Annotated in this window: 54 protein-coding genes and 1 riboswitch (2 of these 55 running past the window's edge); of the genes, 31 read left to right on the top strand and 23 right to left on the bottom strand. The window is 58.7% G+C overall.

The window, feature by feature from the left end:
* The 5 genes from ACR0I8_RS16950 to xdhA all read right to left on the bottom strand — a co-directional run.
* On the bottom strand, positions 1-424 hold the start of the coding sequence (locus ACR0I8_RS16950) for an ABC transporter permease (protein ID WP_170460377.1). The gene continues 659 nt to the left of window position 1, outside the view; the window shows 424 of its 1,083 coding nt (coding positions 1-424); it begins with the start codon at positions 422-424; its stop codon lies beyond the left edge, outside the window.
* Between the two features lie 62 nt (positions 425-486).
* Positions 487-2,004 (bottom strand): ABC transporter ATP-binding protein, encoded by a 1,518-nt coding sequence (locus tag ACR0I8_RS16945; RefSeq protein WP_170555905.1) that lies wholly within the window; start codon positions 2,002-2,004, stop codon positions 487-489.
* The gene (xdhC, locus tag ACR0I8_RS16940; protein ID WP_170689209.1) at positions 2,001-2,936 is read right to left on the bottom strand and encodes a xanthine dehydrogenase accessory protein XdhC; all 936 of its coding nucleotides are present in this window, start codon (positions 2,934-2,936) and stop codon (positions 2,001-2,003) included. The genes ACR0I8_RS16945 and xdhC overlap by 4 nt, the downstream gene beginning before the upstream one ends.
* The gene (gene xdhB, locus ACR0I8_RS16935) at positions 2,936-5,338 is read right to left on the bottom strand and encodes a xanthine dehydrogenase molybdopterin binding subunit (protein ID WP_170689210.1); all 2,403 of its coding nucleotides are present in this window, start codon (positions 5,336-5,338) and stop codon (positions 2,936-2,938) included. The genes xdhC and xdhB overlap by 1 nt, the downstream gene beginning before the upstream one ends.
* Positions 5,335-6,732, bottom strand: a complete 1,398-nt coding sequence (gene xdhA / locus ACR0I8_RS16930) for a xanthine dehydrogenase small subunit (protein WP_170689211.1) — start codon at positions 6,730-6,732, stop codon at positions 5,335-5,337. Before xdhA ends, xdhB begins: the two co-directional genes overlap by 4 nt.
* 343 nt (positions 6,733-7,075) lie before the next feature.
* Between xdhA and dnaE the strand changes: the two genes are divergently transcribed.
* The 3 genes from dnaE (at position 7,076) to ACR0I8_RS16915 (ending at position 11,273) form a co-directional block, all read left to right on the top strand.
* Complete coding sequence (gene dnaE / locus ACR0I8_RS16925) at positions 7,076-10,603, top strand: DNA polymerase III subunit alpha (protein WP_170689212.1); 3,528 nt, start codon at positions 7,076-7,078, stop codon at positions 10,601-10,603.
* An 83-nt stretch (positions 10,604-10,686) separates the two neighbouring features.
* Positions 10,687-10,899: a YMGG-like glycine zipper-containing protein gene (locus ACR0I8_RS16920; protein ID WP_419738497.1), complete on the top strand. Its 213-nt coding sequence runs from the start codon at positions 10,687-10,689 to the stop codon at positions 10,897-10,899.
* A gap of 5 nt (positions 10,900-10,904) precedes the next feature.
* Positions 10,905-11,273 (top strand): YmgD family protein, encoded by a 369-nt coding sequence (locus ACR0I8_RS16915; RefSeq protein ID WP_170689213.1) that lies wholly within the window; start codon positions 10,905-10,907, stop codon positions 11,271-11,273.
* Positions 11,274-11,323: 50 nt separating this feature from the next.
* Here the strand turns inward: ACR0I8_RS16915 and ACR0I8_RS16910 are convergent, their stop codons facing one another.
* Positions 11,324-12,082, bottom strand: coding sequence for an SDR family oxidoreductase (locus tag ACR0I8_RS16910; protein ID WP_170689214.1), 759 nt, complete (start codon positions 12,080-12,082; stop codon positions 11,324-11,326).
* 132 nt (positions 12,083-12,214) lie between these two features.
* The gene (locus ACR0I8_RS16905; RefSeq protein ID WP_170440680.1) at positions 12,215-12,409 is read right to left on the bottom strand and encodes a SlyX family protein; all 195 of its coding nucleotides are present in this window, start codon (positions 12,407-12,409) and stop codon (positions 12,215-12,217) included.
* Positions 12,410-12,546: 137 nt separating this feature from the next.
* Here ACR0I8_RS16905 and hisS point away from each other — a divergent pair, with 137 nt between their 5' ends.
* Genes hisS through hisG form a run of 3 tightly spaced genes read left to right on the top strand, consistent with a single transcriptional unit; the run spans position 12,547 to position 15,812 of the window.
* Positions 12,547-14,034, top strand: coding sequence for a histidine--tRNA ligase (hisS, locus tag ACR0I8_RS16900; protein ID WP_170689215.1), 1,488 nt, complete (start codon positions 12,547-12,549; stop codon positions 14,032-14,034).
* 3 nt (positions 14,035-14,037) lie between these two features.
* On the top strand, positions 14,038-15,126 hold the full coding sequence (locus ACR0I8_RS16895) for an ATP phosphoribosyltransferase regulatory subunit (RefSeq protein WP_170689216.1): 1,089 nt from the start codon (positions 14,038-14,040) through the stop codon (positions 15,124-15,126).
* Entirely contained in the window at positions 15,123-15,812 is a 690-nt protein-coding gene (gene hisG, locus ACR0I8_RS16890) for an ATP phosphoribosyltransferase (protein WP_170689217.1), read from the top strand. Before ACR0I8_RS16895 ends, hisG begins: the two co-directional genes overlap by 4 nt.
* Here hisG and ACR0I8_RS16885 read toward each other — a convergent pair whose 3' ends face one another.
* Positions 15,813-16,244, bottom strand: a complete 432-nt coding sequence (locus ACR0I8_RS16885; protein ID WP_170689218.1) for a DUF1489 domain-containing protein — start codon at positions 16,242-16,244, stop codon at positions 15,813-15,815.
* 134 nt (positions 16,245-16,378) lie between these two features.
* Between ACR0I8_RS16885 and ACR0I8_RS16880 the strand changes: the two genes are divergently transcribed.
* Entirely contained in the window at positions 16,379-18,661 is a 2,283-nt protein-coding gene (locus ACR0I8_RS16880; protein WP_170689219.1) for an adenosylcobalamin-dependent ribonucleoside-diphosphate reductase, read from the top strand.
* Between the two features lie 385 nt (positions 18,662-19,046).
* Here the strand turns inward: ACR0I8_RS16880 and ACR0I8_RS16875 are convergent, their stop codons facing one another.
* Positions 19,047-19,994, bottom strand: a complete 948-nt coding sequence (locus ACR0I8_RS16875; RefSeq protein WP_170689220.1) for an alpha/beta hydrolase — start codon at positions 19,992-19,994, stop codon at positions 19,047-19,049.
* Between the two features lie 118 nt (positions 19,995-20,112).
* Here ACR0I8_RS16875 and ACR0I8_RS16870 point away from each other — a divergent pair, with 118 nt between their 5' ends.
* Positions 20,113-20,703, top strand: a complete 591-nt coding sequence (locus ACR0I8_RS16870; protein WP_170374545.1) for a TetR/AcrR family transcriptional regulator — start codon at positions 20,113-20,115, stop codon at positions 20,701-20,703.
* Between the two features lie 159 nt (positions 20,704-20,862).
* Here ACR0I8_RS16870 and ACR0I8_RS16865 read toward each other — a convergent pair whose 3' ends face one another.
* The 8 genes from ACR0I8_RS16865 to ACR0I8_RS16830 are packed head-to-tail and all read right to left on the bottom strand — an operon-like array spanning position 20,863 to position 27,772.
* The gene (locus tag ACR0I8_RS16865) at positions 20,863-21,801 is read right to left on the bottom strand and encodes an acetamidase/formamidase family protein (protein WP_170689221.1); all 939 of its coding nucleotides are present in this window, start codon (positions 21,799-21,801) and stop codon (positions 20,863-20,865) included.
* Positions 21,802-21,804: 3 nt separating this feature from the next.
* Entirely contained in the window at positions 21,805-22,833 is a 1,029-nt protein-coding gene (locus ACR0I8_RS16860) for a branched-chain amino acid ABC transporter permease (protein WP_170689222.1), read from the bottom strand.
* The gene (locus ACR0I8_RS16855) at positions 22,830-23,726 is read right to left on the bottom strand and encodes a branched-chain amino acid ABC transporter permease (protein ID WP_170689223.1); all 897 of its coding nucleotides are present in this window, start codon (positions 23,724-23,726) and stop codon (positions 22,830-22,832) included. Before ACR0I8_RS16855 ends, ACR0I8_RS16860 begins: the two co-directional genes overlap by 4 nt.
* Before the next feature lies 1 nt (position 23,727).
* Positions 23,728-24,432 carry an ABC transporter ATP-binding protein gene (locus ACR0I8_RS16850; RefSeq protein WP_170689224.1) on the bottom strand — a complete coding sequence of 235 codons (705 nt, stop codon included), beginning with the start codon at positions 24,430-24,432 and terminating at the stop codon, positions 23,728-23,730.
* A gap of 41 nt (positions 24,433-24,473) precedes the next feature.
* Entirely contained in the window at positions 24,474-25,628 is a 1,155-nt protein-coding gene (locus ACR0I8_RS16845) for an ABC transporter substrate-binding protein (RefSeq protein WP_170689225.1), read from the bottom strand.
* A gap of 29 nt (positions 25,629-25,657) precedes the next feature.
* Positions 25,658-26,368: an ABC transporter ATP-binding protein gene (locus ACR0I8_RS16840; protein ID WP_170689226.1), complete on the bottom strand. Its 711-nt coding sequence runs from the start codon at positions 26,366-26,368 to the stop codon at positions 25,658-25,660.
* Entirely contained in the window at positions 26,361-27,002 is a 642-nt protein-coding gene (locus ACR0I8_RS16835; RefSeq protein ID WP_170374560.1) for a cysteine hydrolase family protein, read from the bottom strand. Before ACR0I8_RS16835 ends, ACR0I8_RS16840 begins: the two co-directional genes overlap by 8 nt.
* Positions 26,999-27,772, bottom strand: a complete 774-nt coding sequence (locus ACR0I8_RS16830) for an N-formylglutamate amidohydrolase (RefSeq protein WP_170689227.1) — start codon at positions 27,770-27,772, stop codon at positions 26,999-27,001. The genes ACR0I8_RS16835 and ACR0I8_RS16830 overlap by 4 nt, the downstream gene beginning before the upstream one ends.
* Positions 27,773-27,840: 68 nt before the next feature.
* On the opposite strand from ACR0I8_RS16830, the gene ACR0I8_RS16825 reads away from it, so the two are divergent.
* The 7 genes from ACR0I8_RS16825 to rpsD all read left to right on the top strand — a co-directional run bounded on the left by ACR0I8_RS16825 (position 27,841) and on the right by rpsD (position 35,065).
* A complete protein-coding gene (locus tag ACR0I8_RS16825) occupies positions 27,841-28,719 on the top strand; it encodes a MurR/RpiR family transcriptional regulator (protein ID WP_419738483.1) in 879 nt (292 codons plus the stop codon).
* Complete coding sequence (locus ACR0I8_RS16820) at positions 28,719-30,029, top strand: glutamine synthetase family protein (protein ID WP_170689298.1); 1,311 nt, start codon at positions 28,719-28,721, stop codon at positions 30,027-30,029. Before ACR0I8_RS16825 ends, ACR0I8_RS16820 begins: the two co-directional genes overlap by 1 nt.
* A gap of 114 nt (positions 30,030-30,143) precedes the next feature.
* Positions 30,144-30,665: a GNAT family N-acetyltransferase gene (locus tag ACR0I8_RS16815; protein ID WP_170689228.1), complete on the top strand. Its 522-nt coding sequence runs from the start codon at positions 30,144-30,146 to the stop codon at positions 30,663-30,665.
* Between the two features lie 119 nt (positions 30,666-30,784).
* Positions 30,785-30,988, top strand: a riboswitch (cobalamin riboswitch).
* A gap of 111 nt (positions 30,989-31,099) precedes the next feature.
* Entirely contained in the window at positions 31,100-32,323 is a 1,224-nt protein-coding gene (locus ACR0I8_RS16810) for an aromatic ring-hydroxylating oxygenase subunit alpha (protein WP_170689229.1), read from the top strand.
* A 5-nt stretch (positions 32,324-32,328) separates the two neighbouring features.
* On the top strand, positions 32,329-33,408 hold the full coding sequence (locus ACR0I8_RS16805; RefSeq protein ID WP_170689230.1) for a hybrid-cluster NAD(P)-dependent oxidoreductase: 1,080 nt from the start codon (positions 32,329-32,331) through the stop codon (positions 33,406-33,408).
* A 261-nt stretch (positions 33,409-33,669) separates the two neighbouring features.
* Complete coding sequence (locus tag ACR0I8_RS16800; protein ID WP_170689231.1) at positions 33,670-34,137, top strand: hypothetical protein; 468 nt, start codon at positions 33,670-33,672, stop codon at positions 34,135-34,137.
* Between the two features lie 307 nt (positions 34,138-34,444).
* Positions 34,445-35,065 (top strand): 30S ribosomal protein S4, encoded by a 621-nt coding sequence (rpsD, locus tag ACR0I8_RS16795; RefSeq protein ID WP_170374584.1) that lies wholly within the window; start codon positions 34,445-34,447, stop codon positions 35,063-35,065.
* Positions 35,066-35,122: 57 nt separating this feature from the next.
* Here rpsD and ACR0I8_RS16790 read toward each other — a convergent pair whose 3' ends face one another.
* Positions 35,123-36,010, bottom strand: a complete 888-nt coding sequence (locus ACR0I8_RS16790; protein ID WP_170689232.1) for an AraC family transcriptional regulator — start codon at positions 36,008-36,010, stop codon at positions 35,123-35,125.
* Between the two features lie 161 nt (positions 36,011-36,171).
* Between ACR0I8_RS16790 and ACR0I8_RS16785 the strand changes: the two genes are divergently transcribed.
* On the top strand, positions 36,172-36,996 hold the full coding sequence (locus ACR0I8_RS16785; protein ID WP_170689233.1) for an SDR family oxidoreductase: 825 nt from the start codon (positions 36,172-36,174) through the stop codon (positions 36,994-36,996).
* A 2-nt stretch (positions 36,997-36,998) separates the two neighbouring features.
* Here ACR0I8_RS16785 and ACR0I8_RS16780 read toward each other — a convergent pair whose 3' ends face one another.
* The gene (locus ACR0I8_RS16780; protein ID WP_170374590.1) at positions 36,999-37,460 is read right to left on the bottom strand and encodes an Lrp/AsnC family transcriptional regulator; all 462 of its coding nucleotides are present in this window, start codon (positions 37,458-37,460) and stop codon (positions 36,999-37,001) included.
* 102 nt (positions 37,461-37,562) lie between these two features.
* On the opposite strand from ACR0I8_RS16780, the gene ACR0I8_RS16775 reads away from it, so the two are divergent.
* The 4 genes from ACR0I8_RS16775 (at position 37,563) to ACR0I8_RS16760 (ending at position 41,890) form a co-directional block, all read left to right on the top strand.
* Positions 37,563-38,978, top strand: a complete 1,416-nt coding sequence (locus ACR0I8_RS16775) for an aminotransferase class V-fold PLP-dependent enzyme (RefSeq protein WP_170689234.1) — start codon at positions 37,563-37,565, stop codon at positions 38,976-38,978.
* A 64-nt stretch (positions 38,979-39,042) separates the two neighbouring features.
* Positions 39,043-40,128, top strand: a complete 1,086-nt coding sequence (hisC, locus tag ACR0I8_RS16770; RefSeq protein WP_170689235.1) for a histidinol-phosphate transaminase — start codon at positions 39,043-39,045, stop codon at positions 40,126-40,128.
* On the top strand, positions 40,125-41,045 hold the full coding sequence (locus tag ACR0I8_RS16765; RefSeq protein ID WP_170689236.1) for a prephenate/arogenate dehydrogenase family protein: 921 nt from the start codon (positions 40,125-40,127) through the stop codon (positions 41,043-41,045). The genes hisC and ACR0I8_RS16765 overlap by 4 nt, the downstream gene beginning before the upstream one ends.
* A complete protein-coding gene (locus ACR0I8_RS16760; protein ID WP_170689237.1) occupies positions 41,042-41,890 on the top strand; it encodes an extensin family protein in 849 nt (282 codons plus the stop codon). Before ACR0I8_RS16765 ends, ACR0I8_RS16760 begins: the two co-directional genes overlap by 4 nt.
* Here ACR0I8_RS16760 and ACR0I8_RS16755 read toward each other — a convergent pair.
* On the bottom strand, positions 41,887-42,888 hold the full coding sequence (locus tag ACR0I8_RS16755) for a DUF2125 domain-containing protein (RefSeq protein WP_170689238.1): 1,002 nt from the start codon (positions 42,886-42,888) through the stop codon (positions 41,887-41,889). The genes ACR0I8_RS16760 and ACR0I8_RS16755 overlap by 4 nt on opposite strands.
* Positions 42,889-42,955: 67 nt before the next feature.
* On the opposite strand from ACR0I8_RS16755, the gene ACR0I8_RS16750 reads away from it, so the two are divergent.
* The 4 genes from ACR0I8_RS16750 to ACR0I8_RS16735 all read left to right on the top strand — a co-directional run bounded on the left by ACR0I8_RS16750 (position 42,956) and on the right by ACR0I8_RS16735 (position 47,169).
* Positions 42,956-43,486, top strand: coding sequence for a gamma-glutamylcyclotransferase (locus ACR0I8_RS16750; protein WP_170689239.1), 531 nt, complete (start codon positions 42,956-42,958; stop codon positions 43,484-43,486).
* Positions 43,487-43,554: 68 nt separating this feature from the next.
* Entirely contained in the window at positions 43,555-44,733 is a 1,179-nt protein-coding gene (locus ACR0I8_RS16745) for a biopolymer transporter ExbB (RefSeq protein WP_170689240.1), read from the top strand.
* Between the two features lie 3 nt (positions 44,734-44,736).
* A complete protein-coding gene (locus tag ACR0I8_RS16740) occupies positions 44,737-46,416 on the top strand; it encodes a peptidoglycan -binding protein (RefSeq protein ID WP_170689241.1) in 1,680 nt (559 codons plus the stop codon).
* A 111-nt stretch (positions 46,417-46,527) separates the two neighbouring features.
* Entirely contained in the window at positions 46,528-47,169 is a 642-nt protein-coding gene (locus tag ACR0I8_RS16735; protein ID WP_170374608.1) for a phosphotransferase, read from the top strand.
* A gap of 83 nt (positions 47,170-47,252) precedes the next feature.
* Here ACR0I8_RS16735 and clpA read toward each other — a convergent pair whose 3' ends face one another.
* Together clpA and gloB are read right to left on the bottom strand one after the other, a co-directional pair.
* Positions 47,253-49,577, bottom strand: coding sequence for an ATP-dependent Clp protease ATP-binding subunit ClpA (clpA, locus tag ACR0I8_RS16730; protein ID WP_170374610.1), 2,325 nt, complete (start codon positions 49,575-49,577; stop codon positions 47,253-47,255).
* 174 nt (positions 49,578-49,751) lie between these two features.
* A complete protein-coding gene (gene gloB / locus ACR0I8_RS16725) occupies positions 49,752-50,519 on the bottom strand; it encodes a hydroxyacylglutathione hydrolase (RefSeq protein WP_170689242.1) in 768 nt (255 codons plus the stop codon).
* 62 nt (positions 50,520-50,581) lie between these two features.
* On the opposite strand from gloB, the gene ACR0I8_RS16720 reads away from it, so the two are divergent.
* The 7 genes from ACR0I8_RS16720 (at position 50,582) to ACR0I8_RS16690 (ending at position 56,940) form a co-directional block, all read left to right on the top strand.
* Positions 50,582-51,316 carry a class I SAM-dependent methyltransferase gene (locus ACR0I8_RS16720; RefSeq protein WP_170374614.1) on the top strand — a complete coding sequence of 245 codons (735 nt, stop codon included), beginning with the start codon at positions 50,582-50,584 and terminating at the stop codon, positions 51,314-51,316.
* A 300-nt stretch (positions 51,317-51,616) separates the two neighbouring features.
* Complete coding sequence (locus tag ACR0I8_RS16715) at positions 51,617-52,177, top strand: F0F1 ATP synthase subunit delta (RefSeq protein ID WP_170374616.1); 561 nt, start codon at positions 51,617-51,619, stop codon at positions 52,175-52,177.
* Positions 52,178-53,716: a F0F1 ATP synthase subunit alpha gene (gene atpA / locus ACR0I8_RS16710; RefSeq protein WP_170374618.1), complete on the top strand. Its 1,539-nt coding sequence runs from the start codon at positions 52,178-52,180 to the stop codon at positions 53,714-53,716. It abuts the gene before it with no gap.
* A 12-nt stretch (positions 53,717-53,728) separates the two neighbouring features.
* Positions 53,729-54,607: a F0F1 ATP synthase subunit gamma gene (locus ACR0I8_RS16705; RefSeq protein WP_170374620.1), complete on the top strand. Its 879-nt coding sequence runs from the start codon at positions 53,729-53,731 to the stop codon at positions 54,605-54,607.
* Between the two features lie 18 nt (positions 54,608-54,625).
* Entirely contained in the window at positions 54,626-56,050 is a 1,425-nt protein-coding gene (atpD, locus tag ACR0I8_RS16700) for a F0F1 ATP synthase subunit beta (RefSeq protein WP_170460468.1), read from the top strand.
* A 12-nt stretch (positions 56,051-56,062) separates the two neighbouring features.
* The gene (locus tag ACR0I8_RS16695; protein WP_170374624.1) at positions 56,063-56,473 is read left to right on the top strand and encodes a F0F1 ATP synthase subunit epsilon; all 411 of its coding nucleotides are present in this window, start codon (positions 56,063-56,065) and stop codon (positions 56,471-56,473) included.
* Between the two features lie 116 nt (positions 56,474-56,589).
* Entirely contained in the window at positions 56,590-56,940 is a 351-nt protein-coding gene (locus ACR0I8_RS16690) for an H-type lectin domain-containing protein (protein WP_170374626.1), read from the top strand.
* Positions 56,941-56,983: 43 nt separating this feature from the next.
* Here ACR0I8_RS16690 and rpiB read toward each other — a convergent pair whose 3' ends face one another.
* Positions 56,984-57,271: the 3' portion of a ribose 5-phosphate isomerase B gene (gene rpiB, locus ACR0I8_RS16685; protein WP_170680348.1), read on the bottom strand. It continues 153 nt past the right edge of the window; 288 of the gene's 441 nt are visible here — the last part of the coding sequence; its start codon lies off the right edge, out of view; the stop codon is at positions 56,984-56,986.

The following is a 57,271-nucleotide window of genomic DNA, read 5'->3' as shown; positions in this document are numbered from 1 at the left end:
CTTTCAGAAAGGCCGGGATCATGGCCCAGAGCCAGCCACCAAAGGCCCCCGCTATCACCATGATTGGAAAGATGTAAAAGGCGTCCAGAGGGTAAAAGGCCAATCCGGCCCCGGCCCCGAAGATGGCGCCCATGATGTATTGCCCTTCGGCCCCGATATTCCAGATGCCGGCGCGGAAACCCAACGCCAGGCCGATCGCAATCAGCACCAATGGCGCGCCTTTCACCAGCAGTTGCGGGCGGTAGTAAAATGCGAACTCGCCGAACAGGGGCTCCCAAAAGATGGTACCGATGGCCTCGATCGGGTTTTTGCCCAGAATGGCGAACAGGATGCCGCCAAAGACCATCGTAGCAATCACCGCCACCACTGGGGTCGCATAGGACCACGCTTTCGACGGTTGCGGCCGTTTCTCCAACACAATCATGTATTTATTCCCCGCCCGTCTTCATCTTGTTCCAGTACTCTCGCCGAAGGCGACGCGATAGATCACACATGCGCCACCTCCATGCCATGGGCACCGCCCATCATCAGGCCGATCTCGTCAACGGTCAGGCCTGTTGTTTCCCGAGGCGCGCTCAGCCGTCCTTCGTTCAGGGCCGCAAAACTGTCTGAGATCTCCATCAACTCGTCCAAATCCTGACTGATGCAGATCACCGCGGTTCCCTTGGCCGCCAGATCCAGAATGGCCTGCCGGATCGACGCAGCCGCTGCCGCATCCACACCCCAGGTCGGTTGGTTCACCACCAGAACCTCAGGGTTCTGCAAGACTTCCCGACCAATCACGAACTTCTGCAGGTTCCCGCCTGACAGCGACCGTGCTGCGTTTTCAGGGCCGGGGGTTCTGACGTCAAACACGCTTATGATCTTTTCAGCGAAGCTTTTGGTCTCGGACCATTTGAGGAACCCTTTGTTCTCCAAACCTTCGCGCACCGACCCGGTCAGCAGGGCGTTCTCGGTCAGGCTCATATCCGGCGCAGCGGCATGGCCCAAGCGCTCCTCGGGCGCGGTCAGTACGCCCAGTTTCCGGCGGGCAGTGGGCCCGAGTTTGCCGATCTGTTGACCATTGAACTTGATCGCATCGGCAGGGGTTTGAATCTCACCGGACAGCACGCCCAGCAACTCATCCTGACCATTACCAGCGACACCGCCGATGCCGAGAACCTCACCCTTGCGCACGGTCATATGGACGTTCTTCAGCGCCGTTCCAAACTCCGAAGGCGACGGCACCGACAAACCGCTGACATCCAGCGCAACCTCGCCGAACTCACGGCCCGAGCGTTCGGGCGTTTGCAGCGTTGATCCCACCATCATCTCGGCCATGTCGCGTGCTGACGTTTCGGCCGGAATACACTCGCCCACATTCTTGCCCAGACGCAGGATCGTGGCGTGGTCACACAGCGTGCGGATTTCTTCCAGCTTATGCGAGATATAAAGGATCGAGGTGCCCTCAGACCGCAATTTGTTCAGCGTCTCAAACAGAATTTCGACCTCTTGCGGGGTCAACACGCTGGTTGGTTCGTCCATGATCAGCAGCTTAGGGTCTTGCAGCAGGCAGCGGATGATCTCGACCCGCTGACGCTCCCCCGCGGAAAGATCGCCGACAGTTCGGTACGGGTCCAAAGGCAAGCCGTAGGTCTCGGACACTTCGCGGATACGCGAGGCCAGATCGCCCATCGGCGGTGGGTTTTCCATCCCCAGCGCAATATTCTCGGCCACGTTCAGCGCGTCGAACAGTGAGAAGTGCTGGAACACCATCGCAATCCCATCCGCCCGAGCCGCGCGGGGTTCCGCTGGGGCAAAGGGTTGGCCGCGCAACATCATGGTGCCGCTGTCCGGCTTCACCAGCCCATAGATCATCTTGACCAGCGTGGATTTCCCCGCGCCGTTTTCGCCCAAAAGCGCATGTACTTCGCCTTCGCCGATGTCGAACGACACCTGATCATTGGCCACGACGCCGGGATAGGCTTTGGTCAGCCCTTGCAGGCTTAAGAGTGGAGTGGTCACGCGCTCAGGTCCTTCTTCAACTCAGTCTGTCGGGCCGGACGCAGAAGCTGCGCGGCGACGCCAACGGCGATCATTTGCGGGTGTTTGCCCAGAGCGGGATCGCCGATTGGACAGGTGATCCGGCTGATCTGTTCAGGTGCATGCCCAAGAGCTGCCAGCCGCGACCGGAATCGCGCCCATTTCGTAGCCGAGCCGATCAGCCCCGCAAAGCGGAAATCATGCGAAAGCAGCCGGTTGCAAAGCTCTAAATCCAGATTGTGTGAATAAGTAAGCACAAGGTGCTCGGCATTGGGCGGAGCATGGCGAACCAGCTCGGCCGGTTTTGCCGCCGGGACCGTGGTGACACCTGCTGGGACCAAGGCCGGGAAGCGCTCGGGTCCCGTGTCGACCCAGGTGATCGCGATGTCGGGCAGGGGGGACAGAACGTCCACCAGCGCTCGGCCCACATGGCCAGCACCCCAGATCCACAGGTTTCGGGTTGGCTTGTGAACGGGTTCCACCATCCAGCCGTCGATCAGCTGCGATCCGGGGGCAATCCCCTGACCGCGCGCAGTTGCCAGCAACCGTTTAACGGACAGAGGCATTTCGCCTGCAGAAGCGGATCGCGCTATGACCGTGTCGTCGAGAGCTTCAAGCGCCTTTTGATCAAAGACCTCGCTGAACAGTGAAACTGCACCGCCGCAGCATTGGCCCAATTCGGGGCCAAGCGCGTGATGGGTCAGACGGGCGGGTAGGGATTGGGCCCGTGCGGCCTCGGCAGCCTGAAACTCCAAAGTGCCGCCGCCGATCGTTCCGCTCTGGCCATCCCGCCAGACCAACATCGCGGCGCCAACCTCGCGCGGGGACGAACCCTTGATCGCGGCGATGACCACCCGCGTCACCTGTCCGTGGGTTTTGACCGCTTCCCTCAATGCCTCCAGGTCAAATCCCATCAGATGCCTCCTTTCATCCGCTGAACGCCGCGCCAGACTTCCTCGGCTGTGGCGGGAGCATCCAGTGCCGGATAGCTGTCGCCGCAGGCTGCGACCGCGTTCGACAGGGCCAACCATGCCGATATTCCCAGCATAAAAGGCGGTTCACCCACAGCTTTCGAGCGGTGGATCGTATCCTCGCGGTTCTCGCCATCCCAAAGCGCGATATTGAAGATGTCGGGCCGGTCCGAGCAGGCTGGGATCTTGTAGGTCGAGGGCGCGTGGGTGCGCAGGTTGCCCTTGCTATCCCAGACCAATTCCTCGGTCGTCAGCCAGCCTGCGCCTTGCACGTATCCGCCTTCGACCTGTCCGATATCGAGCGCCGGGTTCAGCGATGCGCCTGCATCATGCAGGATATCGGTGCGCAGAATACGGTTTTCGCCGGTCAGTGTGTCCACGGCCACCTCGGTCACCGAGGCCCCATAGGCGAAGTAAAAGAACGGACGCCCCCGGCCTGCGATCCGGTCCCATTCGATCTTTGGGGTTTTGTAGAATCCGGTTGCCGAAAGGCTGATGCGCCCTTGATAGGCCAAAGCGGCGGCCTCGGAGAAGGTATAGCGTTCCTCGCCGACCGACACGTGACCATCCGAAAATGTAACAGTTGACGGATCGGCCTGATGCCGCTCGGCCAGATAGTCGGCCATCCGATCCCGGATCGTGTCGCAGGCGGCTTTCACGGCCATTCCGTTCAGGTCACTACCCGAAGACGCCGCCGTTGCCGAGGTATTCGGCACTTTGGCTGTATCTGTGGCGGTGATCTTGACCATCTCCAGCGGAATGCCAAAGCGCGACGCAGCGACCTGTGCGACTTTCTGGAACAGACCTTGCCCCATCTCGGTGCCGCCATGGTTTAGGTGGACCGAGCCGTCTTGATACACATGCACCAACGCACCTGCTTGGTTGAGGTGGGTCAGCGTGAAGGAAATCCCGAACTTGACCGGAGAGAACGCAATGCCCTTCTTGATCACACTGTTCTCGGCGTTCCATTTTTCGATGGCTGCCTTGCGCTCGGTATAGTCGCTGGATTTCAGCAGAGCTTCGGTCATGCCATGCAGTTCGAAATCGCTGACCTCCATGCCGTAGGGCGTCGTGTTGCCGCCTGCGGGCAGAGGGCGCACGGGCGCCTCGCCCATCTCAACAGCACCCCTACTTGTCAGGTCTTCATGCGGATCGGGGTGTCCCAATGGTTTCTCCGCCGGCGCAGCCGCAGCAACCTTGTGGGCGTGTTCATAATAGTTCCGACGACGCAGCTCGACCGGGTCCATACTCAGCGCATGCGCGGCGTGGTCCATCACGCGTTCGATCCCGACCATGCCCTGAGGGCCTCCGAACCCACGATAGGCGGTGGCGGATTGGGTATTGGTTTTCAGCCGGTGGCTCTCAATCCGCGCATTGGGCAGCAGATAGGCGTTGTCTGAATGCAGCATCGCTCGGTCGGCGACAGGCAGAGACAGGTCCTGCGCCCAGCCGCAGAGCGCGTGGTGCAAGAACGAGACGCCCTGAATATGGCCGTTCTCATCGAACCCGGCTTTGTAGGAAATGCGGAAGGCGTGGCGCTTGCCGGTGATGATCATGTCGTCATCACGATCATAGCGCATCTTGCAGGCCTTGCCGGTTGCTCGCGCGGCTATGGCACACGCCACTGCCAAAGCGTTGCCTTGGCTTTCTTTGCCACCGAACCCTCCGCCCATCCGGCGGGTTTCAACCCGGACGGCGTGCATCGGAACGCCCAGTGCATCGGCCACCTTGTGCTGAATCTCGGTGGGGTGCTGGGTGGAACTGTGGACCAGCATATCCGCGCCTTCATTGGGCACGGCCAGAGCTGCCTGTCCTTCGAGGTAGAAATGCTCTTGCCCGCCAAGCTCGAAGCTTCCTTCGATGATATGGGGCGCACTGGCGATTGCGGCATCTGCGTCGCCCTTGGCGTAGATGCGGGGGCCATCCTCGAACCGGCTGTCGGCGGCCAGCGCCTCTTCGATGGTCAGGATCGGGGTGTCTTCGGCATAGTCGATTTTGCCCAACCGCGCGGCCTTGCGAGCGGCGAGATGGCTGGTGGCGACGACCAGAAACACGGGCTGTCCGATATAGTGAACCGTGCCATCCGATAGCAGCGGTTCATCATGGATCGAGGGAGAGACGTCGTTGGCAAAGGGTAGATCCTCGGCCGTCATCACCTGCACCACGCCATCCGCACCTTTCACCGCCGACAGGTCCATCGCGGTGATCGTGCCTTTGGCAATCGGGCTCAGACCAAAGGCCAAATGCAGGGTGCCCTTTGGCGTCGGGATATCATCCACATAACGTGCGGCACCGGCCACATGCAGCGGGGCCGCGTCGTGGGGGAGGGGTTTGGTCACGCTCATGCTGTCACCTTCAGCACGTTTGTCACTTCGCCCTGATCTTCTAGGAAATACCGTTCCAGCATCGCTTTGGCGGTCTCCAGCCGATAGGTTGCTGAGGCGCGCATGTCCGTGAGTGGTGAATAATCCTCGGCAAAACCGGGCAGCGCGGCGTCAATCACCTCGCGCGTCCAGGGTTTGCCGATCAGTGCGGCCTCGACATGGGTTGCCCGTTTCGGAGTACCAGCCATGCCACCAAACGCAATGCGCGCTGCGGAGACGGTGCCCTCTGAGACGGTGATATTGAAACACCCGCACACGGCCGAGATATCCTGATCGAACCGTTTGCTGAGTTTGTAAGCCTTCAGTCGATCCGCTTGACGGGGGAAACTGACGGCCTCAACAAATTCACCGGGCGCGCGGTCTTGTTTGCCGTAGTCGATGAAGAACTCTTCCAAAGGAAGGGACCGGCGGGTGTCGCCTTTGCGAAGGTACAGAGTTGCACCCAAAGCGATCAGCGCAGGCGGGTTGTCCCCGATGGGCGAGCCATTGGCGATATTGCCGCCCACGGTCGCCGCGTGGCGCACCTGGACGCTGGCATAGCGGCGGATCATTTCGGCGTAGGATGGGTGGAGGTCGGCGAGAGCCTCGCCCATCCGGTTCATGTCGACCATGGCTCCGAAGCGGATTTCGTCATCGGTGATTGTGATCTCCTTGAGGTCTTCGCAGCCGTTGAGGAAGATCACCGGGTCAAGCTCACGCAGTTGCTTGGTGACCCAGAGGCCGACATCGGTAGCACCAGCGATGAGTGTCGCGTCGGGGTGCTGGGCATAGACTTCCGCCAATTCGTCGGATGAGGTGGGGAGGAAGGGGGGCTCTGCCCCCTGGCCTGTGGCCTCCCCCCGAGGTATTTTTGAACAAGAGAAGGACTGGTCGTCAGTGATCCATTGCGGGACGGGATGTGGTTCGGCGGCTTTCGCGGCGCGGATGATCGGGGCGTAGCCGGTGCAGCGGCACAGATTGCCCGCCAGTTGGGTGTCGTGGTCGGTTGCGCCATTTGCGTGACTTGCAACCATCGACATCACGAAGCCGGGGGTGCAGAAGCCGCATTGCGAGCCGTGTAGATCAACCATCGCGCTCTGGACTGGATGAGGTTCATCGTTTGGGCCGCTTGCGCCCTCGACGGTGCGGACGGCTTTGCCGTGCAGTTGGGGCAAGAACAGGATGCATGCGTTCAATGCCTTGGCGCTGCCCTCTTCGGTGACCATCACGGTGCAGGCGCCGCAATCGCCCTCGTTGCAGCCTTCTTTCGTGCCGGTCAGGCCACGCTCCTCGCGCAGCCAGTCCAGCAGGGTGACCGTCGGACCGACATCCGACAGCTGCACTGTCTCTCCGTTCAGAAGAAACGTGATGTCCATTCGTGAAACCCGTCGCCTTACCCGGTTGCGCCCGTTGGGCCCTCCTTCGATGCGACGTAGAAAGAGTGGCGGGCGAAGTGCTTGCCGTCAGATGTTAGAAACAGCGCACCTTATCTGGCAAGAAAAACTGCCTATATGATGCACCATTGGACCCGCACGGCCTGTGAATGTTGCAGTTGTTTAGAAGTCAGGCACTTGTAAATAAAGACCATTTTTGAAGCGGTGCCGAGTCTGGCCCGAAGCACCTTCTAAAAAATCAGAATAATCTCTGCTGATTTTTTAAGCAGTCCACAGAGTCGGTTCCCGCTTTTTCGTCGCTGCTGACTGGGATAGCTTGCGGGGTATGAGCAGTACTACTCGATTCATTCACCTTCGCGTTCACACTGAATATTCCCTGCTGGAAGGCGCTGTGCGGCTGAAAAAGCTGCCCGGCCTTTGCGAGAAGGCAGAAATGCCCGCCGTTGCGGTGACCGACACCAATTCGATGTTCTCGGCGCTGGAGTTTTCAGTCACCGCCAGCGGGGCCGGGATTCAGCCGATCATGGGGTGTCAGGTCGATCTGACCTATGTGCAGCCGCAACCCGGTGAGAAGCCGAAAGCGCCTGCGCCTCTGGTGCTGCTGGCGCAGTCCGAGGTTGGGTATGAGAACCTCATGAAGCTGAGCTCCTGCCTCTATGTGGACAAAGGCGGGCAGTTGCCGCAGGTCACGTTGGAGGAGCTGGCGGATCGGTCGGAGGGTCTGATCTGTTTGACTGGTGGACCAGAAGGCCCAGTGGGAATGTTGCTGCAGCAAGGTCAGCGCCCTGCGGCTGAGGCTCTGGTCGACCGGTTGGCGGGGATGTTCCCGGATCGTTTGTATATCGAACTGCAACGCCATCCGGGCGAGGACGGCCAGCCTGAGGCCGAGCGCCTGACCGAGCGCGGTCATGTCGAGATGGCCTATGCGAAGAACCTGCCTCTGGTCGCCACCAATGACGTCTATTTTCCAACCTCGGATATGTATGAGGCGCATGATGCGCTGATCTGTATCGCCGAGGGGGCCTATGTCGATCAGCAAGCCGGTCGCCGCCGTCTGACCGCGCAGCATTTTTTCAAGTCGCAGCAGGAAATGGTGACCCTGTTTGCAGATTTGCCCGAGGCCATCGAGAACACGGTCGAGATCGCGCGCCGTTGCGCCTTTATGGCCTATCGTCGTGATCCCATACTGCCCAAATTTGCCGATGATGAAGTGGCCGAACTGCGCCGCATTGCGAATGAGGGTCTGCAGAAACGTCTGGCCGTGATCCCTCATGCGGTGACGCCCGAGGAATATCAGGAACGTCTGGATTTTGAGCTGGGGATCATCGAAGGCATGGGGTTTCCCGGCTACTTCCTGATTGTTGCAGACTTTATCCAATGGTCCAAGGATCATGACATTCCGGTGGGGCCGGGGCGGGGGTCCGGTGCGGGATCTCTTGTGGCTTATGCCCTGACGATCACGGACCTTGACCCGTTGCGCTACAGCTTGCTGTTCGAAAGGTTCCTGAACCCCGAGCGGGTCTCGATGCCCGACTTCGATATCGACTTCTGTATGGATCGCCGGGAAGAGGTGATCCGCTACGTGCAGCAGAAATATGGCCGCGACAAGGTGGGGCAGATCATCACCTTTGGTGCGCTGCTGTCCAAAGCTGCCGTGCGTGACATCGGGCGCGTTTTGCAGATGCCCTATGGGCAGGTCGACCGGCTGTCCAAGATGATCCCGGTCGAGGGGGTCAAACCCGTTTCGATTGAAAAGGCCCTGAAGGACGAGCCGCGCTTGCGCGAAGAAGCGCGGAACGAAGAGGTCGTGGAGCGGTTGCTCAACTACGGCCAGCAAGTCGAAGGGCTGTTGCGGAACGCCTCGACCCACGCGGCAGGGGTTGTGATTGGCGACCGGCCGTTGGAAGCGCTAGTGCCGCTTTATCAGGACCCTCGGTCCGACATGCCTGCGACCCAGTTCAATATGAAATGGGTGGAGCAGGCCGGGCTGGTGAAGTTCGACTTTCTCGGTTTGAAAACGCTGACTGTGATCCAGAATGCGATGGACCTGATCTTCAAATCCGGGCGGCCTCTGCATGTCGCGGCCGACGGAACGGAGCTTTATGAACCAGCCGAAGGGGCCGAGAACCAGATCAACGCTATCCCGCTGGATGATGAGGCGACATATAAGCTCTATTCGGCTGCCAAGACGGTGGCGGTGTTCCAGGTGGAATCCTCGGGCATGATGGATGCGCTCAAACGCATGAAACCCACCTGTATCGAGGATATCGTGGCCCTTGTAGCGCTGTATCGCCCCGGTCCGATGGAGAACATCCCTACCTATTGTGAGGTCAAGAATGGGCTGCGGAAAATTGAATCCGTGCATCCTCTGATCGATCATATTCTTGAGGAAACGCAGGGCATCATCGTCTATCAGGAACAGGTAATGCAGATCGCTCAGGTGATGGCAGGGTATTCCCTTGGCGGCGCTGACCTGTTGCGCCGTGCAATGGGTAAGAAGATCAAAGAGGCGATGGATGCCGAGCGCCCGAAATTCGAAAAGGGCGCTGCAGAAAATGGCGTGGATGCCAAGAAAGCCTCCGAGGTTTTCGACCTTCTGGAGAAATTCGCCAACTACGGCTTCAACAAATCCCACGCGGCCGCCTATGCGGTGGTCAGTTACCAGACCGGCTGGCTGAAGGCGAACCACCCGGTTGAGTTCATGGCAGGCGTCATGAACTGCGATATCCACCTGACCGACAAGCTGGCCGTTTACTTCGAAGAGGTCCGCAAGGGGCTGGATCTGCCTTACATCCCGCCTTGCGTGAACCGCTCTCAGGCTACTTTTGATGTGGACAGCGGGCATCTGGTCTATGCGCTGGGCGCGTTAAAAAACGTCGGTGTCGAGGCGATGAACCTTGTGGTTGATGGGCGTCGTGCCGGAGGCGCGCCAGACCAAGAGGGCGACAAACCCTTCGTCAACCTCTTCGACTTTGCTCGTCGCGTTGATCTGAAAAAGGTCGGCAAGCGCCCGTTGGAAATGCTGGCACGGGCCGGGGCCTTTGATGAACTAGACAAGAACCGCCGCCGCGTGTTCGAAAGCCTCGATCCGCTAGTGCAGTATTCGGCGGCGATCCACGAACAGAAGAACTCGAACCAGGTGTCATTGTTTGGCGAGGCGGGGGACGACCTACCCGAACCGCGCCTGTCGCCGACGCCGGATTGGCTGCCTGCCGAACGCCTGAGCGAAGAGTTCAAAGCCATCGGTTTCTACCTGTCGGGCCATCCGCTGGACGACTACATGCCTGCGCTGAAACGCAAACAGGTGCTGACCTTGGATGAGGTGACGGAAAAGGCGCGCTCTGGCCCTCTGATCGCGAAGATGGCCGGGGTTGTTGCCGGCCGACAGGAACGGAAATCGGCCCGCGGCAATCGCTTTGCCTTTGCGCAGCTTTCGGACCCGACTGGAGCGTATGAGGTCACGCTATTCTCAGAAACGCTGGAGAAAACGCGCGAATATCTTGAGACGGGCGCACAGGTGGTTCTGACCGCCGAAGCGACGATGGAGGCCGATCAGTTGAAACTGCTGGGTCGCTCGGTTGGCCCGGTGGATTCGGTTGTGGCCGAGGCGGGCGCGACGGGCCTACGTATCTTCGTCGATCAGCCGCAGGTCTTGCCCACGGTGGCAACCGTGCTGGCAGACGCGGCCAGTGCTGCGAAAGGGGCTGCCAAAGGGCCGATCCAGCTGTGCCTGATGGACCCAGGACTTCCGGGCGATGTCGAGATGGATTTGGGGCAGGACTTCCCGATCAACCCGCAGATCAAAGGCGCGATCAAGTCGCTGGATGGCGTTCTGTCAGTGGAAGAGGTCTGATCCCGGCTTTGTTGCCACGGCGATGTCCCCCGGCTAGGCTGTACCTGCATATTCTGTGAAAGATGAAACAGGAGGGTTAGGGTTTGGCACTTTCAGCTATGGGCTCCAAAGCGTTGGTATTGGCGGGGGCGATCTCGCTTTCCGTGGCGACTGCGGCTTTTGCGGACGACAAAAAGAAGAAGCAGACAATCGAAGGTGCATTGATCGGCGCCGGGGTTGGGGCCCTGATCGGTGACGGCAAGGGCGCGGCAATCGGCGGTGTGGCCGGTGCGATTATCGGACATAACTGGAAGTGATTGCGATGCGGATGAAAACTCTCAAGCCTGTTGTGTTGGCATCACTTTTGACGGCTCCGGTCTTTGCTTTGGCCGACGAAGCCGCTCAGCAGATGGTGCAAGATGCCCTGCCTGTCATGCACTACACCTGCGCCTCAATCGCCGAAGAGGCGGACGGGGATGAGGCCTTTGTTGTCGAGGTTGTGGGCAAGATGACGGCTCTGTCGCTCTACAATCGACAGATCAATATCGAGGACCACGTCTCCACGGATGAAGACAAAGCGCAACTGCGCGAAGCGTTCATCGCCGCTCTGTCCGAGGGCTGTGCTGCGGATAAAAATGCCCTTCTTGGCGGGGTTGTTGATAGCGCGGTGAAATCGTCGCTGGGTTTGTGAACACAATTATCCTGTATTGCGTCCCGACGCGGGCAAATCGTGGCCGAATTTCAGTTGCTCGATCGTAGAGCCGGCAAGCCCACGCCAGTGCTTTCGAACCCGCCGTCGGACGCGATCACCTGACCCGTTACGTAGCTGGCTTTGTCCGAACAAAGGAAATAGATCACCTGCGCGATCTCATCCTCCGAACCGTATCGGTTCAGTGGGATAGCGTCATGATAGGCGGCGATGATTTCGGGCGAGTGGACTGCCATCGCAAGCTTGGTCCGGACCGGGCCAGGACACACACAATTGGCGCGTATACCGAATTCTCCTAGTTCGGCGGCTTGTTGCTTGGTCAGGTGGATGACACCCGCCTTCGACGTTCCGTATGCGACGCGAAGTGTGCTCGCCCTCAGCCCCGAAATCGATGCCATGTTTACGATAGCGCCACGGCTTTTGCGTAGGGCCGGTATAGTCGCCTGAGAGACTAGAAACACGCCATCAAGGTTGGTTTCCATAACCCGACGCCACACTGCGAAATCGTGTTCCTCAATTGGCCCGAAATCTGCGACACCCGCGTTGTTCACCACAGCATCAACGCGAGTGAATTCGGTGAGAACGGCCTTGACCACGCCAACAACCTGATTTTGATCCGAAACGTCCGCGACGAACGCAACCGCACCGTCTAGATCCTTTGCGGCAAGAGAAAGCGCCTCAGAGTCGCGATCGATCATCGCAACGTTCCAGCCGTTTTGTAGAAACAGTTTTGTTGTCGCAAGCCCGATGCCACGCGCGGCACCTGTGACAAGAGCAAGTTTGTTGGCCAATGAACGTCTCCTGCCAGTGAACTGATGTTAAAGTATTAGCCTACCAACAAGATTTCGAAAGGTAACCCTGTGACTAGTATAGGGCGTGACCAGCAAGAACCAGAAAAGCATGCATCAACATCGAAATCTGTCTCAATAATGCGGCGGGCGTTCGTCTCCGAACACGACCCCGCCCGAGCCTTCCTGCGCCCGTTCGGCCTCGCGCTGCAGCAGCATTTCGACGCGGCGGGTCAGGCGGTCGATTTCGGATTGTTGACGTGTGACGACGGTGTTCAGCTCTTCGACCGTTCGGGTCAGATGGGCGATCTGTTCTTCCAGATGCTGCATGTTGATTTCCTGTGGGGTCTCCTTCAGGGACGGTCATAGCGGGCCTGTAAAGCCAAGACCAGCGAAAGCGCGCCTTGCCCCGATGCGGGCCATGGGATAGACCGCGCGCGGAACAATACCCGTGAAGGACGCCCCCGATGGCCAAGCCCAAGAAACAGCCCCGCCCCAAGGCCGTAACGCCGAAAGGGTTCCGTGACTATTTCGGCGAGGAAGTCACACAGCGCACCGAGATGCTGCGGACGATTGCAGGCGTGTATCATCGTTATGGGTTCGATGCTTTGGAGAGCAGCGCGGTCGAGACCGTCGAGGCGCTGGGCAAGTTCCTGCCCGACGTGGATCGCCCGAACGAAGGCGTATTCGCATGGCAGGAATTCGACGAGGGCGGCAACGGTGACTGGATGGCCCTGCGCTATGACCTGACCGCGCCTTTGGCCCGCGTTTATGCTCAGCACCGCAACGATCTGCCGACGCCCTATCGCCGCTATGCGATGGGGCCTGTGTGGCGGAATGAAAAGCCGGGGCCGGGGCGGTATCGTCAATTCTATCAGTGCGATGCGGACACTGTAGGCACCGCCTCAATGGCTGCGGATGCCGAGATCTGCGCGATGCTGTCGGACACGCTGGAGACCGTTGGCATTCCACGCGGCGATTACCTTGTGCGCGTGAATAACCGCAAGGTTCTGAACGGTGTGCTCGAGGCGATGGGGCTGGGCGAAGACGCCGCCGCCCGCGACAACGTTCTGCGCACCATCGACAAGTTCGACAAGGTCGGTGAGGCCGGTGTCCGAGAGCTGCTGACCAAGGGCCGTCTGGACGCCTCTGGTGCGTTTATCGATGGTTTGGGTCTGAGCGACGATCAGGCCGAGCCTGTGCTTGCCTTCCTGACCTCCAAAGCTACGGATACCGCCGGAACGCTCGCGAACCTGCGTGCTGCGGTTGGCGACAGCAAGATCGGTGCCGATGGCATTGCTGAACTGGAACAGATCGGTTCGCTGCTGGATGCGGGCGGCTACGGTTCGGACCGGATCGAGATCGACCCGTCGGTAGTTCGCGGTCTCGGCTACTACACCGGTCCGGTTTATGAAGCCGAGTTGACCTTTGAGATTTTCGACGAAAAAGGCCGCAAGCGGCAGTTCGGGTCGGTCTCGGGCGGCGGGCGCTATGACGATCTGGTCAAGCGCTTCACCGGGCAGGAGGTGCCTGCAACGGGTGTGTCGATCGGTGTTGACCGCCTGCTGGCCGCTCTGCGCGAAAAGGGTCGTCTCAGTGCGCAGGCGACAGGGCCTGTGGTTGTCACCGTGATGGATCGCGACCGTATGGCTGACTATCAGGCGATGGTGGCTGAGCTGCGCAATGCGGGTATCCGGGCCGAAGTCTACTTAGGCAATCCGAAGAACTTCGGCAATCAGCTGAAATATGCGGACAAGCGGAACTCTCCCATCGCAGTGATCGAGGGTGGTAACGAAAAGACGAATGGCATCGTTCAGATCAAAGACCTGATCCTTGGTGCGAAAATTGCCGAAAGCGCCACACTCGAGGAATGGAAGGAACGCCCCAGCCAGTTCGAAGTTCCGCGCGGTGATCTGATAGCAAAGGTACGTGAAATTCTGGACAGTCAGGACTGAGCCATGGCCAACCGTTCCCAGATACAGGCCCGCGCCGCGATGATGCGCGTCCGGTTCGAGGCCGCAGGCGCGCAGGTGGTCGATACGCCTCTGCTGCAACCGGCCGAGACATTGCTGGACCTCTATGGTGAAGACATCCGCGGGCGTGCTTATGTCACGTCCGACGCCCTGCGGGGCGAGCAGATGCTGCGCCCCGACTTCACTCTGCCCGTGGTACAGATGCACATGAGCGACGGCGCAGAACCCGCGCGCTACACCTATTCCGGTGAGGTCTTTCGCCGTCAGGAACATGACCCGGACCGCTCGAATGAATATATCCAAGTGGGCTATGAGGTTTTTGATCGCGACGATCCATCCGGCGCAGATGCCGAGGTGTTCTCGCTGTTTGCGTTGCAGCTGCGGGGTCTGCCTCTGCGGGCCGCGACCGGGGATATCGGAATTCTGATCGCAGCGGTCGAGGGCCTTCGCACGACCGAGCGTCGCAAGACCGCCCTGATGCGGCACCTCTGGCGCCCGCGCCGATTCCGTATTCTTCTGGATCGGTTTGCAGGTCGCAAACCGGGCCCCGAAGGGCGCGACGAGTTGCTGAATGCCGCAGATCCTCTGGACAATGACATTCCGATGATCGGCAAGCGCCGTGCCTCCGAGATCGAGGCGCGGATCGAAGCTTTACGTGAAGATCGCGACACGCCGCCCATCTCAGACAACGAACTGGCTGGGTTGGAGACGCTGTTGAATGTACGTGAGACCATGCCTTTTGCGTTGGAACAGCTGCGCGATGTGGCGGTAGACCTGCCGCAGATCACGCAAGCGCTTGATCGTCTTGAAGCCCGGATCTCAGCGATGCAGGCGCGAGGTGTGGATGTTGAACGTTTGGATTTCGAGGCTGCGTATGGCCGGACCTCGATGGAGTATTACGACGGGTTTGTCTTTGGCTTCTATGCCGAAGGTCGCCCCGATCTGCCTCCGATCGCAACCGGAGGGCGCTATGATGCGCTGACCCGGCAGTTGGGCAATGGCGAAGAAATTCCGGCTGTTGGCGGCGTCATCCGCCCTGACCTGATGCTCGAGATCGAGGAGGACGCACAATGAGCCTGAAACTGGGCGTGCCCTCGAAGGGCCGGTTGATGGAGAAGACTTTCTCGTGGTTCGAAAAGCGCGGCATCACTCTGTCGCGCAGCGGGTCGGACCGGGAATATGCGGGTAAGGTCGAGGGGATCGAGGATGCCTCGCTGATACTGCTGTCAGCGGGGGAAATCCCGCGTGAGCTGGCAGCAGGTCGCATTCACTTGGGGGTCACGGGCGTTGACCTTGTGCAGGAAAAGCTGCCGCGCTGGGAGCAACAGGTTGAAGAGGTTGCCGCGCTTGGTTTTGGCAAGGCGGACCTGATCATCGCCACGCCTGCCTGTTGGGTCGACGTGGATACGCTGGACGATCTGGATGCAGCCGCCGCCGCGTTTCGCAGAACACATGGTCACCGGCTGCGGATTGCGACCAAGTACCACCGTTTGGTGCGTGAGTTTCTGACCGATGCTGGGGTGGCCGACTATGCTCTGGTTGACAGCCAGGGCGCGACTGAAGGCACCGTGATGAACGAAACGGCCGAGGCCGTTGCCGATATCACCTCGACCGGTGAAACACTGCGGGCCAATCACCTGAAGATCCTCTCGGACGGTCTCATCCTGCAATCGCAAGCGACCCTGTGGCGCAGCCGTGTGGCAAGCTACGATGCTGGCGACAAAGCGGTTTTGTCCGAGCTGTTGGATCGCCTGCGCTGACTACAATATGCCGATTTCGGCCAGAGCGCGGTTCAGATCGTCTGGCAGGGCGTCGTCCTGCTCACGCGATTTTGGAAGATCGGCTGGGGTGTCTTCGGGTTTCAAATAACGCCAGCCTTGAAAGGGGCGTTTCAACGCGTTCTGGGTGCGATGTACCTCGGGGTCGAGAACAATGCCGCAGCGGCGGATGCCGTCCTCACCGTGTACCTCATCAAGGCGCAGGATGCGCTGGCGGCATTGGATCACGCCTTTGATCACCCAATAGATCGAACCTCCGTTCAGGATCTCGGCCTCGCGCTTGGGCCACATGCGCGTCACGTGGCGCGGGCAGCCATCCGCGTAAAGCGGCTTGCGGCTGTCCTGCCACGCCATCAGCGTGTCGACGCTTTCTGACCCGACCGAAAGTTTGACGAGGTTTACGAATTTATCCACAGTTTACCCACAGAGTCGCCCCAAAGGAATTGGTTAAGAAGGTAGGGTTAACGGCCTATTGCATCAAGTCATAGTAGCGCTAGGTGGCCAATTTGGTCTATCTTGTATGCCTCGCAGCTGAATAGGAATCACCAATGAGCCGCTTTGCCGCCCCCATCGCCGAGCAGATCTGGGACATGAAATACCGCTTTAAACAGGCGGATGGCACGCCCATCGACCAGACGGTTGAAGACAGCTGGCGACGTATCGCGCGCGATCTTGCGCGGGTCGAGAAAGACCCGGCGTATTGGGAAGAAAAGTTCTACGGCGCGCTGGAGGATTTCAAATATTTACCTGCCGGTCGCATCACCGCAGGCGCGGGCACCGCACGGCAGGTGACCCTGTTCAACTGCTTCGTCATGGGCACAGTGCCCGACAGCATGGGCGGCATCTTCGACATGCTGAAAGAGGCCGCGCTGACCATGCAGCAGGGTGGCGGGATCGGCTATGATTTCTCAACCATCCGCCCACGCGGGGCGGATGTGAAAGGGGTTGCAGCGGACGCCTCTGGTCCGCTGAGCTTTATGGACGTTTGGGACGCCATGTGTCGGACGATCATGTCCGCAGGCTCGCGCCGGGGGGCGATGATGGCGACGATGCGTTGCGATCATCCCGATATCGAACAATTCATAACCGCCAAATCCGATCCTGCCCGTCTGCGCATGTTCAACATGTCGGTGCTGGTGACCGACCCGTTCATGGAGGCCGTCAAGGCCGACGGCCCGTGGGAGCTGGTGTTCGGTGGCAAGGTCTATCACACCGTTCAGGCGCGGGACCTGTGGAACAAGATCATGCAGGCGACCTATGACTATGCCGAGCCGGGCGTGATCTTCATCGACCGCATCAACGCGGCCAACAACCTAAGCTATGTCGAGACGATTGCCGCGACCAACCCTTGTGGCGAGCAACCTCTTCCGCCTTACGGCGCGTGCCTATTGGGTTCGATCAATCTGGCCCGTTTGGTGGCCGAGCCTTTCGAAGACGCGGCGCATCTGGACGAGGATGCTCTGAAAGAGCTGGTCGCTACCGCTGTGCGCATGATGGATAATGTGGTGGACGCGTCGAAGTTCCCTCTGCCCGAACAGGAGGCCGAGGCGCAGGCCAAGCGCCGCATCGGGCTGGGTGTGACAGGTCTGGCGGATGCGCTTTTGATGTTGGGCCTGCGCTATGGCTCTGACGAGGCGGCGCGTCAGACCGAGCGCTGGTTGCACGCGATTGCCCGCGCCGCGTATCTGGCCTCGGTGCAACTGGCGAAGGAGAAGGGGGCGTTCCCCTTGTTCGATGCCGAGAAGTTCCTGACCAGCGGCACGATGCAGCAGATGGATGACGATGTGCGCGATGAAATCCGCGCGCATGGGATCCGTAACGCTTTGCTGACCTCGATCGCTCCAACGGGCACGATCTCTCTCTATGCTGGGAACGTGTCGTCGGGGATCGAACCGGTCTTTGCCTATGCCTACACGCGCAAGGTGTTGCAAAAGGATGGCTCGCGCACCGAAGAAGAGGTGGTGGACTATGCCGTGCAGATGTGGCGCGACAAGTTTGGCGAAAAGGACCTGCCGGAGTTTTTCGTGAATGCGCAGACGCTGTCTCCGTCTGATCACGTCAAGATGCAGGCCGCGGCGCAGAAATGGATCGACAGTTCGATTTCGAAAACGATCAACTGCCCTGAAGACATCAGTTTTGATGCCTTCAAGGATGTCTATATGCAGGCGTGGGATCAGGGCTGCAAAGGCTGCACGACCTATCGCCCCAATGATGTGACCGGCTCGGTTCTGACCGTATCGGAAAGTGCGGACACGGCGCCGGGTGAAAGCGCGGCTGCACCGCATGAGGTCGATGGCGGTGACGTCGTTTACATGTCCGAGCCGCTGGACCGCCCGCAGTCACTAGAGGGGTCGACCTACAAGCTGAAATGGCCCGACAGTGAGCATGCGATCTATCTGACGATCAACGATATTGTCATCGGGGGCCGCCGCCGTCCGTTCGAGGTGTTCATCAACTCGAAGAACATGGAGCATTACGCCTGGACGCTGGCGCTGACCCGCATGATCTCGGCCGTTTTCCGGCGGGGTGGGGATGTGTCCTTCGTGGTCGAGGAGCTGAAGGCCGTGTTCGATCCGCGCGGTGGAGCCTGGGTGAAGGGCAAGTATATCCCCTCGATCCTGGCAGCGATTGGCGGGGTGATCGAGCAGCACATGGTCAACATAGGGTTTCTGGAGGGAGAGGGGATGGGGCTGAAGTCGGACCCTCAGGCGCAGGTGGTCAACATGGATGTACCACGTGGTAAGGCGTGCCCGTCCTGTGGGCAGTTTGACATGGTGATGATCGAAGGTTGCATGACGTGCAGAAGCTGCGGTCATTCGAAATGTGGCTGAGGTGAGGGCGCGAAACCCGTTGTGAACCACAAGGCAATAAGAACCCATCTCGTTAGTATTGTCGCCCATACGCAAGGTCATTTGCGCCCACAATCCGAAACTCTTGGGTTTCTAGCGAAGAAATGGCGCCGGGTCTTTGATCGCCGAGACCTTTATGTGCGAGTTGGGAAGTACACACCGAAATCCCGCGAGTTTTGTACCAAAAACAGAATATTGGCTAGCTGCCCGGATCGCATCTGTAGGCATCATTCCCTGACGGACTAGCACGTCAACTTGCGGCAGCTTCTGAACTATTTCCTCTTGCTTGTGTCTCTTGTTCGACATTCGCGGTCCACCGTTTCTCAAACAGAACGGTGGACCAAATCAAACGAAGCACTCCATCGCGTTAATTGTTGAAGAACTCTGCCACTGCATCTGTCGACGCATTCACAGCCTCGGGCTTGTAGTAAAAGTCTACGTGGCTGAATTCATCGAATGCCAACTCTTTGTGGTCATTGGTCAGTTTTTCGACAAATGCGGTCGAGCAGATCGCTGTGGAGGCATTTGTGCCGTAGATGGTCAGCGACGGCTGCACGATTTTGTCCGCATAGGCTTCACAAATTGAGAACAAAGACTGCATGGGCTGATCAGCAATGTGCATGTTGGTATAGTTGGGAACTGCAACCGGCCCCTTAGCACCATCACGGCCGTAATAGTCATAGGTTTCGCCAGCCATGTCCGGGTAGGCCGCCGCTTCCGTGAACTCTTCACGAGACATTTCGTCGTTCAAGCCGAACGGTGCAACGTAGTCTGGTTCGCCGGTTTCATATTGCTTCTGCATCGAGGCATTTGCTGCGTCGATCATCTGATTGGCCATATCGCGATCGGTCCACTGGAACGCGTCCGAGGCCATCATGCCCGACACCATGGCGATTTTCTTGATACGGTGGTCTGTCACCGCTGCCGATGCGATGGTCTGACCGCCCTGACAGACGCCCAGGCCATAGATTTCTTCGACGAAGGGTAGCGTACCCAGGTACGAAACCGCGTCCCAGGTGTTTTCGATCAGGCGGAAATTGTAGCGCGATTGTTTGAATTCGCCGGGCAGTGCGGGGCTATCGCCCATCCCCAGATAGTCGAAGCCAAGATAGATGAAGCCACGTGCCGCCATTTCAGGGCCGTAGGTCGCAGGTATTTGATCCTTGACCTGCGGGAACGGGCTGGCTCCCACGATGGCCTTGTAGGTCTTGGTCTCATCAAAACCTTCGGGCAGGTAGAGATCACCGGCCAAATCCACGCCAAAAGATTTAAAGGTCACTGCGTTTTTGCCAGCGATGAAAGTTTGGGGGGTCATGGTTTGGGTCCTTTCGAGGTCAAGCAGGATTGCACCTTGCTAAAGTAAATCGCTTTGTTTACTTATGTTGAGGGGGTGAAGTTTGTAAACACACTTTTTTACTTTTGAGGCGAAATCCGTGAAACGTACTGAAAAGAAAAGAAAAGATATTATCGATGCAGCAATCGATGAGTTTCGGGAACAAGGATTTCTGGGGGCCAGGACGACCTCAATCGCCCAAAAAGCAAATGTTTCGAGTCGCACGCTCTACAACCACTTCGAAAGCAAAGAGGCCCTCTTCGAAGCAATCTCAGAAATCATGTTGGAGCAGAACAGGAGTATGCAGCCGGTTGCCTATGACCCAAGTCGTGACTTCGTTGAGCAGCTGAAAGACGCTCTTTGGGGGTACATCTCGATCATAACGGAAGAGACAGCAATTGGTCTAAACCGCATGGTCCTTTCAGAGCTGATCCGCGACCTCGATCGTTCTCGGAAATTCTTCACGGAGACAGAAACGCTCGACTACCCGATGACGCAGTTGATCGGCGAAGCCATGGACGCGGGTGTAATCCGAAAAGCCGATCCGGTCTTCGCGACTAACCAGCTCTTGGCACTCGTCAAAAACTTCTTTTTCTGGCCAGAGTTTTTCCTGGGCGAGAACCCGACCACCAAGGGCGTAATGGACGATTGCATCGCCATGTTTATGGCGCACTACAAAATGGGCAAGTGAACCGCTCGTCAGACGCTTGACGCAGTCGTCACGATAGCGAAACAATCGAGGCCGAAGAACACCTACTGAAAAGATCGCTTACTTGCGGACGTATTTTGAACGGCTGACGGCTTCCGACATCGACCGCATAGCTCCGACACTCAGGAGTTGCAGCATTCTTCAGTTCAGAACGGTCTTCGGAAAGTAGAATGAGACCGTCCAGTTCGGGATATCCACGATCTCACTGATGCGCAGATCGCCGCAGACCGAGCAGAGCATGTAAGCATCAAGCGCTGACATCCCCGTCGTGGCCGAGATCCAGTCGACCATACCCGCCACTGCATCGCGAGCGGCCTGCATGAGATCCTCACCGATGCCTGTCGTCGCCTTGTAGCCGGAGGTATCGAAATGGCGGGTGACGGGGCCGTTGGTTTCAAACCGGGGGTAGGGCAGGTTTTCGCCTTTGAGAAGGTCGATTTTGATGGCCACGTCCATAGGGCTTTCGATGGCGGTGCCGCAAATCTCGCCATCGCCTTGTGCCGCGTGGGTGTCCCCCAGAGACAGCATCCCGCCCGCCACCTCGACGGGAAGGTAAAGCGTTGTCCCCACGCAATTGTCGCGGATGTCCAGATTGCCGCCGACCCGGCGCGGAGGCACGACGGAATGCAGACCCGGCTCGGCCAGCGCCAGGCCGATTGTGCCGACGAACGGCTTGAGCGGTACCTTCCCGCCAGGGCCGAACAGAGCAGGGGTCATCGCGGTAGAATCATAGTTCCAGATATGAAGCGCCGCGTCGGGAAACTGATCGGTCAGCAGGCCAAAACCGGGGATGTTGGCGGTCCAACCCCAGCCCGAGGGTTTGAAATCCAGAAAGGTCACGGCAACGGTATCGCCGAGCTCGGCTCCTTTGATGTGGATCGGCCCTGTGACCGGATTGACCGCGTCGAAAGACAGCTTACCCAGATCGGCCAGGGTCGAGGAAGCGTTCAACTGCCCGCCCGAACTGTCGATGGTTTCGACCTCAACGGTCTCGCCGGGGTCGACGCTCAGGACGGGTTCGATGGAGTTGTCCCAACCGAAATGGTGGTTGTGTTTGTGAATAGTGTGTTTGCAACCCATGACTTACTCCTGTTTTTTCAGAACCAGGTCTTCGATTTCTTGATCACCCATGATCCCTCCGGGGCGCAGGGCCATAGTCAGAACGATGACCGTTCCCAGTGCAATACCCGACAGGCCCAGCACTTCGGGCAGGTCGATGCCCAGCAGGACCGGGCCGGTTTCCAGCCAGCGCACGCATTCCAACCCGAACGAGATCAAAAGCGTGCCCAGAACCGCACCTGTGACTGTCCGCATTCCTCCAAGGATCAGCATGGCGAGTGTCAGAAAGACGTGGTTGAAATAGAAGGGCCGTGCGCTGATCGTGCCAAGGAAATAAGCGTAAGCAATCCCGGCGACTGCAAGCAGGATGGCTGACAGGACCCAGGCAATCAGGCGTAACCGGCGAATGTTTACACCCATTGCGGCGGCTCCGACCTCATCATCGGCGCAAGCACGCAGCTGGATGCCCCAGCGGCTTTCGCGAAAAAGGCGCACGATGAACACAACGAATACGGACAAGATTACTATAGACGTCAGTGAGAACACCTGCGGAATGCCGAAAAACGCCTGGTTTCCTTTGAAAATGTCGGTGCGGTACAGGAATACCGAGTGCACGATGACCAGGACGGCAAGGGAAAAGATGGTCACTCCAGACCCTGTCAGGCGCACGACAAACAGTCCGACGATTAGGGCCAGAACCGCGGTGATCACAATGGCAAGCAGCGCCGAACTGACCGGATCCAACGAGAAGGCATTCAACCCCCAAGGCGCATCCGGCAGAGAGATGGATTTGACCGTCACCGGCGTCACGCAAATCGCGGCCACGTAGGCACCGATCCCCATGAAGGCACTGTGGCTGAGGTTGGTCAGGCGCGCATTGCCCATGAACAACTGCATGGCCAGAACGACCAATAAGTTCACGTAGGCGCTGTATACCAGCCGAAGCTGATAGCGAGAGCCGAAATAGGTCACGATCAGCCCAATCGCGATCAATACGGCGGCCAGGATCGCAGCACCCACCAACCCGCGTTTCTGACTGGGGTTCAGGATCATATCTTGTCCCCTTTCTCAGTCGGGGGCGACAGGATGCCATCCGGCCTCCAGACCAGAACGAGGGCTATGATTCCAAAGACAAAGGCGTCTTTCATGCCGCCATATTCCTGCGGCAGTAGGACTAGCATGGCGACCTCGATCGCGCCGAGAAGAAAGCCGCCCAGCACGGCTCCGGGCAGGCTGCCAAACCCTCCGACGACGCAGGCCACGAAGGCCTTGAGGACCGGGTTGAACCCCAGATGCGGATCAACCGATCCACGCCGCGCCATGATGAAGATACAGGCCAGCCCGGCCAGTAGGCCCGACACCATGAAGGCCACCGCAAACACCCTGTTGGATTTGACGCCGACCATGCGGACCATCTCAAAATCCAGCGAGGCGGCGCGCATGGCCAGACCCAGTGTTGTGCGTTTGAGAAACAGCATCAGTCCGACGATCACCAGCACCGTCGTCAACGCCTCGAACACCTGAAGGGAAGATACCTGAACACCCAAAAGCTGCACGGGCCAGTCGAGGAAATACAGAGACGTCACAGCCACCGGGCGTGGTGAGACCGCAAGCAAAAACACGTTCTGCAGAATGATTGAAACACCAAAGGCGGTCAGCAGGCCGGTTGTCGGGTCCGCGTATCGCACGGGTCGGAACGCCACGCGTTCCAGCAAGAGGGACATCAGGATCGCAGCGGCGATCGCTCCGCCTATCACGATGAATGGGTTGTTCAGTGCCAGTGCCGCAAAGGCCACCATCGTATAGCCACCAACCGCGATCACCTCACCATGGGCAAAGTTCACCAGCCCCATGATCGAAAAGACAATCGCCAGTCCGAGTGCAATCAGCGCATATTCCGCACCAAAGGCGAGCGCGTTCATCATCTGCTGGGCCACGTATTCCATGTCAGGCGATCCCCGTCAGTTCCGCCATAAGCGCGCTGCTTTGGCCCAGTGTTTCCTTGGTGCCCTCGGCCACGACCCGACCGTTGTTCAAAAGGTAAGCGTAGTCCGACAGGCGCAGCGCCTGCGTTGCGTTCTGTTCGACCAACAGGATCGTCATTCCCTGCGCCTTCAGCTGTTCGATCATCTGGAAAATCTGGCTTACGATCTTGGGGGCCAGACCCAGGCTGGGTTCGTCCAGCAGCAGGATCTTGGGGCGTGTCATCAAGGCGCGGGAAATGGCAAGCATCTGCTGCTCTCCGCCTGACAGGGTGCCCGCCGGTTGGTCCCTGCGTTCGCCAAGGATTGGAAAGGTCTCAAGCCAGTGGGTGATGTCGGCATCCTTGGCCGTGCGGTCGGAACGGGTCGCGCCGCCCAGAACCAGATTTTCCTCGACGCTCAGGTTCGAGAAGATCCGCCGCCCTTCCGGGGCCACGGACATACCCGCCTGCACTCGAGCCTCCACAGGCAGGGCCGAGATATCGGCCCCGTCAAAGGTGATCCGGCCCGAGGACTTGACCACCCCCATCAGCGCTGAGATGGTCGAGGTCTTGCCCGCGCCATTGGGCCCAAGCAAGGACACACAGCGGCCCTTCTCCACGGCGAAAGAGATGCCGTGCACGGCCTCGATCGGACCGTGAGAAACTATCAGGTTTTCAACATTCAGCATGGGATTGGAAACGGGGGCTGGAACCGCCCCCGTCTTTTGGCTCAGTTCCAGTCTTTCGGTGTGTTTTCGGGAATTTCGTTCGAGATCAGAACCCGCTTGCCATCTTTGTAGCCAATCACAGGGATCGTGCGCTGGGCATAGGTTTTCGTATCCTTGAACGAAATGCTGTCGACTGTCAGAACCGGGATCGACTCGGCCGTGCGGATCGTTTCCGCAATCACCGCCGGGTCGCTGCTGCCGGAGGTTTCGACCGCCCAGGCAACGGCCTTGACTGTGTCGGCACCGGTGGCTGGGAACAAGCCGGGCACATCGTGGCCCAAATCCTTGCAGTCCGCCATGAACTTGACCACGGCGCTTTCGTCGTGGCTTGGGGCCAGCGTGGCAAAGAACACCTTGTTGAGAATCGCAGGATCATCAGCCGCGACAGCATCCAGCGATGGATCGTCAAACCCGTCCGAGCCGACCACCCAAGCGTCGATCCCGGCGCTGCGCAGCTGTCGAACCAGCACACCAATATCGGGCATGATCGACGAAATATAAACGGCGTCGATCTCTTCACCCAGTGCTTTCATGTCCGCGATCTGAGGCGACCAGTCCGATGTGCCAAAGCTGAAATTCATCTTAGCCAGCACCTTGCCGCCGCCTTCCTCGATCACTTGACCGAACCACAGCGGGGTACGCGCGGACCACGACCCGCCTTCGTCCGAGGTCAGTAGAACCACGTTCTTGACCCCTTCGCTGAGCGCATGGTTGGCAGCTGCCGTTGCCGTGAACGGATCAGGCGAGACACCGGTAAAGAAATTGTCCACGATGCCCGCGTGCATCTCGACCTGCGTGGATTGCGGCTGGAAGATGGACACGCCGTAAGGTTGGGCGATCTGAGCCACCGGGATCATCGTGTCCGAGAACGGCGTGGTGCCCAGCATCACAACCCCTTCGTCCAGAAACTTCTGCGCCAGTGAGATCGCGGCCTGCGTATCACCTGCAGAATCCTGAACCAGGACTTCGATCTGCTTGCCACCAGCACCACCGTCGGCGTTGATCATGTCCGCCATACAGCGCGCGCCCAGGTATTCGGAATAGATGGCCAGATCACCAGTCATCGGTACGCCCAGTCCGATCTTGATCGTATCTTCGGCGACCGCGGGCAGGGCGAGGCTCATGGCGGTCAGAGTCGTAAGGGTCAACTTCTTCATACTTGTTCTCCTGTTGAAAGCCGCCTGCGTCACGCGGCACGTTCATCGGTTTCGCCAAGATAAGCGTCGATAACCTCTTGGTTCTTGGTTATTTCTTCGGGTGCGCCTTCAGCAATGATGGCACCCATGTTCAAAACAGTGATCTTGTCGCAGAGCGACATGATGAATTTAAGATCGTGATCAATCACCAAAATCGCGCAGTCCGAATGCGTCCGCACCCATGTCAGCGACCGGCCCAGAGCGTCCGTTTCCTGTTCGTTCATCCCAGCGGCGGGTTCGTCCAGCATCAGGACACGCGGGTTCAGGGCCAGCGCGCGAACGATCTCCAGCCGCCGAAGCTGCCCATATGCCAACGACCCGGCATTGTGGTTGAGCTTGTCCGACAGGCCGAACTCGGGGATCGCGGCGTCGACGATTTCGGCGCCGCGGCCGGAATAGCGGGCGACGTCGATGTTTTGCGCGACGCTGAGGCTTGGAAAGACCCGCAGGTTCTGAAACGTCCGCGCCACACCGCGCGCCGCGCGTTCGTGGGCGCGCAAGTTGTCCAGCGGCTCGCCATCCAGCGACAAGCTGCCCGCCGAGTGGATTAACAGCCCAGAGATCAGGTTGACCAGCGTCGTCTTGCCTGCGCCATTGGGGCCGATCAGACCGCGCACCTCGCCTGGTGCGACGGACATGGTCACATCCTCAACGGCGTGGACCCCACCAAAGGTCTTGGTGATGCCGTTCAGATCAAGCACCGGCCAATTCCTCGACCAGTTCTTTTGTGGTGACCTGTCGGCAATAGCCTTTGATCGCGCGCAGAGAATTGTCGTGCCGGTCCTGCGTATGAGTCAGGCAGGCATCTTCGACCTGAGTGACAAGGTAGCCCAGATCACACGCGTCCCGGATGGCGCTTTCGACGCATTGATCCGTCAAAAGACCGGACAAAACAACTTGGCGAACGCCAAGGTTGCGCAGGATGTAGTCAACATGCGTGGAGACAAACACCGAAGAGGACGTCTTCGGCAGCACGATCTCATCCCCTTGGGGCGCGATCTGGTCAATGACCTTTCCATCCCAGCTGCCCTTGGGCACATGAAAACCCGTGATCTTATAATCCAGCGACCGGTCACGCCCGTCGAGTGTCAGGCTTTCGATATTGGTATACATGACTTCGACGCCGGCGCTGCGACAGGCGGCTTGTATGGCCTGCATGTTCGGGATCACGCGGGTGTCTAGCTGATCGAAAAACCAGCCGTATTTCTCATTGAATTCGGCCTCAGGTAGGTCTTTGAATTCGGCGCCTTCGCGATGTGCCGAATAGTTCTGCACGTCAATGAACAACAGCGCGGATTGCGATGGGATGAGTGGAACATTGCGGGTCAAGGTCACGTCTTGGTCTCCAATATCCGGGTAAAGGCTTCGGCGAGAAGATGCGCCCAATCCTCAACGCCTTTTGCATCGCGGATCAGATCATTGCGGATCTCGACCAGCGAATGTGCCAGTCCGCGCGGTTCGGCGAAACGCGGTATGAACCAGTCGCTTTCACTGTCGATCTGATAGGGCTGGTTCAACGCCATATGCAGATCGGGACGTAGGGCCGAGATATGGTCGATCGCGGCCTGCCCCGTGGTCGGGTCAACGCGGGTCAGAAATCCAGCGTGCCAAGGTCGCGCCTCACCATCGACCTGTGCGGCGAAGGAGTGGATCGACACCGCAAGTACACGCGGTGCCCGGTCCAGCATATGTTCAATGGCACCGTTCAGAGGAGCCATGATCTCGCGCTGACGTGCTGCGCGATCCGCAGCGGTCAGGTTCAGATTGGCTGGGATCTGCTTTCCAAAGCTGTTTGGCGGAATTGAATCCGGGGCTTCGATTGGGCGGTTGCAATCAATCACAAGCCGGGAATAGCGCTGCAAGATCAAAGGGGCCCGTAGCCGGTCAGCCAATTGCCGGGCCACAGCCTCGGCCCCTATATCCCAACCGCGATGGCTGGCCTGCACCTCTTCCGAGACGCCAAGATTGCCCAGCTTTTTCGGGATCGCGCGCCCGGCGTGTTCGCAGAGCAGCGCGATCTTCGCATCACTGTCAGGGTTCACCCATTCCACCGGGGCGGGATCCCCGGCGACCAGCAGTTCTTGGGTCGCGGCTGAAGTGTTCATGTGGCCCAAGTTAGAGAACAAGTTTTTTCAGAGTCAATGAAAAATAGATTGACTGAAATTTTTATTCCATGCGATCCATTCAGATCAGGAGGTGCCGGTTGCTGGTTAGGCAGAGAATTGAAGCGAAGGCGGAAAACATGACGGCGAGCGAGCGCAAGCTGGCCGCTGCCTTGCTCAGCGACTACCCCTATGCGGGTCTGGTCACGATTCAGGAACTCGCGCGCCGGGCCGAGGTATCGGCCCCGTCGATCTCTCGGTTTGTTACCAAGATCGGATTGGGGGGCTATCAGGAATTCCAGCGTGCCCTGTTGTCCGAGCTGAAAGAGGGCCAACGCTCGCCTACTGATCTGCACGGCGAAGGGCGCAGTGTCGATGGAGGGTTCTTGCGTGATTTCATCGCGCGGGCCTCGTCCCAGATGGCGCTGTCGGCAGAAGGTATTACCGAGGCGCAATTTCAGCGCATATGCTCGGTACTGAGCCAACCTAAGAGCGATGTCTATATATTGGGTGGTCGGATCAGCGATACCATCGCACAGCACCTGTCTTTTCACCTGCGCCAAACCCGCAGCGGCGTGTATCATCTTCCGGCCAACAACGAGGTCTGGCCGGAATACCTGCTGCGGATGAAGCCTGCCGATATCCTGTTTCTGGTCGATTTTCGTCGCTACCAACCTGCGCTGGCGCGATTGGCCGCGACTGCCGCGCGGGACCGAGGGGTTCGCGTTGTTCTCATGACAGACAAATGGTTGTCTCCCATATCCCGCCATGCGGCAGAAATCTTGCCAGTTCCGATCGAAAGCGGCACGCTCTGGGATACGTACACAGCGGCCCTTGCTGTCACCGAGGCGCTGGTGACGCGTATTGCCGAAGACAACTGGGACCAGACGAAGTCCCGCATCGAAGCCTGGGATGCCATGCGATCCCACAACCAGGACCCCAACCCATGATGCCCAAAACCCCCCTGATGTTCGTCGCCACCTCTGACCTTGCCGGTAAATTGCGGGGCAAGGCGTTTCCGACGGATCAACTGAACAAGCGGTTGCAGCGCGGCGTCGGGTGGACACCTACGAATGTCCAGATCAACTGCTTTGACGGAATTGCCGAAAGCCCGTTTGGCGCGCTGGGCGATCTTCTTCTGATCCCGGACGCCACGGCCGAGGCAAAGGTCGAGTTCGGCGAAGACTCCGGCCTGCACTTTCTTATGGGCGATATCGTCACTCTGGACGGAGACCCTTGGGACTTCTGCACGCGCAGTTTGTTAAGGGCGGCGCTGGAGCGGCTGCACAAGGTCTCAGGAGCAAATTTGCTGGCCGCGTTCGAGCATGAGTTCCAGCTGAAAGATCCGCCAAGCCAGGCCAACGAAGCCTATGGTCACCGCGGCTTTGGCCTGCAGCGGGATCTGTGCGAGACCTTGATCAATGCGATTTCTCAGGTCGGTCTCAAGCCGGATTCGATCATGAAGGAATATGGGCCAAACCAATATGAGGTCGTCATAGGCCCCGAGCTGGGTGTTCGCGCGGCGGACGCGGCCATCATGGTACGCGAACTGACCTATGCGACTGCACAGGCTTATGGCGAACGGGCTACCTATACCCCTATTCGCGATGTCGCGAGCGTTGGGAATGGGGTTCATATCCATATGAGCTTTGTGGACGATAGTGGCGCGCCGCTGACCTACGCCGAAGACGGGCCCTGCGGCATGTCGGACCTGACGAGCGCTTTCGCCGCCGGAGTTCTGAAATATCTGGATGCGATCCTGGCTCTGACAGCGCCTTCGGTGATCTCCTATGAACGCCTGACACCGCATCGTTGGTCTGCGGCTTTCAATAATCTGGGTTTCCGCGACCGCGAGGCTTCCTTGCGGATTTGTCCGGTGACCGCAAAAGACCCAGCCTCAATCGCGGGGCAGTTCAACATCGAATACCGTGCGGCGGATGCTGCAGCTTCGCCTCATCTGGCGCTTGCTGCGGTTGTCATGGCCGGGACGCAGGGGATCAATGAAGGGCTACCCGCTCCCGTTCCAACCGAAGAGGATCTTTCGCTTTTGGACGTCGCAGAACTTACCCAAAGAGGGCTGGTGCGCTTGCCTCAGACTTTGGAAGATGCGCTCGACCGGTTCGTAAACAACTCGGTCGTGACCGGCTGGTTCCCCGAGGGCTTTGCCGAGCTGTACCAAGCCCACAAACAATCCGAGATCGCGACAACCGCACATCTGGACACAGACGCACGCTGCCGATTGTACGAAGAAACATATTGACCTGAGCGGCTGGTCTTGCGGAAGCTCGTGGAATGCAACCTCTGGGGCGTCGGTCGGATAATCTCGCGCAGCATGACGCGGTGCAGGCTGTTTAGCTCAGGATAGGGATGGATCATGAACCGTTCAGAAACCGATGCCATCTTGAATTTGCATAGGCTGGCTTTTGGCGAAGCAGAAGGTGACGAAATCGCTCAACTCGCCGAAGATCTCCTTGAGCATCCGGAAACGATTTCAATCAGCGTAAGGCGTGACGGGCAGATCGCGGGCAATGTCATGTTCACCCCGTTAGTTTTCCAGGATCACCCAGACGTAAGATGCTATCTTCTGGCACCCTGCGGTGTCTCGCCCGAGCATCAAGGCCGCGGTGTTGGCAGAGAGATGATGGAGACCAGCATCAAGCACTTGAGGTTCATTGGAACAGACGCTGTCTTCGTGTTGGGCGTGCCGACATTCTACCCCTTATTCGGGTTTGTTCCGACCGACAAAGAGACGCCATATCCGGACCTTCTGACGATCCCCGAGGCATGGATGACGCTTGAGCTCACTGCAGGATCGGTTGAAAAGCTGGGGGGCAAGACACTTGCGATTGCGCCCTTTATGCACGCGCATTTGTGGGACACATCGCAACACGGGTGAATTCGGTTTTCTTGTCCTTGCCTCAAACCACGGACTTGTTTCAGGTTTCCATTTCTGCTGGGCATGTCTGTTTTGTTTCTGGAAATGTCGCAAGGCTTTCAGCCACGAATCCATCCCCGAGTAGGTTGCGCATGTGAGGTGCTGCTGTCTGATTCTCAGGCGGCAGAGAATTGGGAAGCCGGTGCAATTCCGGCGCTGCCCCCGCAACGGTAAGAAAGGTCAGGTTCGACAGGTGACCACTGGGACGAGGATCCCGGGAAGGTGTCGAGACCGGGCGCAAGCCCCCTTCAAGTCCGGAAACCAGCCTTGCATATATGTCAAACCGCGGGTGGCGGTGGGGGCACAAGTTTCGGACGTGATCCTCGCACGGCTCCGGACTGGCCTCTTATGTCATCTGCCCAAGCTGAGCCGCGGGCGCGGCAGGAGAGCCAGAAGTGAGCAACGTTCAAAGCCTGTTGGCGCGTCGAAACCCGGCCTATGCCCTTGAACAGGCGTTCTACACCGATCCAGATGTCTTTCAGGCCGATCTTGAGGCAATCCACTACCGTGACTGGCTATTTGCCATTCCGGCATGTGAACTGGTGAAGACAGGCGACTATGTGACCTACACTGTCGGCGCATACCGCGTGATCATCGTGCGTGGTGCGGACAACCAGATCCGGGCGTTCCACAACACCTGCCGCCATCGCGGGTCGATCATCTGCAAAGCGGCCAAGGGCAACTCGCCCAAACTGGTTTGCCCCTATCACCAGTGGACCTATGAGCTTGATGGCTCATTGTTGTGGGCACGTGATATGGGCCCTGATTTCGACCCCAAACAACACGGGCTGAAAACCGTTCACTGCCGGGAATTGGCCGGGCTGGTCTATTTCTGTCTTGCAGATGAAGCCCCCGATTTCGACACCTTCGCCAATAGAGCACGGCCCTATCTGGAGCCGCATGATCTAGGCAACGCCAAGGTCGCCTTTGAAAGCACGATCGTCGAAAAGGGCAACTGGAAGCTGGTTTGGGAAAACAACCGCGAGTGCTATCACTGCGGCGGCAACCACCCTTCGCTGTGCCGGACCTTCCCTGATGATCCCTCAGTAACCGGTATCGAAGGGGGTGAAACCCCGGCCTTCATGCAAGCTCACTTTGACCGTTGCGAGGCTGCGGGAATGCCGTCGCAGTTCTATCTGCATGATGACGGGCAATACCGACTGGCGCGGATGCCGCTGAAGGAAGGGGCGGAAAGCTATACTCTGGACGGCAAATCCGCGGTGCGCCGCTTTCTGGGCCGAGCGCCTTTTGCGGATGCAGGGACGTTGCTGAAGTTCCACTATCCCAGCACATGGAACCACTTCCTGGCCGATCATTCGATTGTCTTCCGCGTCACTCCGGTCAGCCCGACCGAGACCGAAGTCACCACGAAATGGCTGGTCAACAAGGATGCAGTGGAAGGGGTCGATTATGACGTCAAGCGCCTGACCGAAGTTTGGATGGCCACCAATGACGAAGATCGCCGCGTGGTAGAAGACAACCAGATGGGCATCAACAGCCCGGCCTATGTCCCGGGGCCGTATTCGGGGATCCAGGAATCCGGTGTTCTGCAATTCACCGATTGGTATTGCAGCACCCTGGCGCGCCATCTGGCACCTGACACGATGGCGGCGGAGTGACGGAGATGAAAGATCTGAACGCTGTTGCCTCGATCTGGCAGGATGACGAGACGCTGGAATGCGTCTCGGTCGTGCCCGAAACGCCAAACACCGCGAGCTTTACGTTCCGCGCCCCTTCCGGAGCCTTGTTTGCCTACCATCCAGGTCAGTTCCTAACGCTCGAGATTCCGGCGCCGGGGCAGCCGGGAGGCGTTGTGCATCGGACCTATACGATATCGTCATCCCCATCGCGTCCACGGTCCATCACGATTACGGCCAAGGCGCAACCGGACAGCATCGGCACTCGCTGGATGCTAAACAATCTGCAGCCAGGTATGCGGATGCGGGCGATTGGCCCGGCGGGCCTGTTCACCAATGCTGAAAGCGCCGCCGCCAAGTATCTGTTCATCTCGGCGGGTTCGGGTATCACGCCTATGATGTCGATGACGACCTGCATGTGGGACGAAGGCCGCGATTTGGATGTCGTCTTCATCAACTGCGCCAAACGTCCGTCCGAGATCATCTTCCGTCAACGGTTGGAGCAGATGGCAAGTCGGACGCCGGGTTTGGATTTGAAGTTTGTTGTGGAGGAAGCTGACCGTTACAGCCCCTGGACCGGCTACCAGGGTCAGTTTAACCAGCTGATGCTGGGCCTGATGGCCCCAGACTATCTGGACCGTGAGGTCTATTGCTGCGGTCCGGAGCCGTTTATGCAGGCTGTCCGTGAAGCTCTGTCGGGTCTTGGCTTTGACATGGACAACTATAATCAGGAAAGCTTTGGAGCTCCGGTTGAGACCGAAGCGGATCAGCCCGATCTGGATGATATCGTTCCTGACGATGACAGCGCCGCCGAAATCGTGTTTGCGACCTCGGGTGTCACCGCCAAAGTTGCCGAGACAGATACGGTTCTGGTCGCCGCACGTGCGGTTGGATTGAACATCGCCTCGGGCTGTACGTTTGGCGTTTGCGGCACCTGCAAAATCAAAAAGACCTCGGGTGAGGTTCACATGGTTCACAACGGCGGTATCTCCGAGGATGACATAGCAGCAGGCTACATTCTGGCGTGCTGTTCAAACCCGATCGGCAAGGTCGAAGTTGAGGTGTGAACGGGAAGTCTCAGGCTGAAACTGCAGAGCGGCTACGGCTGCCTGCGGTTTCAGAATTTCAAATATTTGTATTAATATCATGCACTTGTCGTCTCTATGCTCGCTTAAGGAAGCATGGGTGGCACAGGTTTGCTCACGGATAGTTGATTCTATTCGGCAACATTCACGTGATTGCTCAAATTCTGTCTCTTTTCCGCCGAAATCTCCCCTGATAAAGCGGGTTAAGTACTGGGTGGGGTGTTGATAAGTGCGAGCAGGTATATGAGAGCCGGATATAACGGTCGTGTAGCCATTTCATGGAATCAAACTGAGCTTGATGGGCTTGAGGCAGCGCCTTTGGCCTTTTTGGCGGTCGGGTCCGCATGGTCCTGGCGTGGTCAGGCGCTGGTGTTGGGCGAAGTGGCGGAGCAAAATCTTGAGCAACTGGGAAATATGGGCGCGACCCCTGTGCGCACCCGCGACGCGTTTTCAGCCCCGCAAGAGATCTCGGGAGAGTATTGCGGTTCGGTCACATTGACCAATGGGGCGCAGCGCTTTTCGGCAGATTTGGTTATCACCGATGACGAACAATGGCCGACTCTGGTGTTCAACACTGGCTGTCCCCCTCGGGATCAGGATTTCTGGATTAGCGAAGTAACGCATGCCGGTGTCGACCTGCAGAGCGTACCGCAACCGACTGCACAGGTGTTGGCGTTTCCGGGAAAATCCGCGCCGGGTTTCTTTTCATAGGTTTGGTTACCTAGCTGGCGCTGAACCCGTTGGCCTAAAAACCCTTCAAGAAATTTAAGCAGGGCCGTCGGGACGTGTTGACTCTGACAGTTCTGCGGATATAAGCGCGACTTCATTGGTGTTGGTGGCCCCCGCAAGGGGATGCCTGTCATGGGGGAAACCTCAAGAGGACAACGCCCTTTATAACCCGGCACCGCGCCTGGTCTGAACTGGAACTGCCCGGTCCGAGCGGAGACGCTATTTCGGCCCGAAAAGTGGGAACCGGTTTTCGGATCAAGCTGAAATGCCACTTTAAAGGAGATCAGCCGTGACCAAACGCACGTCTGCCAAGTACAAAATCGACCGCCGGATGGGCGAAAACATCTGGGGTCGTCCGAAATCCCCGGTCAACCGTCGTGAATATGGCCCCGGCCAGCACGGCCAGCGCCGCAAGGGCAAACTGTCGGACTTCGGTCTGCAGCTGCGCGCCAAGCAGAAGCTGAAAGGCTACTATGGCGACCTGACTGAGAAGCAATTCCGTCGCATCTACGCCGAAGCTGAGCGAGTAAAAGGCGACACCGGTGAAAACCTGATCGGTCTGCTGGAGCGCCGTCTGGACGCCGTTGTATACCGCGCCAAGTTCGTACCGACCGTCTTTGCTGCACGTCAGTTCGTGAACCACGGCCACGTCAAAGTGAACGGCAAGCGGGTCAACATCCCGTCCTACCGTGTCAAAGAAGGCGACGTGATCGAAGTGCGTGACAAGTCCAAGCAACTGGCAGTTGTTCTGGAAGCTGTTGCTCTGGCCGAGCGTGATGTTCCTGACTACATCGACGCCGACCACTCGAAAATGACCGCGACCTTCGTACGCGCACCGGGCCTGAGCGATGTGCCTTACCCAGTCATGATGGAACCGAACCTGGTTGTCGAATTCTACGCGAAGAACTAATCTTCGTTGACATTCCAGATTACAAAGGCCGCGCTTTCAGCCCGGCCTTTTTAGTTTCTAAGCTATGCATTTTGACCCGATGTCCTGACGAGGTGGCACTCCGAATTTGCGCGAGTATTCCCGACTAAACTGGGTCGGGCTTTCATAGCCAACCTCAAAAGCTGCTTGCGACACACTGAGCGAACCGTGCGACAATAGCCTGCGGGCTTCCAGCAGCCTGAGGTCTTTTTGGTACTGCAGTGGAGAGGTGGCTGTTACCGTTTTGAAATGGGCGTGAAAGGCAGAAACGCTCATGCCAGCGCTTTGTGCCAGATCGCAGACGGGCAGGGCTGTTCGAAAATCCGCGCGAATGATGTCTATTGCGCGCGCGATACGGCTGGCGGCACTGTCGCGCCATAGCATTTGCCGTAGCATGCCACCGTGATCTGCTTGTAGGAGTCGGTAGTGGATTTCACGGCTGATCATCGGTGCGAGAATTTTTGCGTCCGTAGGGTTTTGACTGGCGTGAAACAGGCGAGCCATGGCGTCAATCAGATCGGGCGAAGCTTTTGACGCAGCAAGGCTTTGGACTGTTTCAATTTCAGCAGGTTCTGAGCCGACCGAGTCGTAGAGACCGCGTAAGATGGACAAGTCCAACGAGAATACGAGGCCGACATAGGGCTTTTCCCGACTTGCTTCGGTGACGGCGGCCAAAACCGGAAGGGAATGGCTGACGATCAGAGAGTCGCCTGCTCCGAAGTGAACAAGGCGATCGCCGATACGTGTTTCTTTCTTCCCCTGTAGAACTAGGCAGACAATCGGTTCATACACCTGTGCTTCGATTGACTTCGTTTTGACGTCATGAAGAAGGCCGAAACCGTCCAATGCGGTCGGGTAGAAAGCAGCATCTTCTCCCTGTCCGCCCACAGCTTCGCGGATTTTTTCAACTAAATCATGTTGTGTCATGGTGTCCCCACTGCCTCGTTCAGCCTATTTTGCGGAAGAAGTCAGTGCTAGCCAAAATCTCGACGACCAGAGAATTAGGCAGATATTGAGGAGAATTCGGCAGGCGCATCGCAGTTTTCCAACCTATCTAGAGGTCAGACTAACAATTGCGGAGAATGACTATGGCACAGACAATCCTCATAACTGGCGCTTCATCGGGTATTGGCAGAGTTACGGCTGAGCTGTTTCATAGGCAGGGCTGGAACGTCATTGCCACAATGCGCAACCCCATCAAGGAAGCCGAGCTGACGCAACTCGAGAATATTCTGGTCACACGTCTTGACGTCACCGACGAGGGTTCAATTGCGACCGCAGTTGCAGAAGGGATTGAGCGTTTTGGTCAGATTGACGTTCTATTGAACAACGCGGGATACGGTGCTTACGGCCCGCTAGAGGCCTTCCCGATGGAGCGTATCCGGCGGCAATTCGATACCAATGTGATCGGTTTGTTGGCTGTGACAAAAGCCGTTCTGCCGCATATGCGCGCAAATGGTTTGGGCTGCATCGTCAATATCTCTTCCATAGGTGGGCAAATCACCTTCCCCCTCGGAACGCTTTATCATGGTACAAAATTCGCGGTTGAAGGCCTATCAGAGTCGCTGCACTACGAACTTGCTGCGGCTGGTATCAAGGTCAAGATTGTCGAGCCTGGTCTGATTGCTACCGATTTTGGTGGCCGTTCGTTTGATTTCGTCAATGACGAGAGCATGGCCGAGTATCAACCTGTCGTGCAGGCCTTGTTCAGCACGTGGGGCTCAGAAGAAATGGCAGCGCGAACGTCGCCGCCAAGTGTTGTCGCCGATGTCATTTTGACCGCGGTGACGGACGACACTGACACTTTGCGCTATCGTGCCGGCGAAGATGCCGTTGAATACCTGGACAACCGCAAGGCTCTGGACGACGCAACTTTTATCGGCGGCATGAAGGCGATGCTTGGTTTGGCCTGAGTTCAGATCGGAAGTGGTCGCCCTTCAGCGATCGCTTCCATCGCAAAATATGAGGTCACGCTGTCCAGTTCGACCTTCTCGATCAGGCGTTGGTAGACTTTGTCATATGAGGCCATATCCTGGGTCACGACTTTCAGTTGATAGTCATAGTCACCGCCGATCCGATGGAAATCCACAACCTCGGGAATGGTCAGAACATGGCGGCGAAACGCCTGCAGCCACTCGGCTGAATGATGTCGGGTGCGCAGCATGACGAAGACAACGAGGTTCAACCCCAAAGTCTCGCGCGCAATGCGGGCGGTTGACCCGATCAGAACCCCGTTTTCATTCAGCGCTTTCAGCCTGCGCCAACACGCGTTCTGGGACAACCCGACCCGATCGGCCAGCTCGCGCTGCGAAAGGGTGGCGTCTTTTTGAAGCTCTCTCAGGATGTGAGTGTCTATTTGATCTAAATTTTGGCTCATATCTAGTCATACGACACAAAATTAGTGATTTCTATGCAAAGAACGATAATGTTTCCACAGTTTGGATGGATCACATTGGACTTACAGTAAGGAGCCAATGCTATGACCCTGTCCAAATTTCGTGCGGATCTTTGTTCCACCACTCACAATTCCCACCTGCGCGACGGGCTGATCGGAGAGAATGTTCTGATCCCGGGTCTGCAGGGGGACGTGCCGCTTGTCTACGCGGATTACGTCGCTTCGGGTCGCGCGTTGCGACAGGTCGAAGACTTTGTGGCCAATCACGTGTTGCCATTTTATGCCAACAGCCACACCGAAGCCTCCTTCTGTGGGTCCTACATGACCCGTCTGCGTCGCGAAGCGCGCGATGAGATAGCCCGCCTTGTTGGCGCGAGGGGAGAAGACGCGGTGATCTTTACCGGGTCCGGTGCCACGGCGGGGCTCAACCGGTTGGTCAGTCTGCTCGGGGTGGCGGAAGCTGACCAACCGGTTGTCCTAATCGGTCCTTATGAGCATCACTCGAACATCTTGCCATGGCGCGAGAGCAAGGCTCTGGTGGTTGAGATTCCGGAAGCGGCGGAAGGGGGCGTTGATCTGCGCGCGCTGCAGGAGGCGTTGGACACGCACGCTGATGCGGATCTTGTGATCGGGTCATTTTCAGCTGCGTCCAACGTGACGGGGATCATCACCGATCCCGATCCGGTGACGCGTTTGCTCAAGTCACATGGCGCTTTGGTCGTTTGGGACTATGCCGGGGGCGGGCCTTACCTGCCGATGGACATGGGGCCTGCGGATGCGCGCAAAGATGCGATCGTGGTGTCTCCGCACAAGTTTCCGGGAGGGCCGGGGGCGTCGGGCGTACTGGTCGTGAACCAGAGTGTTGTACAGCGTCGTTGTCCCAGCTGGCCGGGTGGAGGGACGGTGAGTTTCGTCTCGCCTTGGCGTCACGACTATAGCGAAAACCTGTCAACGCGAGAGGAAGCGGGAACGCCCAACGTGATCGGAGATATCCGCGCGGCACTTGCCTTCATCGTCAAGGATGTCGTCGGAACAGATGAGATCGCCTGCCGCGAAGCGCAATATAACCAAATGGCGCTGGAGGGGTGGAATGACAACCCGAACCTGACCTTGCTTGGGGTGGAAAACGCGCATCGCCTGCCGATCTTTTCCTTCCTTGTGCGCGACAACGCAGGGCAACCGGTGCATCAGCAACTGTTCACGCGGATGCTCAGCGACATATACGGCATTCAGGCGCGCGGAGGATGCGCCTGTGCCGGGCCTTACGCGCATCGGCTCCTGGGCATAGATCGAGCCGCGTCAGAGGAGCTGCACGCCGCTCTGTCCGCGGGTGAAGAGATGAAGAAACCCGGTTGGGTGCGTTTGAACTTCTCGTATCTGATGCGCGAAGAAACGGTCCAGTTCATCATCGACAGCGTCAACGACCTGTCCCGTCGGACCGAAGAATTCGCACCGTTCTACAATGCCGACCCGGCGACTGCGCGCTTCAAAGCCGCATGATGGAATTGCTGCTTTTCTGAAAGCGTTGAGACAGGTATGAGAGGCCCAATAAACGGAGCCTCTCATGACCAAGATTACCCCTCAACCCGGCATTATGGACATTGCGCTGTATCAAGGCGGCCAGTCGCATGTGGCGGGTGTTGAGCATGTGATCAAGCTGAGCTCCAACGAAAACCCGTTTGGCCCTAGCCCCAAAGCGATTGAGGCGGTGCGCGACAGCGCCGCCACCTTGCATCGCTATCCCAGCACCGACCACGCCAGCCTGCGCAATGCAGTCGGCGCGCGTCATAGTCTGGACCCGGCGCGGATCATCTGCGGTGTGGGCAGTGACGAGGTTCTGCAATTCATCGCTCAGGTCTATGCAGGGCCGGGGGATGAGGTGATCTATACGGAACATGGGTTTTCCATGTATCCGATTATTGCCCGGATGGCGGGGGCCACGCCGGTCATGGTGGCCGAGCGTGACCGCAAGGTCGACGTGGATGCCATTTTGGCAGCCGTAACCGCGCAGACGCGGATCGTGTTTGTCACCAATCCCGGCAATCCGACCTCAACCATGATCTCGCAGCAGGAGCTGGAGCGTTTGGCGCAAGGTCTGCCGGATAGCTGCCTGATGGTCATCGACGGGGCCTATGCCGAGTTTGTCGACGGTTTCGATGGCGGTGCGTCTCTGGTCGATGCCCATGAGAACGTGATCATGACCCGGACTTTTTCGAAGGTTTATGGGCTGGGCGGCATGCGCGTGGGCTGGGGCTATGCGCATCAGTCGATCATCGACGTGCTGAACCGGGTGCGCCAACCGTTCAACCTGTCTTTGACCGCGCTGGCTGCGGCCGAAGCAGCTGTGAATGATGTCGAATTCCTGTCCTTCTGTCAGGCTGAAAACGCGCGCCTGCGGACATGGTTGTCGGATGAGTTGGCCAAGATCGACGTCCCGTCTGACCCGTCTTTCACCAACTTCATCCTCGCGCGCTTTGCCGATCAGGCCGAGGCTGAGGCTTGCGATGACTACCTCAAGTCGCAGGGTTTGATTGTGCGGCGCGTTGCGGGCTACAACCTGCCAAACGCGCTGCGGATCACCGTGGGCGATGAGGAAGCCTGCCGCCGTGTCGTCGCAGCCATCACCGCATTCAAAGAGGGCGTAGCATGAGCCAGATTTACGACCGTGTTGCGCTGATCGGGTTGGGTCTGATCGCCTCATCCATGTTCTGGGCCATCAAGCGCGCAGGTCTGGCTGGCGAAGTCACCGGCTATGCCCGCTCTGAAGCCACCCGCGACACAGCCCGCAGGATCGGTTTGTGTGACCGGGTTTGCGACACCGCGCAAGAGGCGGTCGAGGGCGCGGATCTGGTCGTCCTCTGCGTTCCGGTTGGCGCGATGGGCGTGGTCGCTCAGGACATCGCCCCGATGCTGAAGCCGGGGGCAACTGTGACGGATGTCGGCTCGGTCAAGCGCAGCGTGATCGAGGCCGTTTCGCCTCATATCCCTGAAGGCGTCCATTTCATCCCTGCGCACCCTTTGGCCGGGACCGAGCATTCGGGGCCTGAGGCCGGGTTCGCCGAGCTTTTTGACAATCGCTGGTGTCTACTTGTGCCGGTCGAAGGATCGGACCCCGAGGCCATCGCCCAGTTGCGGGCCTTGTGGGAAGGCATGGGGGCCAATGTCGATGAGATGGACGCGGACCATCATGATCTGGTTCTGGCCGTGACCTCTCATGCGCCGCATCTGATTGCCTATACGATGGTCGGTGTTGCCGACGACCTACGCCGTGTGACCGATAGCGAGGTCATCAAGTACTCGGCCGCCGGCTTTCGGGATTTCACCCGCATCGCGGCCTCGGACCCAACCATGTGGCGCGACGTGTTCCTGACCAACAAGGACGCGACGCTTGAGATTCTGGGCCGTTTCACCGAAGAGCTTTTCGCCCTGCAGCGTGCGATCCGCACCGGGGACGGAGAGCATCTGTTCGACTATTTCACCCGCACCCGCGCGATCCGGCGTGGGATTATTGATGCGGGTCAGGATACTGATGCGCCGGACTTTGGCCGGGGAAAGGCTGGATCATGATACAGGTTTTGCGATACGCGTTTATTGCCGTGCTTTGGGCCACATCCACCCAAGCCGCCGCGCCCGATCAATCGCTTTATCCAGTTGCGCGCCCCGGCGCAGCAGTCGAAACTGCTGGCATCGTCGCGATCTCCAGCCGGGCCGCAACGCCTCTGACCATCCCGAACCTGCGCCCCGAAACACGGCCCGAGTCGCCTCAGTTGATCGCCGCAGCCGCGCGTCCGGTGGATTTGCCCTTGCTGGGGCCTGACACCTCTTTGATGCCATACCTCAGACCCAAATCGCTGGAGCAGGAAGTGCTGTTCAAAAAGCGCAAGCTGCGCAAGGGGTCGGTCTGCGGTGATATCGCGATACAGGGCAAACCTGTCGGGCGTGTCTCCAGCAAAACAAAGGCCTGCGGGGTCAAGGATGCGGTTCAAATCACCTCGGTCTCGGGAGTGACGCTGAGCCGGGCTTCGACGATGGATTGCGGCACGGCCATCGCGTTGAACAAATGGGTCGACAAAACCGTCAAGCCGACGTTCAAGCGTCGTGGTCCTGTGGTCCAGCTGCAGGTTGCCGCGCATTATGCTTGCCGCACGCGTAACAACCAAAAAGGCGCGCGAGTCTCTGAGCATGGCAAGGGCCGTGCCATCGATATTTCCGGCTTTGTCATGGCGGATGGAGAGGTCGTAACCGTCCTGAAAGGATGGCGCAAGAATCCCTCGCAAAAGCAACTCAAGAAGATATGGCGAGGGGCCTGCGGGCCGTTTGGCACCGTGTTGGGACCCAATTCAGACAGGTATCATCGGGACCATTTTCATCTGGATACGGCGCGGTATCGCACGGGATCTTACTGTCGCTAGCGCAGGATCAGACGTGGGGCCGGGCCAAGAGGGAGCGGCCCCAGTGCCACGAATCCGTCGCGGAAATTCAATTGCAGGTCCAGCGCATTCGGGTTGCCGCCCAGTCCGGCCAGAAAGTTGAGCGCGCGGGTCACCGGGTCAACGGCTTGATCGGGCAGGGCACCGGCTGCATTTGCCATTGCGATCATGTCACGCCAATTCTCGGCCTTGATCGCTATCTCTCCGGTTGGGATGCCCTGCGAGTCTACATCCAACTCACCGGCGGCAAACAGGCGCAACTCGCCCCATTTGACCTCGGCAAGATTCAGATCAATGGCGACGGGCTGAGGGCGGCTGTCTTCTAGCGCGGTCCGGTCCCAAGGCTTGTCGAACGTGGTCAGCATATCCAACTGCAACGTCTCGAACCGCTGGGGAAGCGAGGTCGCCGATTGCATCAGCGCGCGCAAATCTTCACCGGGGGTGAACCCGTCAATTTGCGCGGTGATGGCATAGGCTTCGGGTGCAGAGGTCTGCTCCATGATAACGCTGAGGGTACCACCGCCTGCCAGCGCCTCTTTGTCTTCGCTGATCAGCCAGGGGCCAGCGGTCAGGGCCATCTTCTCAAGCACCAGCGCGACACCGGGTTGCAGTTCCAATTCGGCTTGCAATTCCTTGGCCTGGATCGTCGCGGTCTGGTCGAAATAGGATAGGCGCTGAGGTGTATCGGCAAAACTGAGGGTTTGCCGACCGGGCCAGATTGCGGGGCTTTGAAACTCGATCCAGTCGGCGCTCCAGGCGGTGCCGTTGACTGGATCGGCCAGCGCCGGGTTGTTCAAGCGGGTGGTGTGATGTGTCGGGTAGCCCGCCGTATCAACGCCCGAGAATTCGGCTTGCCAGCCGCGCGCCTGCTGGGCATCGAACCAGCCGGTGATCGCATTGCGCAGACCATAGCCCGCGATGAACCAATAGGCGCTCCATGCGATGGCGATAAAAATGAACACTCGTATCAGACGACGCATGAGCATTGGCCCTTTTTCCTGCCTCGGATTTGATGTTTATAGGCCCAAACGGGCAAGGACCAGAGCAATGACGATGTGGGTTTTCGGATATGGATCGCTACTGTGGAACCCGGGCTTTCCCGTGGCACGCACCGAGCTTGCGATGCTGCACGGATATGCGCGCTCTTTCTGCATGAGTTCGATCCACCATCGCGGCACCGAGGATCACCCCGGCCTTGTGCTGGCTTTGGACGAACAGCCTGAGGCGCATTGCAAAGGTTTGGCGCTGGCCGTGGAAGCTGGGCATGAGGACCGCACCCTTCACGAACTGCGTGAGCGCGAGCTGATCTCGTCGGCCTATGTCGAAAAGATGCTGGACGTGCATCTGGACAATGGTGAGGTCGTAAATGCCGTAACCTATGTGATTGATGCCGATCACGTACAGTATTGCGGCGGCATGCCATTGGAAGAGCAGGCTCAGATCATCGCCCATGCCGTTGGAGGGCGCGGTCCAAACACAGAATATCTGCATAACACCACCGAGCATCTGGCCGAGATCGGCCTGCACGATCCCGATCTTGAGTGGTTGTCGCAACGGGTGCGCAGCATCACCGCATAAACCCTTGGCGTCATCGGCGTCTTTTCGCTAGATTCAGGCCAGAGCAGGCAGAACCAGGAATAACGCGCATGGCGCAGGCACAACAGGGCGCGAGACCGCATTTCTCGCAACCGATCAGGCAGATTCTTCTGATGCTGATCGCAATCGGCCTGTCGGGCCTCGGGGTGTTTCTGGCGCTGCCCTATGTGCTGCCGGTCTTCTTTGCCAACCCCTATCTGAACGGCTTTATTCTGCTGGTGTTCATTATCGGCGTCTTTGCCTGTTTTTATCAGGTCGCGCAGCTGATCGGCTCGGTCCGCTGGATCGAGGCCTTTGTGGGCGGCGTCGTGCATGAGGACGCGCGCACCCCTCAATTGCTTGCGCCATTGGCCTCGCTGCTGCGCGAACGCGGTGCGCGGTCGCAGATCAGTTCCACCTCGACCCGGTCCATTCTGGATTCGGTTGCGGAACGGGTGGAAGAAGAGCGTGAGATCACCCGCTACATCACCAACGTTCTGATCTATCTTGGTCTGTTGGGGACGTTCTTTGGCCTTGCCACAACAGTGCCAGCCATTGTCGACACCATCCGCAGCCTGAACCCACAAGAAGGGGAAGAAGGGCTGGCCGTTTTCAACCGTTTGATGACGGGCCTTGAAGCGCAGCTGCAGGGGATGGGCGTTGCGTTTGGCTCATCCTTGCTGGGTCTTGCCGGTTCATTGATCGTGGGCCTGTTGGAGGTCTTCGCCGGTCATGGTCAGAACCGTTTCTACCGCGAGCTTGAGGAATGGCTGTCGGGCATCACTCGGGTCGGATTCGCCTCAGGCGAGGACGGTGGGGCTGAGGTCGCCGTTCTGGCGCCTGTTCTGGACGCGATGTCGGATCAAATGAACGCGCTACAGGATCTGTTCTCGGCGCAGGAGGCCGAGCGGGCCGACGTGTCCAACAAGCTTGGTCAATTGGTCACTGTCATAGGGCAGATGAACCAGCGTCAGGCGGGCAACGAAGGCGTTGCCGCCGCGTTGGAGCGTGTTGCTTTGGGGCAGGACGCCTTGCTGGATCACATGCGCGAACACGGGGCGGGCGAGGGCATCGATGCAGAAAGTCGGATGCGCCTGCGGTCGATGGATGTTCAGTTGCTGCGCATCCTCGAAGAGATCTCCGCCGGTCGTCAGGACAGCATGAACGAATTCCGCAAGGATATCGAACTGCTAGTGAAGGCTCTGACCCTGCCACGCGGCGCGGTTCGAACCACGCACGAGGGGGAATAACCCATGGCCCTCTCCCGCCGCACTGGTCAACGGTTCCAGGGCTCGGTCTGGCCCGGTTTCGTCGATGCGATGACGGGTCTGTTGATGGTTTTGACCTTCGTACTGACCATCTTCATGGTCATCCAATTCGTGCTACGTGAAACGATCTCGGGTCAGGAGGATGAGCTGACGACCCTTGCGGATGAGGTTGCCGCACTGGCTGGTGCTCTAGGGTTGGAGGAACGAGAAAACAGCCGCCTGCAAGCGCGGTTGGGGGCCTTAAATGCCACACTGACCGAAACGGAAGATAGTCTGGCTGAGGCGCAAAGCCAGATTACTGGGTTCGAGGCTCAGGTCGCGGCGCTGTTGGCTGACCAGGCGCGGGCGCAAGACGCGATTGCGGCGCTTGAGACGCAACGGGCGGATCTTTTGGGCGAACGCGACAGTCTGAACCAGGCCTTGGCGCAAAGCCGCGAAGAAATTGACGCTCAGGCCGAAGCTGCCCGCCTTGCCGCTGCCCGCCGTGAGGCGCTGGAGGCTCTGGTTGCCGATCTGGAACAAAGCGGCGAAGAACGCGCCGCACAGATCGCTCAACTCGAAGATCAGCTGAGTGCGGAAGAGGCTGGCAGGCTGGCGGAGGCCGCCGCTGCCGAAGCTCTGAGGGATCGCCTTCAGAACGCCGATGCGGAACTGACCGCCATGACCCTAGCGCTTGAGGCGCAGCGCAAAGAGGCTGAGGATACCCTGACCCTTTTGGCTGCTGCGAATGCTGCCCGCGCAGAACTGGAACGACAGTTTGGCGAGTTGAATGCGGAAGAGCTGGAGGCCCAGTTGCAGGCCGCTCTGGCAGCGCAGGCCGAGGCGCAGGAAGATGCAGCATCCCAGCGTTCCCTGGCCGAACAGCGCGATGCGTTGCTGGCCGTGGCCCGCGAGACGCTTTCGGCGGAACAGGCGGTCTCAGAAAAGGCGCAGCGCGAGGCCGCTTTGTTGAACCAGCAAATCGCAGCATTGCGCGGACAGTTGGGATCGTTGCAGGCGCTGCTGGATGACTACGAGGACCGCAATACGGCCGCCGAAATTCAAATCCAGTCACTGGGGCAAGACCTGAATGCGGCTCTGGCGCGCGCCGCATCCGAGGAACGCCGCCGCCGCCTGCTGGAAGAGGCCGAGCGTCAACGCCTTGAGGCTGAGGCCGAAGCACTGGCCGGACAGAATGAGGAACTCGCGGCGCAGGCCGAGGATTTGCAGCGCTATCGGTCGGAATTCTTCGGCCGCCTCCGTGACGTGTTGGGCGATCAGGATGGCGTGCGGATCGAAGGCGACCGGTTCGTGTTCTCCTCTGAGGTTCTGTTCGCCACAGGTTCTGCCGTGTTGTCGCTGGAAGGCCGGCAGGAGGTCGCCAAAGTCGCTGAGATCCTCCGCACAGTTGCTGCCGAAATCCCGGAAGGTCTGAACTGGGTGATCCGGGTGGATGGCCACACCGACAACGTGCCCTTGGCCGGGTCGGGTCGGTATCGCGACAACTGGGAACTGAGCCAGGGGCGGGCGCTCTCCGTGGTGCGCTATATGGTCGAAGCGCTGGGCATCCCACCCAATCGCTTGGCCGCCAACGGGTTCGGAGAGTTCCAACCAGTTAACCCGGAAGACACGCCCGAGGCGCGGGCACAGAACCGACGGATTGAGTTGAAACTGACCGAGCGCTAAACCCCTCGCGTGGCGAAAAACCGCCTTTGCGATCTGGATTTGCCGCCTGCACCCGATGAAACACACCCACCTCAAACCTAGATTACTGTCATAGGTTGAGAGGAGACGCGCGTGGCCCATAGGGTAGCAGACCTGTACCAAACGGTTGAAACGGTTTTGCGAGCTTCATACCGACGGGTGGTGTTGTGCCAGACCGCGGGCGGAGACAAGTTCTGGCTTAAACGGGTTGAGCGCTTTGCACCCCATCTCTGGCTGGTCAAAGGCTGCCCTCAGGCGGCGTTTGCCAGTGATCGGACGTCGCATCGCTATTTGTGGAACAAAGGCGTGCCGGTGCCGCGCATCTTGGCCGAGGGTTCGGATTTCATCGCCGTCGAGGATGCGGGTCTCAGCCTGACCCGGTTTTGCGGTGATCGTTCCCGTGAGCTTTTCAAAAAACAAACAGCCTGTCGCGCCGCAGGCCGGGCCTTGGCGCGGCTTCATGCGTCAGATATTGCCCATGGCCGCCCTGCCTTTCGCGATATGTGCTGGGACGGGCAGCAGATCAGGTTCATCGATTTTGAGTACTTTAGGCCGACCAAAGCGGGGAGGCTGCGTAAAGCCCGCGATCTGAGCATCGCTGTGCTGTCGGCGTTGTTTCAAGGTCAGCTAGGAATGCGCTATGCGTCCAGCCTGCTATCCGGCTATTGGGCGGTTCGGAGAAAATGGGCCGTCGCCAATACTGCTTCAGCGCGTCAAATCCAAACTGGGCTGTGACAAACGGACTTTGACCACAAGGGTTTTCGACATGAAAAAACCCGCCAAACACTGGCGGGTTTTTCTGATTCGATGATCTGCAATCAATCCGCCGTCAAAAGTGGAGGCTTGTTGCCCGGAATACGCGGCTGATCGGGGCCGAGGATATCCAAGTGTAGATCTCCTTTCTTGACCGAGACACGAACAACACCGCCCTTGGCGAGTTTGCCAAACAGCAACTCTTCGGCCAGAGGCTTCTTGATGTGTTCCTGGATCACGCGGCCCAGAGGACGGGCGCCCATCTTGTCGTCATAGCCTTTGTCGGCCAGCCATGCGGCGGCCTTGGGCGTCAGGTCGATAGTCACGCCGCGATCCAGAAGTTGCGCCTCAAGCTGCAGAACGAACTTCTCGACCACCTGCAGGATGACCTCTTTCGGTAGCGGCGCGAACGAGATCACCGCGTCCAGGCGGTTGCGGAATTCCGGCGTAAACGTCCGCTCGATCGCGGCGGTGTCTTCGCCCTCGCGACGGTCACGGCCAAAGCCGATGGCGGCCTTCGCCTGTTCCTGTGCACCCGCGTTCGAAGTCATGATCAGCACCACGTTACGGAAGTTCACTGTGCGGCCATTGTGATCGGTCAGCTCGCCATGGTCCATCACCTGCAACAGGATGTTGAACACGTCCGGATGCGCCTTCTCGATTTCATCGAGCAGCAGTACACAATGCGGATGTTGGTCGACGCCGTCGGTCAGTAGACCGCCCTGGTCGAACCCGACATAGCCCGGAGGCGCCCCGATCAGACGGCTGACCGCGTGTTTCTCCATATATTCCGACATGTCGAAGCGCAGCAGTTCCACGCCCAGATTATCGGCCAGCTGTTTCGCCACCTCGGTCTTACCCACACCGGTCGGACCGGCGAACAGGTAGTTGCCGATGGGCTTCTCAGGCTCCCGCAGCCCGGCGCGCGCCAGTTTGATCGCGCTGGCCAAGGCCACAATGGCGTCATCCTGACCAAAGACCACACGCTTGAGCGAGGCTTCGAGGTCTTTAAGAACCACCGCATCGTCCTTGGTGACGTTCTTCGGCGGTATGCGGGCGATCTTGGCGACAACGGCCTCAATCTCCTTCACACCGATTGTCTTGCGGCGCTTGCTTTCGGCCAGCAAATGCTGCGCGGCACCCGCTTCGTCGATGACGTCGATCGCCTTGTCCGGCAGTTTACGGTCATTGATATAGCGCGCCGAGAGTTCCACAGCGGTTTTGATCGCATCCGCGGTGTATTTGATGGCGTGATGCTCTTCGAAATAGGGCTTCAGACCGCGCAGGATCTTAACGCTGTCTTCAACCGAAGGCTCGTTCACGTCGATCTTCTGGAACCGGCGGCTCAGCGCGCGGTCCTTTTCGAAATGCTGACGGAACTCTTTGTAAGTGGTTGACCCCATGGTGCGCAGCTTGCCCCCCTGAAGCGCTGGCTTCAGGAGGTTCGAGGCGTCCATGGCCCCGCCCGAGGTCGCCCCGGCACCGATCACGGTGTGGATTTCGTCGATGAACAGCACCGCATCTGGGTGATCTTCCAACTCGGTCACAACCGCTTTGAGACGCTCTTCGAAATCGCCGCGATAGCGGGTTCCGGCCAGCAGCGCGCCCATGTCGAGAGAGTAAATGGTGGTGTTCGACAGTACATCCGGGGCTTCACCGGCTACGATCTTATGCGCCAAGCCTTCGGCAATCGCCGTCTTGCCTACACCCGGGTCGCCCACCAGCAATGGGTTATTCTTGCGCCGGCGGCATAGCACCTGAATGCAGCGCTCGACCTCATCGGCGCGACCGATCAGCGGGTCCACATCGCCTGCGCGCGACTTGGCGTTCAGATCGACGCAATATTTGCCCAAGGCGCTTTCTTTTTGATCTTCGTCGCTCGCGGTGGCCTGCACCTCATCCTCGGCCTGATCCGCGCCCGAGACCGAGCGGCTTTCGCCATAGGCCGGGTCTTTCGCGACGCCGTGCGCGATGAAATTGACCGCGTCATACCGGGTCATGTCCTGTTCCTGCAGGAAATAAGCGGCGTTGCTTTCGCGTTCGGCGAAGATGGCGACCAGTACGTTGGCACCTGTGACCTCAGTCCGGCCCGAGCTTTGCACATGAATGGCCGCGCGCTGAATGACGCGCTGGAATGCTGCCGTTGGCACGGCCTCGGACCCGTCGATATCGGTGACGAGGTTCGAAAGATCCTCATCAATGAATTCGACCAATGTGCTGCGCAATTCGTCCAGATCGACGCTGCAGGCTTTCATGACCCGGATTGCGTCAGGCTCTTCCAATAGCGCCAGTAGTAGATGCTCTAACGTAGCAAACTCATGTCGCCGTTCATTCGCCGCTGCCAGAGCTGCGTGAATGGCTTGTTCCAAAGTGCTCGAGAATGAAGGCACGCGGGTGCTCCTCTGTCTTGGGTCAGAAGGGGGCAGGCTTGCGGCCGGATCCCCATCCCAACCATGTCCTCATACTATTAGAGTTTGGTTGATCGACGCCCGGCTTCAAGGGTTTTCTTTCACTTGACAGTCACATTTGTTGTGAGAGTGGCCGTGAGGATGGTCAAATAGGCATCAGAAATTGTCTTTTCTACCCCTGATCTCGGCAAAAACAGCGACCGGGTCTGCGCCTTCCATGCCCAAATGGGCCAGAATCGCCGGATCTTCGGCGCGAAGGAACGGGTTGGTTGCCTTTTCCAGACCCAGTTTCGAGGGCACCGTGGGCTGCCCTGCGGCGCGCGCGCGGTCGATATCGACGACGCGCTGTTGTAGCGCCGTGTTGGTTGGGTCGACGGTTACGGCGAATTTGGCGTTAGACTGGGTGTACTCGTGGCCCGAACATACGAGCGTGTTGTCCGGCAGCGCCGCAAGTTTGCTAAGCGAACGCCACATCTGCTCTGGCGTGCCTTCGAATAAGCGCCCGCATCCCAGCGCCATCAGGCTATCCGCAGTGAAGACAGCGGCACTTTGCGGCATGTAATAGGCGACGTGGCCTAAAGTGTGCCCCGAGACATCCATCACCTGAACTGGCTCGCCCGCAAACTCAAAGCTATCGCCATCGCTGACTTGTTGGTCGAGCTGGGGCAGGCGGTGTGCATCGGCGGCGGCTCCGATCACCTTGGCTGGGTGTTTTTCAAGAATTCCGGGCAGTCCGTCTACATGATCCCAGTGGTGGTGAGTTAGCAAGACATGGCTGAGGGTCCAGCCGCGCGCCTCCAACTTGGCCAGGATGGGCCCGGCTTCGGGTGCGTCGATCAGCGCGGTCGCTCCGCTTTCGGCATCATGCGCAAGAAACGCGTAATTATCGCTGAGACATGGGATGGTTACGATCTCAAGAGGCATGGCCTTTTGCCCTTTCGTTGCTAGACTGCGCCTCAGCTAAGCCGATTGACCGGGTGTCCGCAATGCATCTTGATGTGCAGGATCTGAGGAATTTCTACTATCGCAGCACGCTGGGCCGTGCGGCGCAGGCTGCGATTCGTGGTCGGCTGATCGACCTCTGGCCCGAGGCGAAGGGCCAGACGGTGGCCGGATTTGGCTTTGCGGTCCCTCTTCTGCGGCCCTACCTCGCCGACGCGCGGCGGGTTATCGGATTGATGCCGGGTCCTCAGGGGGTGATGCCCTGGCCTGCCGGGATGCCCAATGTGTCCGTCCTGACCGAAGAGACGCTTTGGCCGATTGAGACGGGCCACGTGGACAAGCTGGTGGTGATGCACGGGCTTGAGACCTCGGAACAGCCCAGCAAGGTGCTTGAGGAATGCTGGCGCGTGTTGGGGCCAGGGGGCAGAGCGCTTTTTGTAGTGCCGAACCGGGCGGGGCTGTGGTCGCGGTCCGACCGGACACCGTTCGGATTTGGTCACCCATATTCGGCCACGCAACTCGAGAACCTTCTGCGCAGCCATCATTTCGTGCCTGAAAACCACTGTTCCGCGCTGTATCTACCGCCCTCGTTCCGACGGTTCTGGCTGAAATCGGGTAGCCTGATCGAAAAAACTGGCCAGCGCATTCCTACCATAATGGCCGGAGGCGTACTGATGGTTGAGGTCAGCAAGCTGATCCGTCCGCCAAGCGGTACGGTCACCAAGGACAAGGTGAAACGTCCGATCAAGGCGCTGGACGGTTTGCTGAAGCCGGCGTGACGATTCCGCGCAGTCATCGGGAAAAAATGCGGGAAAAAGGTCACAGGAATCGCAAAAACCTGCAAATCAGTAACATTTTTCAACTGCGCCAAGGGGTCCAAACGGTCGCACTTGGGTTAAGCTTATGAAAACTAACGATTTGTGGATAATTCAGTTACCGCTATCGCGTATTGCTTGGTGGAAGCACCTCTGATACATCCCCGGTGATTTTGATCCCCGCCCTTCAAGGACGGGGTATCTTCACGCCCCCGGGTTGGCTGCGCGCGCGGTTTTCGGGGCCTAAGTATCGGAAGGGTGGACGTGTCCGAACCAGCTTCGATTTCCACAGGCATCGCCGAGCGCTATGCCACCGCGATTTTCGAGATCGCAAAAGAGAACAAAGACCTTGCAGGTCTGGAATCCGGCATCAATGATCTTGCAGCTGCACTGGGCGAAAGCGCCGATCTGCGCGACCTGATCGCATCTCCGCTGGTTTCCCGCGCCGAACAGGAAAACGCCATTGCCGCTGTTGCTGATAAGATGGGCCTGAACGCCATCCTGCGCAACACGCTGGGTCTGATGGCGCAGAAGCGTCGCCTGTTTGTGGTGCCGCAGCTGGTGCAGGTCCTGCGCGACATGCTGGCCGAAGAGCGCGGCGAAGTGACCGCCGATGTCGCCTCGGCCAAGGCGCTGACCAAGACGCAAATGGAAAAACTGTCCAAGACGCTGTCCGAGCGTGTGGGCAAGACCGTGACTATCAATGCGACCGTGGATGAAAGCCTCATCGGCGGTCTTGTCGTTAAAGTGGGCTCGAAAATGATCGATAGCTCGATCCGTTCGAAGCTGAACTCCCTACAGAATGCAATGAAAGAGGTCGGATAAATGGGAATCCAAGCTGCAGAGATTTCTGCAATCCTGAAGGACCAGATCAAGAATTTTGGTCAGGAAGCCGAAGTGGCCGAGATCGGCCGCGTGCTGAGCGTCGGTGACGGGATTGCCCGTGTATACGGCCTGGACAACGTGCAAGCCGGTGAGATGGTCGAGTTCCCCGGTGGCATCATGGGCATGGCGCTGAACCTGGAAAGCGACAACGTTGGTGTCGTTATCTTCGGTTCTGACCGTGACATCAAAGAAGGTGACACCGTCAAGCGTACCAACTCGATCGTGGACGTTCCGATCGGTGACGAGCTGCTGGGCCGGGTTGTAGACGGTCTGGGCAACCCGCTGGACGGCAAAGGCCCGATCAACGCAACCAAGCGTGGCGTTGCAGACGTTAAAGCCCCCGGCATCATCCCGCGTAAATCGGTGCACGAGCCGATGGCAACCGGCCTGAAATCAGTTGACGCGATGATCCCGATCGGCCGTGGCCAGCGTGAGTTGATCATTGGTGACCGTCAGACCGGTAAAACTGCCGTTGCTCTGGACACCATTCTGAACCAAAAAGTTTACAACGACGCAGCAGGCGACGACGAGTCGAAGAAACTTTACTGCGTTTACGTTGCGGTCGGTCAGAAGCGCTCGACCGTTGCGCAGCTGGTGAAGAAACTGGAAGAGTCCGGCGCGATTGAATACTCGATCGTTGTTGCCGCGACCGCGTCTGACCCGGCGCCGATGCAGTTCCTGGCGCCCTACGCCGCGACCGCGATGGCGGAATACTTCCGCGACAATGGCCGCCACGCGCTGATCATCTATGATGACCTGTCCAAGCAGGCTGTGTCCTATCGTCAGATGTCCCTGCTGCTGCGCCGCCCGCCGGGCCGTGAAGCCTATCCGGGTGACGTTTTCTACCTCCACTCCCGTCTGCTGGAGCGTTCGGCGAAGCTGAACGAAGATTTCGGTGCAGGCTCGCTGACCGCTCTTCCGGTTATCGAAACCCAGGGTGGTGACGTTTCGGCGTTTATTCCGACCAACGTGATCTCGATCACCGACGGTCAGATCTTCCTGGAAACCGAGCTGTTCTACCAAGGTATCCGTCCTGCTGTGAACACCGGTCTGTCGGTTTCGCGTGTGGGCTCCTCGGCTCAGACCAACGCGATGAAATCGGTTGCTGGTCCGGTGAAATTGGAACTGGCTCAGTACCGCGAAATGGCTGCGTTTGCGCAGTTTGGTTCGGACCTCGACGCCGCAACTCAGCAGCTGCTGAACCGTGGTGCCCGTCTGACCGAGCTTATGAAACAGCCGCAGTACTCGCCGCTGACCAACGCGGAAATCGTCTGCGTCATATTCGCGGGTACCAACGGTTACCTCGACAAGATCGACGTATCGGATGTTGGCCGCTATGAGGCCGGTCTGCTGGCGCACCTGCGCGGTAAGCACGCTGACCTGCTGACATGGCTCACCGACGAAGATCCGAAGATCAAAGGTGAAGCGTCCGACAAGATCAAGGCAGCGATCGACGAATTTGCCGCGACCTTCGCATAAGAGGAGGTTCCGATGCCTAGTCTGAAGGACCTTAAAAACAGGATCGAGTCGGTCAAATCGACCCGCAAGATCACCAAGGCCATGCAGATGGTCGCGGCTGCAAAACTGCGCCGCGCCCAGGAATCTGCTGAAGCCTCGCGCCCCTATGCCGAGCGGTTCAATGCCGTGATGGCGGGGCTGGCGGCTTCGGTCGGGGGCAGTGACAGCGCCCCCAAGCTGCTCCGTGGTACGGGCAGTGATGATGTCCATCTGCTGGTTGTGATGACAGCTGAACGCGGCCTATGTGGCGGCTTCAACGCGAACATCGCCAAGCTGGCCCGTGCCAAAGCTGAAGAGCTGCGCGGCAAAGGCAAAACGGTCAAAGTTCTGACCGTTGGCAAAAAAGGCCGCGACGCGCTCAAGCGCGATCTGGGCGATTTGTTCGTAGGTCATGTCGACCTGAGCGAAGTCAAACGTATTGGCTACACCAATGCGCAAGACATCGCGAAGGACGTCCTGTCTCGCTTCGATGCGGGTGAGTTCGATGTTGCCACGATCTTCTACTCGAAGTTCGTCAACGTTGTGACCCAGATCCCGACGGCACAGCAGGTTATCCCCGCCTCGTTCGAAGACGAAGCGGCAGGTGACGACAGCGGTGCAATCTTCGACTACGAGCCCAGCGAAGAGGCCATTCTGGCCGACCTGCTGCCCAAGGGGGTTGCGACCGCGATCTTCTCGGCTCTTCTCGAAAACGGAGCGTCTGAACAGGGCGCACGGATGTCCGCGATGGACAACGCGACACGCAACGCGGGTGAGATGATCGACAAGCTGACCATCCAGTTCAACCGCTCACGTCAGGCCGTGATCACCAACGAGCTGATTGAAATTATTTCCGGCGCCGAAGCGCTGTAAGAAAACCGGAGACGAAACATGGCGAATGCAAAAGGCAAAGTCACACAGATCATCGGGGCCGTCGTCGACGTGCAGTTCGAAGATCAGCTGCCTGAAATTCTGAACGCGCTGGAAACCACCAACAACGGCAAGCGCCTGGTGTTGGAAGTTGCTCAGCACCTGGGTGAAAACACCGTCCGCACCATCGCGATGGACGCGACCGAAGGTCTGGTCCGCGGCGAAGTTGTAACCGACACCGGCGCACCGATCTCGGTTCCGGTTGGTAACGCAACTCTGGGCCGCATCCTGAACGTTGTCGGCGAGCCGATCGACGAAAAAGGCCCGGTTGAAGCAACTGAAGCCCGCGCGATCCACCAGCCCGCACCTGAGTTCGACGAACAGTCGACCGAGTCAGAAATCCTGGTGACCGGTATCAAGGTTGTTGACCTGCTGGCCCCTTACGCCAAAGGCGGTAAAATCGGCCTGTTTGGCGGCGCCGGCGTTGGTAAGACAGTTCTGATCATGGAACTGATCAACAACATCGCAAAAGTGCACTCGGGCTTCTCGGTGTTCGCGGGTGTTGGTGAACGGACCCGTGAAGGGAACGACCTGTACCACGAGATGATCGAATCGAACGTTATTAAGCCTGACAACCTGTCGGAATCGCAGGTTGCGCTGGTTTACGGTCAGATGAACGAACCTCCGGGTGCGCGTGCACGTGTTGCTCTGACAGGTCTGACCCTGGCCGAGCAGTTCCGCGACCAGTCCGGTACCGACGTTCTGTTCTTCGTCGACAACATCTTCCGCTTCACACAGGCGGGTTCCGAGGTTTCGGCTCTGCTGGGTCGTATTCCGTCCGCTGTGGGCTACCAGCCGACACTGGCCACCGACATGGGTGCTCTGCAGGAACGCATCACCTCGACCAAGTCGGGCTCGATCACCTCGGTGCAGGCGATCTACGTGCCTGCGGACGACCTGACCGACCCCGCGCCAGCAACCTCGTTTGCGCACTTGGACGCGACCACCGTTCTGAACCGTGCGATCTCGGAAAAGGGTATCTACCCTGCGGTTGACCCGCTCGACTCGTCCTCGCGTCTGCTGGACCCCGCGATTGTGGGTGAGGAGCACTACGCGGTTGCTACCGACGTTCAGCAGATCCTCCAGCGCTACAAGTCGCTGCAGGACATCATCGCCATCCTCGGCATGGACGAACTGTCAGAGGAAGACAAACTGACCGTTGCCCGTGCCCGTAAGATCGAGCGCTTCCTGTCGCAGCCGTTCGACGTGGCCGAAGTCTTCACCGGTTCGCCCGGCGTTCAGGTTCCTCTGGACGTGACCATCGCATCGTTCAAAGCTGTTGTGGCTGGCGAATACGATCACCTGCCCGAAGCGGCCTTCCTGATGGTTGGTGGGATCGACGAAGTGATCGCCAAAGCGGAGAAGATGGCCGCAGAAGCCGCCTAAGGAGTATCCCTGATGGCAAATACAATGCAATTCGACCTCGTCAGCCCCGAGCGGAGCCTCGCTTCGCTCGCGGCCACCGCGGTCCAGCTACCCGGCGCGGACGGGGACATGACGGCAATGCCCGATCATGCCCCTACGATCACGACGCTGCGCCCGGGCATCCTGAAGGTCGACGCGCCCGAAGGCACCAGTGAATATCTGGTGACCGGCGGGTTTGCTCAGATCAACGGTGATGGCCTGTCGGTTCTGGCCGAAAAGGCCATTCCGGTTGCCGAAGTGACCCGGTCGCATCTCGATGACCTGATCGCCGACGCGCGTGCCTCGCATGATGCGGCCAAGGAAGGCGATGATCAGTCCATCGTCGACGAAGCCGCCAAGCTGCTGGCCGATATGGAAGCCCTTGGAACGCATATGAGCCTGTAACAGGTTCACCTGCAGAAGAATTGAACGGCCTCGCTTTTGCGGGGCCGTTTTTTTGTCGTGATTGTGAGATAACTGTGGAATAAGTTCCGGTAATTACGAGTTAAAGACATAATAATATGAAGACTTTTCGAACCCATCCTATAGGTATTGACCAAGGCGAGACGGTTCTGTTCTCGGACTTTTCCAACGGCGGCGACATGTGGACAGGCAACGGCCCGCGTGAGCGTCGTTCCCCGGTGAAATTCAGCCAGTCGTTCCGGTCAGCTCCGTTGATCCAGATCGGAGTGTCTTTGTGGGATGTGGATACTTCCTCGGCACTGCGCGCCGAGGTGCAGGCCGAAGAGATCACGGCCGAAGGGTTCACGGCTGTGTTTCGAACTTGGTCCGACACGAAGATCGCGCGTATCCGCGCCTCATGGACGGCTATTGGTGAAGTTGCCCATGAGGATGATTGGGACATCTCATGAGGCCGGTGCCATGGCCCGCAGGTCATGCGGGCCAATGCTTTGATCAGTCTTCGATCATGTCCACGCGTGTTGCATGGCGGCCGCCTTCGAACTCGGCCGTCAGAAACGCGTCAACGATATCGAGGGCCTGACCCTCGCCAATGACGCGCGCACCGATGGACAACATGTTGGCGTTGTTGTGCTGGCGGATCATCCGGGCCGAGAACGAATCCGAGCAGACGCCACAGCGGATACCCGGAACCTTGTTCGCTGCCATCATGATCCCCTGGCCTGTGCCACACAGCAGAATACCCAACGCACAATCGCCCGAGGCGACACGTTCAGCCGCAGC

This window comes from Ruegeria sp. BG9 (assembly GCF_056538305.1).
Note: the sequence above shows the minus strand (reverse complement) of the source record. Positions and strands in the feature narration are given on the sequence as shown.

Coding starts and splice junctions, on each gene's coding strand:
- xdhC (WP_170689209.1), bottom strand. CDS start 2,936: ATGGGATTTGACCTGGAGGCATTGAGGGAAGCGGTCAAAACCCACGGA.
- xdhB (WP_170689210.1), bottom strand. CDS start 5,338: ATGAGCGTGACCAAACCCCTCCCCCACGACGCGGCCCCGCTGCATGTG.
- xdhA (WP_170689211.1), bottom strand. CDS start 6,732: ATGGACATCACGTTTCTTCTGAACGGAGAGACAGTGCAGCTGTCGGAT.
- dnaE (WP_170689212.1), top strand. CDS start 7,076: ATGAGCAGTACTACTCGATTCATTCACCTTCGCGTTCACACTGAATAT.
- ACR0I8_RS16915 (WP_170689213.1), top strand. CDS start 10,905: ATGCGGATGAAAACTCTCAAGCCTGTTGTGTTGGCATCACTTTTGACG.
- ACR0I8_RS16905 (WP_170440680.1), bottom strand. CDS start 12,409: ATGCAGCATCTGGAAGAACAGATCGCCCATCTGACCCGAACGGTCGAA.
- hisS (WP_170689215.1), top strand. CDS start 12,547: ATGGCCAAGCCCAAGAAACAGCCCCGCCCCAAGGCCGTAACGCCGAAA.
- ACR0I8_RS16895 (WP_170689216.1), top strand. CDS start 14,038: ATGGCCAACCGTTCCCAGATACAGGCCCGCGCCGCGATGATGCGCGTC.
- hisG (WP_170689217.1), top strand. CDS start 15,123: ATGAGCCTGAAACTGGGCGTGCCCTCGAAGGGCCGGTTGATGGAGAAG.
- ACR0I8_RS16880 (WP_170689219.1), top strand. CDS start 16,379: ATGAGCCGCTTTGCCGCCCCCATCGCCGAGCAGATCTGGGACATGAAA.
- ACR0I8_RS16875 (WP_170689220.1), bottom strand. CDS start 19,994: ATGACCCCCCAAACTTTCATCGCTGGCAAAAACGCAGTGACCTTTAAA.
- ACR0I8_RS16865 (WP_170689221.1), bottom strand. CDS start 21,801: ATGGGTTGCAAACACACTATTCACAAACACAACCACCATTTCGGTTGG.
- ACR0I8_RS16860 (WP_170689222.1), bottom strand. CDS start 22,833: ATGATCCTGAACCCCAGTCAGAAACGCGGGTTGGTGGGTGCTGCGATC.
- ACR0I8_RS16855 (WP_170689223.1), bottom strand. CDS start 23,726: ATGGAATACGTGGCCCAGCAGATGATGAACGCGCTCGCCTTTGGTGCG.
- ACR0I8_RS16850 (WP_170689224.1), bottom strand. CDS start 24,432: ATGCTGAATGTTGAAAACCTGATAGTTTCTCACGGTCCGATCGAGGCC.
- ACR0I8_RS16845 (WP_170689225.1), bottom strand. CDS start 25,628: ATGAAGAAGTTGACCCTTACGACTCTGACCGCCATGAGCCTCGCCCTG.
- ACR0I8_RS16830 (WP_170689227.1), bottom strand. CDS start 27,772: ATGAACACTTCAGCCGCGACCCAAGAACTGCTGGTCGCCGGGGATCCC.
- ACR0I8_RS16825 (WP_419738483.1), top strand. CDS start 27,841: ATGCGATCCATTCAGATCAGGAGGTGCCGGTTGCTGGTTAGGCAGAGA.
- ACR0I8_RS16820 (WP_170689298.1), top strand. CDS start 28,719: ATGCCCAAAACCCCCCTGATGTTCGTCGCCACCTCTGACCTTGCCGGT.
- ACR0I8_RS16815 (WP_170689228.1), top strand. CDS start 30,144: ATGAACCGTTCAGAAACCGATGCCATCTTGAATTTGCATAGGCTGGCT.
- ACR0I8_RS16805 (WP_170689230.1), top strand. CDS start 32,329: ATGAAAGATCTGAACGCTGTTGCCTCGATCTGGCAGGATGACGAGACG.
- ACR0I8_RS16800 (WP_170689231.1), top strand. CDS start 33,670: ATGAGAGCCGGATATAACGGTCGTGTAGCCATTTCATGGAATCAAACT.
- ACR0I8_RS16790 (WP_170689232.1), bottom strand. CDS start 36,010: ATGACACAACATGATTTAGTTGAAAAAATCCGCGAAGCTGTGGGCGGA.
- ACR0I8_RS16785 (WP_170689233.1), top strand. CDS start 36,172: ATGGCACAGACAATCCTCATAACTGGCGCTTCATCGGGTATTGGCAGA.
- ACR0I8_RS16780 (WP_170374590.1), bottom strand. CDS start 37,460: ATGAGCCAAAATTTAGATCAAATAGACACTCACATCCTGAGAGAGCTT.
- ACR0I8_RS16775 (WP_170689234.1), top strand. CDS start 37,563: ATGACCCTGTCCAAATTTCGTGCGGATCTTTGTTCCACCACTCACAAT.
- hisC (WP_170689235.1), top strand. CDS start 39,043: ATGACCAAGATTACCCCTCAACCCGGCATTATGGACATTGCGCTGTAT.
- ACR0I8_RS16765 (WP_170689236.1), top strand. CDS start 40,125: ATGAGCCAGATTTACGACCGTGTTGCGCTGATCGGGTTGGGTCTGATC.
- ACR0I8_RS16760 (WP_170689237.1), top strand. CDS start 41,042: ATGATACAGGTTTTGCGATACGCGTTTATTGCCGTGCTTTGGGCCACA.
- ACR0I8_RS16755 (WP_170689238.1), bottom strand. CDS start 42,888: ATGCGTCGTCTGATACGAGTGTTCATTTTTATCGCCATCGCATGGAGC.
- ACR0I8_RS16750 (WP_170689239.1), top strand. CDS start 42,956: ATGACGATGTGGGTTTTCGGATATGGATCGCTACTGTGGAACCCGGGC.
- ACR0I8_RS16745 (WP_170689240.1), top strand. CDS start 43,555: ATGGCGCAGGCACAACAGGGCGCGAGACCGCATTTCTCGCAACCGATC.
- ACR0I8_RS16740 (WP_170689241.1), top strand. CDS start 44,737: ATGGCCCTCTCCCGCCGCACTGGTCAACGGTTCCAGGGCTCGGTCTGG.
- gloB (WP_170689242.1), bottom strand. CDS start 50,519: ATGCCTCTTGAGATCGTAACCATCCCATGTCTCAGCGATAATTACGCG.
- ACR0I8_RS16720 (WP_170374614.1), top strand. CDS start 50,582: ATGCATCTTGATGTGCAGGATCTGAGGAATTTCTACTATCGCAGCACG.
- atpA (WP_170374618.1), top strand. CDS start 52,178: ATGGGAATCCAAGCTGCAGAGATTTCTGCAATCCTGAAGGACCAGATC.
- ACR0I8_RS16705 (WP_170374620.1), top strand. CDS start 53,729: ATGCCTAGTCTGAAGGACCTTAAAAACAGGATCGAGTCGGTCAAATCG.
- atpD (WP_170460468.1), top strand. CDS start 54,626: ATGGCGAATGCAAAAGGCAAAGTCACACAGATCATCGGGGCCGTCGTC.
- ACR0I8_RS16695 (WP_170374624.1), top strand. CDS start 56,063: ATGGCAAATACAATGCAATTCGACCTCGTCAGCCCCGAGCGGAGCCTC.
- ACR0I8_RS16690 (WP_170374626.1), top strand. CDS start 56,590: ATGAAGACTTTTCGAACCCATCCTATAGGTATTGACCAAGGCGAGACG.